The 57,671-nt window shown below is 69.8% G+C and carries 48 protein-coding genes, 1 tRNA gene and 1 pseudogene (2 of these 50 running past the window's edge); 12 read left to right on the top strand and 38 right to left on the bottom strand.

Going from position 1 to position 57,671, the window contains the following annotated elements; translation table 11 throughout:
- From OHA30_RS25480 to OHA30_RS25455, 6 genes are all read right to left on the bottom strand, one after another.
- Nucleotides 1–746, bottom strand: partial view of an amino acid ABC transporter ATP-binding protein gene (locus OHA30_RS25480; protein ID WP_328916202.1) — the 5' portion only. Its footprint begins 4 nt before the window's first position; the window shows 746 of its 750 coding nt (coding positions 1–746); it begins with the start codon at nucleotides 744–746; the stop codon falls past the left edge of the window.
- Between the two features lie 3 nt (nucleotides 747–749).
- The gene (locus tag OHA30_RS25475; RefSeq protein WP_328916201.1) at nucleotides 750–1,853 is read right to left on the bottom strand and encodes an amino acid ABC transporter permease; all 1,104 of its coding nucleotides are present in this window, start codon (nucleotides 1,851–1,853) and stop codon (nucleotides 750–752) included.
- The gene (locus tag OHA30_RS25470; protein ID WP_328916200.1) at nucleotides 1,853–2,689 is read right to left on the bottom strand and encodes an ABC transporter substrate-binding protein; all 837 of its coding nucleotides are present in this window, start codon (nucleotides 2,687–2,689) and stop codon (nucleotides 1,853–1,855) included. Before OHA30_RS25470 ends, OHA30_RS25475 begins: the two co-directional genes overlap by 1 nt.
- A 681-nt stretch (nucleotides 2,690–3,370) precedes the next feature.
- Nucleotides 3,371–6,034 carry an ATP-binding protein gene (locus OHA30_RS25465; RefSeq protein WP_405786055.1) on the bottom strand — a complete coding sequence of 888 codons (2,664 nt, stop codon included), beginning with the start codon at nucleotides 6,032–6,034 and terminating at the stop codon, nucleotides 3,371–3,373.
- A 782-nt stretch (nucleotides 6,035–6,816) separates the two neighbouring features.
- Nucleotides 6,817–7,116 carry an STAS domain-containing protein gene (locus OHA30_RS25460; RefSeq protein WP_328916198.1) on the bottom strand — a complete coding sequence of 100 codons (300 nt, stop codon included), beginning with the start codon at nucleotides 7,114–7,116 and terminating at the stop codon, nucleotides 6,817–6,819.
- 173 nt (nucleotides 7,117–7,289) lie between these two features.
- Nucleotides 7,290–8,138, bottom strand: coding sequence for a 3-hydroxyacyl-CoA dehydrogenase family protein (locus OHA30_RS25455; protein WP_328916197.1), 849 nt, complete (start codon nucleotides 8,136–8,138; stop codon nucleotides 7,290–7,292).
- Nucleotides 8,139–8,300: 162 nt separating this feature from the next.
- Between OHA30_RS25455 and OHA30_RS25450 the strand changes: the two genes are divergently transcribed.
- Nucleotides 8,301–8,873, top strand: a complete 573-nt coding sequence (locus OHA30_RS25450) for a cob(I)yrinic acid a,c-diamide adenosyltransferase (protein ID WP_328916196.1) — start codon at nucleotides 8,301–8,303, stop codon at nucleotides 8,871–8,873.
- A gap of 89 nt (nucleotides 8,874–8,962) precedes the next feature.
- Here OHA30_RS25450 and OHA30_RS25445 read toward each other — a convergent pair whose 3' ends face one another.
- Both OHA30_RS25445 and OHA30_RS25440 read right to left on the bottom strand, forming a co-directional pair.
- Nucleotides 8,963–9,421 (bottom strand): type II toxin-antitoxin system VapC family toxin, encoded by a 459-nt coding sequence (locus OHA30_RS25445; RefSeq protein WP_328916195.1) that lies wholly within the window; start codon nucleotides 9,419–9,421, stop codon nucleotides 8,963–8,965.
- Nucleotides 9,405–9,650: an AbrB/MazE/SpoVT family DNA-binding domain-containing protein gene (locus OHA30_RS25440; RefSeq protein ID WP_328916194.1), complete on the bottom strand. Its 246-nt coding sequence runs from the start codon at nucleotides 9,648–9,650 to the stop codon at nucleotides 9,405–9,407. The genes OHA30_RS25445 and OHA30_RS25440 overlap by 17 nt, the downstream gene beginning before the upstream one ends.
- Nucleotides 9,651–9,790: 140 nt before the next feature.
- On the opposite strand from OHA30_RS25440, the gene OHA30_RS25435 reads away from it, so the two are divergent.
- Nucleotides 9,791–10,816 (top strand): sensor histidine kinase, encoded by a 1,026-nt coding sequence (locus OHA30_RS25435; protein ID WP_328916193.1) that lies wholly within the window; start codon nucleotides 9,791–9,793, stop codon nucleotides 10,814–10,816.
- Nucleotides 10,817–10,864: 48 nt separating this feature from the next.
- Here the strand turns inward: OHA30_RS25435 and OHA30_RS25430 are convergent, their stop codons facing one another.
- The 25 genes and pseudogenes from OHA30_RS25430 to OHA30_RS25315 all read right to left on the bottom strand — a co-directional run bounded on the left by OHA30_RS25430 (nucleotide 10,865) and on the right by OHA30_RS25315 (nucleotide 36,555).
- Nucleotides 10,865–11,311 carry a DUF2550 domain-containing protein gene (locus tag OHA30_RS25430; RefSeq protein WP_328916192.1) on the bottom strand — a complete coding sequence of 149 codons (447 nt, stop codon included), beginning with the start codon at nucleotides 11,309–11,311 and terminating at the stop codon, nucleotides 10,865–10,867.
- Nucleotides 11,312–11,443: 132 nt separating this feature from the next.
- Entirely contained in the window at nucleotides 11,444–11,818 is a 375-nt protein-coding gene (locus tag OHA30_RS25425) for a F0F1 ATP synthase subunit epsilon (protein WP_328916191.1), read from the bottom strand.
- 140 nt (nucleotides 11,819–11,958) lie between these two features.
- On the bottom strand, nucleotides 11,959–13,401 hold the full coding sequence (gene atpD / locus OHA30_RS25420) for a F0F1 ATP synthase subunit beta (protein WP_328916190.1): 1,443 nt from the start codon (nucleotides 13,399–13,401) through the stop codon (nucleotides 11,959–11,961).
- A gap of 5 nt (nucleotides 13,402–13,406) precedes the next feature.
- On the bottom strand, nucleotides 13,407–14,339 hold the full coding sequence (locus OHA30_RS25415; protein WP_328916189.1) for a F0F1 ATP synthase subunit gamma: 933 nt from the start codon (nucleotides 14,337–14,339) through the stop codon (nucleotides 13,407–13,409).
- A gap of 2 nt (nucleotides 14,340–14,341) precedes the next feature.
- On the bottom strand, nucleotides 14,342–15,913 hold the full coding sequence (gene atpA / locus OHA30_RS25410) for a F0F1 ATP synthase subunit alpha (protein WP_328916188.1): 1,572 nt from the start codon (nucleotides 15,911–15,913) through the stop codon (nucleotides 14,342–14,344).
- A gap of 173 nt (nucleotides 15,914–16,086) precedes the next feature.
- On the bottom strand, nucleotides 16,087–16,902 hold the full coding sequence (locus OHA30_RS25405; protein WP_328916187.1) for a F0F1 ATP synthase subunit delta: 816 nt from the start codon (nucleotides 16,900–16,902) through the stop codon (nucleotides 16,087–16,089).
- Complete coding sequence (locus tag OHA30_RS25400) at nucleotides 16,899–17,447, bottom strand: F0F1 ATP synthase subunit B (RefSeq protein WP_405785280.1); 549 nt, start codon at nucleotides 17,445–17,447, stop codon at nucleotides 16,899–16,901. Before OHA30_RS25400 ends, OHA30_RS25405 begins: the two co-directional genes overlap by 4 nt.
- A 38-nt stretch (nucleotides 17,448–17,485) precedes the next feature.
- Nucleotides 17,486–17,737 carry an ATP synthase F0 subunit C gene (gene atpE, locus OHA30_RS25395; protein WP_328916186.1) on the bottom strand — a complete coding sequence of 84 codons (252 nt, stop codon included), beginning with the start codon at nucleotides 17,735–17,737 and terminating at the stop codon, nucleotides 17,486–17,488.
- A gap of 69 nt (nucleotides 17,738–17,806) precedes the next feature.
- Nucleotides 17,807–18,613, bottom strand: a complete 807-nt coding sequence (gene atpB, locus OHA30_RS25390) for a F0F1 ATP synthase subunit A (protein WP_328916185.1) — start codon at nucleotides 18,611–18,613, stop codon at nucleotides 17,807–17,809.
- Nucleotides 18,614–18,898: 285 nt separating this feature from the next.
- Nucleotides 18,899–19,354, bottom strand: coding sequence for a hypothetical protein (locus OHA30_RS25385; protein ID WP_328916184.1), 456 nt, complete (start codon nucleotides 19,352–19,354; stop codon nucleotides 18,899–18,901).
- A 378-nt stretch (nucleotides 19,355–19,732) separates the two neighbouring features.
- A complete protein-coding gene (locus tag OHA30_RS25380) occupies nucleotides 19,733–21,037 on the bottom strand; it encodes an MraY family glycosyltransferase (RefSeq protein WP_328916183.1) in 1,305 nt (434 codons plus the stop codon).
- 409 nt (nucleotides 21,038–21,446) lie between these two features.
- On the bottom strand, nucleotides 21,447–22,106 hold the full coding sequence (locus OHA30_RS25375; RefSeq protein WP_405785283.1) for an arsenate reductase/protein-tyrosine-phosphatase family protein: 660 nt from the start codon (nucleotides 22,104–22,106) through the stop codon (nucleotides 21,447–21,449).
- A complete protein-coding gene (locus tag OHA30_RS25370; RefSeq protein WP_328916182.1) occupies nucleotides 22,103–22,750 on the bottom strand; it encodes an L-threonylcarbamoyladenylate synthase in 648 nt (215 codons plus the stop codon). Before OHA30_RS25370 ends, OHA30_RS25375 begins: the two co-directional genes overlap by 4 nt.
- A gap of 205 nt (nucleotides 22,751–22,955) precedes the next feature.
- On the bottom strand, nucleotides 22,956–23,801 hold the full coding sequence (gene prmC, locus OHA30_RS25365) for a peptide chain release factor N(5)-glutamine methyltransferase (protein ID WP_328916181.1): 846 nt from the start codon (nucleotides 23,799–23,801) through the stop codon (nucleotides 22,956–22,958).
- Nucleotides 23,802–23,815: 14 nt separating this feature from the next.
- On the bottom strand, nucleotides 23,816–24,895 hold the full coding sequence (gene prfA, locus OHA30_RS25360) for a peptide chain release factor 1 (RefSeq protein ID WP_328916180.1): 1,080 nt from the start codon (nucleotides 24,893–24,895) through the stop codon (nucleotides 23,816–23,818).
- A gap of 114 nt (nucleotides 24,896–25,009) precedes the next feature.
- Nucleotides 25,010–25,240, bottom strand: a complete 231-nt coding sequence (gene rpmE / locus OHA30_RS25355; RefSeq protein ID WP_328916179.1) for a 50S ribosomal protein L31 — start codon at nucleotides 25,238–25,240, stop codon at nucleotides 25,010–25,012.
- A gap of 146 nt (nucleotides 25,241–25,386) precedes the next feature.
- Entirely contained in the window at nucleotides 25,387–26,592 is a 1,206-nt protein-coding gene (locus OHA30_RS25350) for an LCP family protein (RefSeq protein WP_328916178.1), read from the bottom strand.
- A 235-nt stretch (nucleotides 26,593–26,827) separates the two neighbouring features.
- Nucleotides 26,828–28,849 carry a transcription termination factor Rho gene (gene rho / locus OHA30_RS25345; protein WP_328916177.1) on the bottom strand — a complete coding sequence of 674 codons (2,022 nt, stop codon included), beginning with the start codon at nucleotides 28,847–28,849 and terminating at the stop codon, nucleotides 26,828–26,830.
- Nucleotides 28,850–29,210: 361 nt separating this feature from the next.
- Nucleotides 29,211–30,134, bottom strand: a complete 924-nt coding sequence (thrB, locus tag OHA30_RS25340) for a homoserine kinase (RefSeq protein WP_328916176.1) — start codon at nucleotides 30,132–30,134, stop codon at nucleotides 29,211–29,213.
- Nucleotides 30,135–30,495: 361 nt separating this feature from the next.
- Entirely contained in the window at nucleotides 30,496–31,596 is a 1,101-nt protein-coding gene (thrC, locus tag OHA30_RS25335; protein WP_328916175.1) for a threonine synthase, read from the bottom strand.
- An 8-nt stretch (nucleotides 31,597–31,604) separates the two neighbouring features.
- Complete coding sequence (locus tag OHA30_RS25330; RefSeq protein WP_328916174.1) at nucleotides 31,605–32,897, bottom strand: homoserine dehydrogenase; 1,293 nt, start codon at nucleotides 32,895–32,897, stop codon at nucleotides 31,605–31,607.
- A gap of 276 nt (nucleotides 32,898–33,173) precedes the next feature.
- Complete coding sequence (gene lysA, locus OHA30_RS25325; protein WP_328916173.1) at nucleotides 33,174–34,565, bottom strand: diaminopimelate decarboxylase; 1,392 nt, start codon at nucleotides 34,563–34,565, stop codon at nucleotides 33,174–33,176.
- Between the two features lie 103 nt (nucleotides 34,566–34,668).
- A complete protein-coding gene (locus tag OHA30_RS34085) occupies nucleotides 34,669–35,037 on the bottom strand; it encodes a DALR anticodon-binding domain-containing protein (RefSeq protein ID WP_443045114.1) in 369 nt (122 codons plus the stop codon).
- A gap of 520 nt (nucleotides 35,038–35,557) precedes the next feature.
- A pseudogene (locus OHA30_RS34080) lies at nucleotides 35,558–35,701 on the bottom strand (ArgS-related anticodon-binding protein NrtL); the annotation flags it as partial.
- A 401-nt stretch (nucleotides 35,702–36,102) separates the two neighbouring features.
- Nucleotides 36,103–36,555, bottom strand: coding sequence for a response regulator (locus tag OHA30_RS25315; protein WP_328916172.1), 453 nt, complete (start codon nucleotides 36,553–36,555; stop codon nucleotides 36,103–36,105).
- A 368-nt stretch (nucleotides 36,556–36,923) separates the two neighbouring features.
- On the opposite strand from OHA30_RS25315, the gene OHA30_RS25310 reads away from it, so the two are divergent.
- From OHA30_RS25310 to OHA30_RS25300, 3 genes are all read left to right on the top strand, one after another.
- Nucleotides 36,924–36,995, top strand: a tRNA-Arg gene (locus tag OHA30_RS25310).
- A gap of 255 nt (nucleotides 36,996–37,250) precedes the next feature.
- Nucleotides 37,251–37,577: a hypothetical protein gene (locus OHA30_RS25305; RefSeq protein ID WP_328916171.1), complete on the top strand. Its 327-nt coding sequence runs from the start codon at nucleotides 37,251–37,253 to the stop codon at nucleotides 37,575–37,577.
- Nucleotides 37,578–37,687: 110 nt separating this feature from the next.
- A complete protein-coding gene (locus OHA30_RS25300) occupies nucleotides 37,688–38,242 on the top strand; it encodes a nucleotidyl transferase AbiEii/AbiGii toxin family protein (RefSeq protein WP_328917990.1) in 555 nt (184 codons plus the stop codon).
- A 199-nt stretch (nucleotides 38,243–38,441) separates the two neighbouring features.
- Here OHA30_RS25300 and OHA30_RS25295 read toward each other — a convergent pair whose 3' ends face one another.
- Nucleotides 38,442–38,801 (bottom strand): UBP-type zinc finger domain-containing protein, encoded by a 360-nt coding sequence (locus OHA30_RS25295; protein WP_328916170.1) that lies wholly within the window; start codon nucleotides 38,799–38,801, stop codon nucleotides 38,442–38,444.
- Nucleotides 38,802–39,048: 247 nt separating this feature from the next.
- On the opposite strand from OHA30_RS25295, the gene OHA30_RS25290 reads away from it, so the two are divergent.
- The 4 genes from OHA30_RS25290 to OHA30_RS25275 all read left to right on the top strand — a co-directional run bounded on the left by OHA30_RS25290 (nucleotide 39,049) and on the right by OHA30_RS25275 (nucleotide 42,773).
- Nucleotides 39,049–40,005, top strand: a complete 957-nt coding sequence (locus tag OHA30_RS25290; protein ID WP_328916169.1) for a DUF5996 family protein — start codon at nucleotides 39,049–39,051, stop codon at nucleotides 40,003–40,005.
- 275 nt (nucleotides 40,006–40,280) lie between these two features.
- On the top strand, nucleotides 40,281–41,417 hold the full coding sequence (locus tag OHA30_RS25285) for a HoxN/HupN/NixA family nickel/cobalt transporter (RefSeq protein WP_405785291.1): 1,137 nt from the start codon (nucleotides 40,281–40,283) through the stop codon (nucleotides 41,415–41,417).
- A gap of 748 nt (nucleotides 41,418–42,165) precedes the next feature.
- Complete coding sequence (locus OHA30_RS34075; protein WP_405785293.1) at nucleotides 42,166–42,399, top strand: hypothetical protein; 234 nt, start codon at nucleotides 42,166–42,168, stop codon at nucleotides 42,397–42,399.
- Between the two features lie 209 nt (nucleotides 42,400–42,608).
- Nucleotides 42,609–42,773, top strand: a complete 165-nt coding sequence (locus OHA30_RS25275; protein WP_328916168.1) for a hypothetical protein — start codon at nucleotides 42,609–42,611, stop codon at nucleotides 42,771–42,773.
- A 446-nt stretch (nucleotides 42,774–43,219) separates the two neighbouring features.
- On the opposite strand, the gene OHA30_RS25270 is transcribed toward OHA30_RS25275, so the two are convergent.
- The 3 genes from OHA30_RS25270 to OHA30_RS25260 all read right to left on the bottom strand — a co-directional run bounded on the left by OHA30_RS25270 (nucleotide 43,220) and on the right by OHA30_RS25260 (nucleotide 52,204).
- On the bottom strand, nucleotides 43,220–43,693 hold the full coding sequence (locus OHA30_RS25270) for an Imm21 family immunity protein (RefSeq protein WP_328916167.1): 474 nt from the start codon (nucleotides 43,691–43,693) through the stop codon (nucleotides 43,220–43,222).
- 231 nt (nucleotides 43,694–43,924) lie between these two features.
- Complete coding sequence (locus tag OHA30_RS25265) at nucleotides 43,925–44,221, bottom strand: hypothetical protein (RefSeq protein WP_328916166.1); 297 nt, start codon at nucleotides 44,219–44,221, stop codon at nucleotides 43,925–43,927.
- A 96-nt stretch (nucleotides 44,222–44,317) separates the two neighbouring features.
- A complete protein-coding gene (locus OHA30_RS25260; RefSeq protein WP_328916165.1) occupies nucleotides 44,318–52,204 on the bottom strand; it encodes a DNRLRE domain-containing protein in 7,887 nt (2,628 codons plus the stop codon).
- A 1,255-nt stretch (nucleotides 52,205–53,459) separates the two neighbouring features.
- Here OHA30_RS25260 and OHA30_RS25255 point away from each other — a divergent pair.
- Both OHA30_RS25255 and OHA30_RS25250 read left to right on the top strand, forming a co-directional pair.
- Entirely contained in the window at nucleotides 53,460–54,257 is a 798-nt protein-coding gene (locus OHA30_RS25255) for a hypothetical protein (RefSeq protein ID WP_328916164.1), read from the top strand.
- Nucleotides 54,254–55,213, top strand: a complete 960-nt coding sequence (locus OHA30_RS25250; RefSeq protein WP_328916163.1) for a nickel/cobalt transporter — start codon at nucleotides 54,254–54,256, stop codon at nucleotides 55,211–55,213. Before OHA30_RS25255 ends, OHA30_RS25250 begins: the two co-directional genes overlap by 4 nt.
- A gap of 415 nt (nucleotides 55,214–55,628) precedes the next feature.
- On the opposite strand, the gene OHA30_RS25245 is transcribed toward OHA30_RS25250, so the two are convergent.
- Nucleotides 55,629–56,042: a hypothetical protein gene (locus OHA30_RS25245; protein ID WP_328916162.1), complete on the bottom strand. Its 414-nt coding sequence runs from the start codon at nucleotides 56,040–56,042 to the stop codon at nucleotides 55,629–55,631.
- A 723-nt stretch (nucleotides 56,043–56,765) separates the two neighbouring features.
- Here OHA30_RS25245 and OHA30_RS25240 point away from each other — a divergent pair.
- Nucleotides 56,766–57,671, top strand: the 5' portion of a protein-coding gene (locus OHA30_RS25240; protein WP_328916161.1) for an Lrp/AsnC family transcriptional regulator. 87 nt of this gene lie beyond the right edge of the window; 906 of the gene's 993 nt are visible here — the first part of the coding sequence; its start codon is at nucleotides 56,766–56,768; its stop codon lies off the right edge, out of view.

Here is a 57,671-nt window from a genome sequence, read left to right as displayed (position 1 = left end):
TCCCGCCCGGCCTCCTGGATCTTCCGGAGGAACGTCTTCAGCTCGGGCGTCTTCGGCTCCCCGAAGATCCGCTGCGGCGGCCCCTGTTCGAGGATCGTCCCCTTGTGCAGGAAGCAGACCTTGGAGGAGATCTCGCGGGCGAACGGCATCTCGTGCGTCGTCATCATCATCGTGATGCCGTCGTCCGCCAACTCGCGGACCAGGTTGAGCACTTCGATGACCAGCTCGGGGTCGAGCGCCGAGGTGATCTCGTCCAGCAGGAGCACTTCCGGCCGCATCAGCATCGCGCGGGCGATGGCCACGCGCTGCTGCTGACCGCCGGAGAGCTGGTCCGGATAGGCGCCGGCCTTCTCCTTCAGGCCCACCCGCTCCAGCATGACGCGGGCGTCGGCCTCCGCCTGGGCCTTGTCGGCGACTCCCGCGCGGACGGGCGCGAGCGTGCAGTTGCGCAGCACCGTCATGTGCGGGAAGAGGTTGAAGCTCTGGAAGACGATGCCCACCCGGCGGCGCAGTCTGACCAGGTCGACGCCCTCGCCGGAGACGATGTCGCCGCCCAGCGAGATCGTGCCGCCCTGGATCGTCTCCAGTCCGTTGACGCAGCGCAGCAGGGTCGACTTGCCCGATCCTGAGGCGCCGATGAGGGTGACGACCTCATGCCGCCGGACGTCGAGGTCCACCTGGTCGAGGACGGTGTTGTCGCCGTACTTCTTGGTGACCCGGTCCAGCTCCACGAATGCGTTCGTCATGGCTCAGACCTTCCTCAGCTTGGTGCCGGACCGTGCCAGGAGGTAGTCGACCAGGCGGGTCTGCGGGATGGTGATGAGGACGAAGACGAAGCACACGGCTGTCACGGCGGAGAGGTTGAAGTCGTTCGCCGAGTAGATCTTCGCCTGGCTGAACGCGTCGATGATGCCGACGACGATCACCAGGGCCGTGTCCTTCTGCAGGCCGATGAACTGGCTCAGCATCGGGGCGGCGATGTTGCGCGACATCTGCGGCAGGACCACGAACCTGAGCACGTCGGGCTGCGACAGTCCCATCGAGAGCGCCGCCGCGGTCTGCCCCTTGTTGATCGACTCGATGCCCGAGCGGAACAGCTCCGCGTTGTAGGCGCTGTAGGTCAGGGCCAGGGCCACGATGGCGTAGACGACGGCGCTGCCCTTGCTCAGGACGGGGACGTCGGTGAGCGGGAGACCGAAGCAGACGAGGTAGATCAGCACCACGGACGGGATGCCGCGGAAGATGTCGATGTACGCGATGCACAGCGCCCGTACCGGCCAGAACCCCTTGTCGGGCAGCAGCCGGCCGATGGCGAGCAGAAGGCCGAAGACCATGGCCAGGATCTGGGCGCCGACCGCGATCTCGATGTTGATGACGAGCGCCCCGAAGATGTCCCCGAGGCTCTTCACCATGTACGAGCCGTTGAAGAAGGTCTTCTGGACGGCCCCGTGGTTGGTGAAGACGAGCGTGCCGGCCAGGGCGACGATGGCGATGAAGCCGGTCAGGCCGAGCGAGCTGACCGAGGCGTTCCTCGACCGCGCGGCCGCCACCCGGGCCTCGGCGTGGCGGCCCTCCTTCCAGTCCTCCTCCGACTGCTTGCTCCGGCGGTAGGCGGTCAGCACCGGGCCGCCGAGGATCAGTACGGGAAGCAGGACGCCGAGCAGCAGATGGGCCGGCTTGCCGAGCGAGAAGGCCGTGCCGACGAACCCGTAGCTCAGGACGACGGTCAGCAGGGCCAGGACCGCCGCGCCGCCGAGATAACCGGAGGTGCTCAGGGGCAGGGCGGGGGCGGATTCCCCGCGGTCGGGCGAGGCCGTACGCACCGGCCCGCCGGAGGTGAGGCTCCGCGTCATCAGGCGCTCCAGTCAGGGAGCTGGTGCGGGTCGCCACCGAGGATCGGGTTGAGCCACTTGTTCATGATCGCGTCCAGGGTGCCGTCCTTCTTCATGTCGGCGAGGATCTGGTCCACCACCTTGACGTTCGGCGATCCCTTGGAGAACAGCGCGGCGACGTCACCGCCGACCGGGTACTTGCCGATCACGGAGAGCTTTCCGTCCGACTTCGCGGCGCGCGGCATGACGGTCGCGGTGTCGTTCAGCGCGGTGTCGATCTGGCCCGCGAGGAGGGCGTTGAAGAGGTCGTCGTTGGAGTTGAAGACCCGGACCTGGTGGGGCTTGAGGGTCTCGTTGACGAACTTCAACTGCACGGATCCGGCCAGTACGCCGACGGTCGCGTTCTTGATCGAGGACTGGGTGAGCTTGGACCCGGTCTTGACCAGGACGCCGGTCTCGTAGGTGTTGTACGGCGTCGCGAAGTCGACGACCTTGCGCCGCTCCGGGGTGTTGTAGATGTCCCAGACGGCGAAGTCGAAGTTGGACGCCTTGGCCGTCACCAGCGCCTCGAAGGAGGCGTTGACCAGCTTGATCTTCTTCAGACCGGCCCGGTTCGCGATCTCCGCGTCGAGACAGTACATATAGCCTCCGTTGACGGAGTCGAGCGTGTTGCCCCGGTATCCGGCCGGGTAGGGCAGCGACGCGGCGACGGTCAGGACGTCGTCCTTCATCGTGTTCATCTTGTGGACCGGAGGGTTCTTCGTGACGTCACAGTCCCCGAAGGCGCTGCCCTTGTGCGCGGCGTCCGTGCTCTGTCCGCCCGAGCAGCCGGCGAGCGCGATCAGTCCCGCAGCCACTGCGACAGAGCTGCTGTACCTGAGCCACTTCTTCATGTCTCACCTCGTAGTTAGGACGTGATCAGCGCCGGCCGGGCCGGCTCCGAAGCTTCCACATCATTAAAATGCTACTGACATGTCAGTGATGTGCGCGTCACGCTACACGGCGGTCCGGAAGCTGAACAGAGGTTGGCTGAAAGTGGCCGTTTCGTGATCCCCCCTGCGGGGCAACGCCACTCGCACTGGCGGCTCGTCGGCCCTCACGGCCCCCGACGGCGCCGGCCGAACGGTCCGCACTTACGCACGTTGAGGAGGCGCGGGGGGCGCCGCCCGCGCGGGTTGAGGAGGCACGGGGGTGCTCTGCCTACGCGGGGGCAACTCGTGTGCTGAGCGCGGGAACTCTCCCACAGCGGCGGGATGCGCTCACGCGCGGTGCACTCACCCGCGCTGAGAAGCCGCAGGCGCGTCCCCCGCGCGAGGGCAACACGCACGGCCGGGTGAGGGGGCGCGGGGGTGCCGCCCACGCGGGGCGGCCCGTGTGCAGAGAGCGGGAGCTCCCCCGCAGCGGCGGGATGCGCGCCCGCGCGGTGCACTCACGCGCGGGCAGAGGAGCGCACGTGCCGCCCCCGCGCGGGGGCGGCACGTGCGCGGAGAGGGGACGTGCCCGTATCGGCTCCGCCCCGGGCCCGGCGCGGGCGCGCGTTACGTGCCGCTGCCCGCCGCGCCGGACGAGTCGGCCCCGCCGGCTTCCGTACCGCCCGAGGGGTCCGCGCCGCCGGACGTGGTGGTGCCGCCGGTCGGACCGGCCGTCGTGCCACCGGACGACGTCGAACCGGACGTCGTGGTCCCGCCGGTCGGACCGGCCGTCGTGCCGCCGGACGCGCCCGTCGTGGAACCGCTCGTCGTGCCCGTGGTCGTGCCGGAGGACGACCCCGACGTCGTACCCGCGGACGCGCCCGCCGACGAGCCGGACGACGAACCGCCGCTGGACGTCGCGCCCTTCGACGTGCTGCCACCCGACGTGGTGGTCCCACCCTTGCCGCCGCCCGTCGTCGAGTGCCCGCCGCTCGTGGAACCCGCGGTCGTCGCAGTGGGCGTCGGGGTGCCCGGGGTGTCGGGCGGGCTCGACAGATCGCCTCCGGCGACCGCCGTCGGCGGGGTGGATCGCGTTGCCGTGTCCGTCGGCGACGCCGTTGTCGTCGCGGACGACGACGGCACCGTCGGCGTGCCGTCGTCCGTCGGCGGCGTCGTCTCGTCGGGCGCGTCCTGCTGGACGGACTCGATCGGCTTGACCTGGTGGGGAGGGTCGTCGTCGCCGCCCGAGGTCAGCCCGACGGTGACGATCGTGCCGAGCAGCGCCGCGATCACCACGCCCGTACCCGCGGCGACGAGGTTGCGGCGCGTACCGACGACCGCCAGTCGCCGTACGCCGGGACCGCCCGGACCGCTCCCCGGAGGCTGCTTGGTGATGACCACCGGCGGCACCCCCGGGCCCAGCTCCGGCAGTGGCGCCGTCACATCGGCGGCGCCCGGCGGGAGTTCGAGCGGGCCCGAACCGGCCGTCGGCGCACGGTCGTTGACCAGCGCGAGCGTACGGCGGCCGACCACCGTCCCCTGCCGGTCGGCGAGCGCCCCGCGCAGCGCGATGGACGCCTCCAGCTCGGCCCGCGCCCGGTCCGTGTTGCCGGTGCACAGCGCGAGTACGCCCAACTCGTGCAGGAAGTACGCCTCTTCGGCGACCTCCCCGCTCAGCCGGGCCGCCTCCTGGCCGACCCGCAGCGCCCGCTCCCACGCACCCCAGTGCAGCGCCGCGGCGAACGCGGGCGCGACCGTACGGGCGAGCAGCACGGCCGCGCCGGGGTGGCCGCCGTCCCGGCAGGCGGCCATGGCCGCGAGGATCGCCTCGGCCTCGGCGGCGCAGCGTTCGGGGGTGACGGAGGGGTGCCCGGACCACCAGGCGTAGTGCAGGGCGGCGGTGTGCGCCTGGACGTCGGACAGTTCGCCCTCGTCGGCGAGGGCGACGGCGAGGTGCTGGGCGACCCCGGCGGCCAGCCGGAAGTGCGAGGCGACGGGGACGGCGAGCCCGACGGCGGTGAGTTCGCCGAGCGCCGCGTCCCCGTGGGTGTCGCCGACGAGCGCGGGCAGATGGGACGCGTGCGGGCACTCCCCGTCCAGGGCCACGGCGAAGGCCAGCGCCTCACGGGCGGACTCGCTGAGCCGGGAGGCGAGCAGATCGGCGGGGGCGGCGCTCTCCGCGAGCGACGGCAGCGGCACATCGGCGGCGGACAGTCGCGGGCGCGGGGGCGGCGGTACGGATGCGGAGGCCGGTACGGGCAGGAGCCCGCCGGCTGCCGACCCGCCGGGTACGGACCCACCGGTCGGACCGCTGTCGGCGTCACCGGGTCCGTCGAACGCCGACAGGTCGGGTATCTCGGGCGCCGGCGGCAGGGCCGCCGCGGGCGAACCGTTCTCCCACACGGAGTCGTCCCAGTCCGGGTCGACCGGCTGCCGCAGCGCGTCCCGCTGCCGGAGCAGCGCGCCTGCCTGGACGAAGCGCAGCGGCAGGCCCTCGGACTCGAACCAGAGGTCCGCCGCCCACGCCGTCTCGTCCTCCTCCAGCCGCCGTCCGGCGACGAGTTGGAGCAGGTCGAGGCACGCGACCCGGGTCAGGCCGGCCAGATAGACCTCCTCGACCATCGAGTCGGCGGCGGGCGCGGGCACATCGGGGGTGGCCGACATCAGGAAGGCGCACTCGGGCGCGGCGGCGAGCAGTTCCTCCAGCGCGGCGCCGCCGAACTCCAGGTCGTCCAGGACGACGACGGCGCCGACCTCCCGCAGCAGTTCCGGCAGTTCGGCGCGGCCGGGACGGTGGCCCTCGCCGCCGTAGACCACGGCGTAGAGGTCCTGGAGCACGTCGGCGGCGGTACGGCGGTAGCCGGAGAGCCAGAGCACACCGTCGGGGGCGAGGTCGCCGCAGGCGTTGGCGACGGACTCCAGCAGGCTGGTACGGCCGGCGCCGGACGGGCCGGTGACGCGGGTCGAACGGCCGCGCGCGAGCAGCCGGATCAGCCGCTCGCGCTCCTCGTCGCGCTCCAGCAGGGGCAGTTCGGGGGCGGGCGGGCCCGGCGGCGGCGTGGGGCGGGCCGCGGCTATCCGGGCGGCGCGCTCCTCGCGGGTGCGGCGGACGGGGGTCGGGCGCTCCTCGGGCGGGCAGGTGATGACCTCGGTGCCGTCGACCGGATTGATCGTCAGGAGGTAGTCGGAGGTGACCACGCGCCGGACGCGGGCGGAGCCGCCGCCGGTGGTCGTGCCGAGTTCGGGCGCGAACGGGTCGCGGGCCGGGCGGGCGGTCTTGGGCAGCGGCATCGTGCTGTCGAACAGCGAGGTCTCGCCCGCGGCGCGCAGGGCGGGCAGTGCGCTGCCGCCGCCCACCGGACCGCCCGCCGGGCCGCCGCCCATCCCGACTGCCGGGTGTTCCGTCGCCGGGCGCAGATTGCCCACGGCGAAGGCGTCGAAGCTGCCACGGGGGGCGGGCGCGGGACGGCCGGCGGGCGCATGGCCTTCGGCGGAAGCGGAAGCGGAGGCTGAGACAGCGCCCGTACGGCCGCCCGAGCCGTTGGCGAAGCCGTCGAAGCTGCCCCTGGGTTCGACGCGGGCGACCGCGGCGAAGGGGTTCACGACGGCGGTCGTGTCAAAAGCGGCAGGGGCCCCGAAGTCCGTACGCCCGGCGTCGGAGCCCGTACCGGCCGGACCGACATGACCGACGGGACCTGAAGGACCCGCGGTGTCCGCGAAGAGCCCGGCTCCGGAATCCGGCACGCCCCCCGGCCCACCCGCCCCGAACGCGTCGAACCGCTCGACCTCCGCGCCGACGGCCCCCGGCTCCCCGGTCCCCGCGGAACCCCGGGAAGCGCCCTCGTCGGGATCTCCGACAGAGTCGAACTGCTCGCCGGTACGCTGATCCATGTCGTACGCCCCCCAGGTGCGTCACATACGGGAGCTTCCTCGGGCCACGGTGTGCCCGCGCGGCGGACGGCCCGATTCCCTTCTCCGGCGTACGGGGTGGCACGCCTCCTGGCCATGATGCGCAAACTCTAGAGGCTCGCACAGTATCCATGAAGGGCCGGGGGTCCCGCGCCGCCCTTACGTCACCTTTCCGCCTCGATCGCGAGGATTCGATGCAGTCGGGTGGCGATGAGCAGTCGCTGCATCTGCGGCGGCACCCCGCGCAGCACCAGCCTCCGGTTGACGCGCCCGGCGCGCCGGTGCGCGCCCATGATGACGCCGAGGCCGGTCGCGTCCCAGGAGTCCAGCTCGGTCAGGTCGAGGACGAGGTCACCGCGGCCGGAGTCGACCGCGGTGTGCAGTGCCGTACGGGCGTCCGCCGCGCTGCGGACGTCGAGGCGCCCCCCGACGACCAGCTCGGCGTGGTCGCCCCTGATGTGCATAGTCACTCCCCGGAAGCGATGGCGTGCACCGTGACCGCCGTGGGACGGTACGAAGGACCGCCGTCAAGACGGCACGAATCCGTCTGTCTTCACACAACTGACGGTCCGTCGTATAGAGAAGTTGCCGTCTGTGGGCGAACCGATACCGAATTCACTCGTCCGAGTGACGCGGGTTAGTACGGGTAGAACCCTTGACCGGTCTTGCGCCCGAGGTCGCCCGCGTCGACCATCCGCCGCATGAGCTCCGGCGGGGCGAACTTCTCGTCCTGCGACTCGGTGTAGATGTTGCCGGTGGCGTGCAGCAGGATGTCCACGCCGGTCAGGTCGGTGGTGGCCAGCGGGCCCATCGCGTGGCCGAAGCCGAGCTTGCAGGCCAGGTCGATGTCCTCGGCGGAGGCGACCCCGGACTCGTAGAGCTTGATCGCCTCGACGACCAGCGCCGAGATCAGCCGGGTGGTGACGAAGCCGGCGACGTCGCGGTTGACGACGACACAGGTCTTGCCGACGCCCTCGGCGAACTCCCGGGCGCGGGCGAGGGTGTCGTCACTGGTCTTGTAGCCGCGGACGAGTTCGCACAGCTGCATCAGCGGGACCGGCGAGAAGAAGTGCGTGCCGACCACCCGCTCCGGGCGCTCGGTGGCCGCGGCGATCTTGGTGATCGGGATGGCGGAGGTGTTGGAGGCCAGAACGGTGTCGTCGCCCACCAGACGGTCGAGCGTACGGAAGATCTCCTGCTTGACCTCGATCTTCTCGAAGACCGCCTCCACCACGAGGTCCGCGTCCGCGACGGCGTCCAGGTCCGTGGTGGTGGTGATCCGGGCGAGCGCGGCCTCGGCGTCCTCGGCGGCGAGCTTGCCCTTGGCGACGAACTTCTCGTACGACGCCCGGATTCCGTCGCGGCCGCGCGCCAGCGCCTCGTCCGTGACATCCCGCAGGACCACCTCGTAACCCGCCTGGGCGGACACCTGCGCGATTCCGGCGCCCATCAGGCCGGCTCCGATGACGGCGAGCTTCTTCGCCACGGCACACACCTCTCCATTGAAGTATCCGTCGTTGGGGTATCTGGCCGGACCCTAACGCCCGTTCACCACCGGGCGCAGCATGATGTCGGGTGCGTCACCGTGTGTCGTTGGTCGCACAGTTGGGGACGGGCGGACCGGCCCGGCAGGGCCTACGCTCGCCGCATGGTCAATCTCACCCGCATCTACACGCGCACCGGCGACGACGGCACGACCGCGCTGGGCGACATGAGCCGTACGGCGAAGACGGATCCGAGGATCGGCGCGTACGCCGACGCGAACGAGGCGAACGCGGCGCTCGGGGTGGCCCTCGCGCTCGGCGGGCTGTCCGCGGACGTGGTGAAGGTCCTGGTCCGCGTCCAGAACGACCTCTTCGACGTGGGCGCGGACCTCGCCACGCCGGTGGTCCCCGACCCCAAGTACCCGCCGCTGCGGGTCGAGCAGTCGTACGTGGACCGGCTCGAAGCGGAGTGCGACCGCTTTCTGGCCGACCTGGACAAGCTGCGCAGCTTCATCCTGCCCGGCGGCACTCCGGGCGCCGCGCTGCTCCACCAGGCGTGCACGATCGTGCGCCGGGCGGAGCGCTCGACGTGGGCCGCGCTGGCCGAGCACGCGGAGACGATGAACCCGCTGACGGCGACCTACCTCAACCGGCTCTCCGACCTGCTGTTCATCCTGGCGCGTACGGCCAACCGCGAGCAGGGCGACATCCTGTGGGTCCCGGGCGAGAACCGCTGAGGCCGACAGGACCCCGAGGGACTGTCAGCCGGGCTCGCGCTTCGGCCAGATGCTGTAGGTCGCGGCCACGATCGTGAGGGAATCAGCGGTCAGGGCGCGATCAGGGTGATCGTCGGGAAGTACGTCGCATAGCGGGCCTTGTCACGGGTGAGCAGCCGGTGGCCCGACACGGCCGCGTGGGCGCCGATGTAGAAGTCCGGCAGCGGGGATGTCTTCGCACCGCCGGACCTGCGGTAGCGCAGAAACGCCTTGCCGGCCAGAAAGCCCGCCGCATACGGCAGTTCCTCGCGCAGATAGTCGGCGGCGGGCAGCACCGAGTCGAGGACCTCCACCGAGTCGAAGCCGACCGACACCTCCGCGTAGACGACCGGGTTGATCACCAGTGGGCCCTCGTCGGCGGCCGCCGCCAGGGCGGTGGCCGACCACTGCCCCCAGGCCGGGTCGTCCAGCACCAGGTCGAACAACACGCAGGAGTCGACCAGCGTGGTCGGACCGCGTCCTGAGGGCCCCTCCCCGACCACCCGCAGCGCCCTATTCGTCGTCGCCACGCAGGAGTCCCATCAGCTCGTCCGTCGTCATTCCCCGCAGGTCCCGGGCCGTGGCGCTCCCGCGCAGCCGCCGCGCCAGCCGCTCCCCATGGCTGCCCGTCCCGGCCACCCGCACGATCCGCAGGGCACCGCCCTCCTCGATGACATCGACCTCGTCGCCCTCGTGCATCCCGTACTTCGCGCGCAGCGCGGCCGGGATCGTGAGCTGACCCTTCGCGTTGAGCTTCATCCCACCCTCCTCTTCCTACGTAATACGCCTACCACGTCATACTAGCCAGGGCCCGGCGCCCGGCCATCCCCCTTTCGATGTACCCGTGGAGTCGTCCCTGGGGGCGACGCGGGAGGTGGGGGGCGTGTTGTGATGGGGGGATGGGTGCGAGGGTGGGGCGGCCGGCGCGGGACGATCTGGTGATCGCGGGCGCCGGACTGCTCGGCGGGCTGGTGATGTGGGTGTTCGGGCGGGTGACGGACGGACACCACCCCGGCGAGAACCACACCTGGCTGACGCTGCTGCCGCTGGGCGTGATGGCGGCCTGCGAGGCGTACCGCCGCGCCGGGCCCGCCGTGGCGCTGTCGGCCGGCTTCCTCGCGGTGTGCGTGGACATGGTGATCGGCTCGCTGCTGGTCACCGTGGTGATGTTCACCGACGTGGTGTACGCGGCCGTGCTGTACGGCTCCCGCCGCACCGCCCGTGTCGTACCCGTGCTCGCCGTCGCGTTCACCTCGGTGACGACCGTGACGCTGGCCGCGGTCCGGCTCGACCCGGAAGCGCTGGTGGGCGGGCTGATCGCCGCGCTGATCCTGGTGGCGCCCGCCTGGACCGGGCTGATCGTCCGCCAGCACCGGGACGCCGCGGACGCGGCGACGCTGCGGGCCGAGCAGACCGCGCTGCTGGCCGAGCTGGACCGGCGCGAGGCGGTGTCCTCCGAGCGGGCCCGGATGGCCCGCGAACTGCACGACCTGGTGGCCAACCACCTGTCGGCCATCGCGATCCACTCCACGGCCGCGCTGAGCGTGGACCCGCGCGAGGGCCCGGCCAGGGACGCCCTCGGCGTCATCCGGGAGAACAGCGTGCTGGGCCTGGCCGAGATGCGCCGGCTGATCGGCCTGCTGCGGGACTCCGACACCGGCGGCGACCCCGTACCGACCACCGCGCCCAGCCTGGACGCGGTGGACACCCTCGTCGACCACGCGCGGACCGCGCAGAGCACCGGCCTGACCTTCCAAGCTGGGGCTGCGCAGCAGGGCGCAGGCCGCGGTACTGGCCCGGGAGGTCGGTTTGGTCCAGACCTCTTGACCGGTGGTCCAGACCTTTCTAGGCTGCGGGGACCTCCCCGGGACGACCGGGGGTCGACAACGCCGCCCGTCGGCTCCCGGTCTCGGTCCCACCCATGAGGTCGCGCCACCGCCCGTACGCGGCCGCGCCGAGGGGGAAAGAGCCCGCTACGCCACGTTGACGCGCTGACCGGGCGGAGCCGCCTCCAGCCAGGCGAGAAAACCCGTGAGCGCGTCGTCGCTCATCGCCAGCTCAAGCCGCGTACCCCGGTGGGCACACGCGAGCACCACCGCGTCCGAGAGCAGCGCCAGCTCCTCCGAACCCTGCGGGTCCCTGCGGCCCAGCACCTCGATCGCCGGCCGGTCCAGCGACCGCCGCGGCCGGAAGGCGTAGGAGAAGACCCGGAACCACTCGACCCGGTCACCGCTGTAGCGGGCGACCCCGTACACCCAGCCCTTGCCGCCGGGCTCGGCGTCCTCCGGAGGCGCGAGCCGCAGACTGCAGTCGAAGGTGCCGCCGGGGCGCTGGATGAGCCGCCTGCGCAGCCCGAGGAGGAAAAGTCCCAGCAGCACAGCGGCGATGACCCCGCCGCCCACGTCCAAGGTGAGGAACATGTCCACCGACCTCCTCACCTAGGAATGGTTGCCGCCCTTGCTATCGGCGCCGCGGACCACCCCGAAGGGCGGTCCGCGGCGCCGTGGTCCTGCGTGCCGCACCTGGTGGTGCGGGATTGCGCCGGTGTGCGGTCAGTGCGCGCCCGCCGCGGCGGCCAGCCTGACCTCGGCCCTGCGCTCGCCGCCCTCGTCGGACTCCGACTTGGCCCGGGTGAGCGCCTGCTCGGCCCGCGCGACATCGATCTCGTCGGACAGCTCGGCGACCTCGGCCAGGACCGAGAGCTTGTTGTCGGCGAAGGAGATGAACCCGCCGTGCACGGCGACGACGACGGTGCCGCCGTCGCTGGTGCGTACCGTCACCGGGCTGGACTGCAGCACACCGAGCAGCGGCTGGTGGCCCGGCATGATGCCGATGTCACCCGACAGGGTACGGGCGATGACCATGGCGGCCTCCCCGGACCAGATGCTGCGGTCCGCGGCCACCACCTCGACGTGAATATCGGCCAAGACGGCTCCTCGGTTCGGCACCCACCGCTTGCGAGAGGTGCGTAGGACACAGAATAAGGGGTGCGAGAGGGGGGCGGACGCCCCTGGGCTTCACCAGGGGGCGCCGGCGCCCCCCTCTCACGGGTACGGGGCTTCCCGGGTCAGTTGACGCCGAGCCGGGCCGCGTTGGCCTTGAGGTCTTCCAGGCCACCGCACATGAAGAACGCCTGCTCCGGGAAGTGGTCGAACTCACCGTCGGCGATCGCGTTGAAGGCCGAGATGGACTCGTCCAGCGACACGTCGGAGCCGTCGACACCGGTGAACTGCTTCGCCGCGTGGGTGTTCTGCGACAGGAAGCGCTCGATACGGCGGGCGCGGAAGACGGTGAGCTTGTCCTCTTCGCCGAGTTCGTCGATACCGAGGATGGAGATGATGTCCTGGAGGTCCTTGTACTTCTGCAGGATTCCCTTGACGCGCATGGCGCAGTCGTAGTGGTCCTGCGCGATGTAGCGCGGGTCCAGGATGCGGGACGTGGAGTCCAGCGGGTCCACCGCGGGGTAGATGCCCTTCTCCGAGATCGGCCGCGAAAGCACGGTCGTCGCGTCGAGGTGGGCGAAGGTGGTCGCCGGGGCCGGGTCGGTCAGGTCGTCCGCGGGGACGTAGATCGCCTGCATCGAGGTGATCGAGTGACCACGGGTCGAGGTGATCCGCTCCTGGAGCTGACCCATCTCGTCCGCCAGGTTCGGCTGGTAACCCACCGCGGACGGCATACGGCCGAGCAGCGTGGAGACCTCGGAACCGGCCTGGGTGAAGCGGAAGATGTTGTCGATGAAGAACAGCACGTCCTGCTTCTGCACATCGCGGAAGTACTCCGCCATGGTCAGACCGGCCAGCGCGACCCGCAGACGGGTGCCCGGGGGCTCGTCCATCTGGCCGAAGACCAGCGCGGTCTTGTCGAGAACGCCGGACTCCTCCATCTCCGCGATCAGGTCGTTGCCCTCACGGGTGCGCTCGCCGACACCGGCGAACACGGAAACGCCCTCGTGCAGCTTGGCCACACGCATGATCATTTCCTGGATGAGCACGGTCTTGCCGACACCGGCACCGCCGAACAGACCGATCTTGCCGCCCTTGACGTACGGGGTCAGCAGGTCGACGACCTTCAGGCCGGTCTCGAACATCTCGGTCTTGGACTCGAGCTGGTCGAAGGCCGGGGCCTTGCGGTGGATCGTCCAGCGGTCGGTGACCTGGCTCTCCGCCTCGGGGTCGTTCAGGATCTGGCCGAGGGTGTTGAAGACGCGACCCTTGGTCACGTCGCCGACGGGCACGGTGATGCCGTTGCCGGTGTCGGTGACCGGGGCCTGGCGGACCAGACCGTCGGTGGGCTGCATCGAGATGGTGCGGACCAGGCCGTCACCGAGGTGCTGCGCGACCTCGAGGGTCAGCGTCTTGAGCTTGCCGTCCTCGGCCGGGTCGGCCACGTCGACGTGCAGCGCGTTGTAGATCTCGGGCATCGCGTCGACGGGGAACTCCACGTCGACGACCGGGCCGATGACCCGCGCCACGCGGCCGGTGGCCGTAGCGGTTTCAACAGTGGTGGTCATAGTGGTTAGTCACTCCCCGCGTTCGCATCGGCCAGAGCGCTGGCACCGCCGACGATCTCGCTGATTTCCTGGGTGATGTCGGCCTGTCGGGCCGCATTGGCAAGCCGCGTGAGCGACTTGATGAGGTCTTCCGCGTTGTCGGTCGCCGACTTCATCGCACGGCGGCGGGCCGCGTGCTCGGAAGCGGCGGCCTGCAGCATCGCGTTGTAGACACGGCTCTCGACGTACCGCGGCAGCAGCGCGTCGAGCACGCCTTCCGCCGACGGCTCGAACTCGAAGAGCGGCAGCGCCTGCCCCTTGGGCCTGTCCTGAGCGTCCTTGCCGCCGGAGGCCGACACCTCGGTCAGCGACAGCGGCAGCAGCCGCCGGTCGACCGGGGTCTGCGTCATCATCGACACGAACTCCGTGAAGACGATGTGCAGCTCGTCCACGCCGCCGTCGCCCGTCTCGGCCAGCACCGACTCGATCAGCGGAGTCGACACCGCCTTGGCGTCGGCGTACGTCGGGCTGTCGGAGAAGCCGGTCCAGGACTGGGCGACCTCGCGCTCACGGAAGCCGTAGTAGGCCACCGCCTTGCGGCCGACGAGGTAGGAGTCGACCTCCTTGCCCTCCGCGCGCAGCCGCTCGATGAGCCGGTCGGCCGCCTTGATCGCGTTGGACGAGTAGCCGCCGGCCAGACCGCGGTCGCTCGTGATGAGCAGGACCGCGGCCCGGGTCGGGTTCTCCGCCTCGGTGGTCAGGGCGTGCTTGGTGTTGGAGCCGGTCGCCACCGCCGTCACCGCGCGGGTGAGTTCCTTGGCGTACGGGGAGGAAGCGGTCACCTGGCGCTGCGCCTTGACGATGCGCGAGGCCGCGATCATCTCCATCGCCTTGGTGATCTTCTTGGTGGCGGTGACGGACTTGATCCGGCGCTTGTAGACCCGAATCTGAGCGCCCATGATCAGCCCTCGACCAGCAGCGCGCCCGAGGACGTCTCGAACTGCTTCTTGAAGGCGGCCACGGCGTCGGTGAGCACCTCGACCGTCTCGTCCGGCAGCTTGCCGGTCTCGACGATCGCGGTGAGCAGCGACTTGTGCTCACGGTGCAGGTAGTCGAGCAGCTCGCGCTCGAAGCGGCGCACGTCCTCGACCGGTACGTCGTCCAGCTTGCCGGTGGTGCCGGCCCAGATGGAGACGACCTGGTCCTCGATCGCGTACGGCGCGTACTGGCCCTGCTTCAGCAGCTCGACCATGCGCTGACCGCGCTCCAGCTGCGCCTTGGAGGCCGCGTCCAGGTCGGAACCGAAGGCGGCGAACGCCTCCAGCTCGCGGAACTGGGCGAGGTCCACGCGGAGCCGTCCGGAGACGCCCTTCATGGCCTTGATCTGCGCCGAACCGCCGACTCGGGAGACCGAGATACCGACGTTCAGCGCGGGACGCTGACCGGCGTTGAAGAGGTCCGACTCCAGGAAGCACTGGCCGTCGGTGATGGAGATCACATTGGTCGGGATGAACGCCGACACGTCGTTGGCCTTGGTCTCCACGATCGGCAGACCGGTCATCGAACCGGCGCCCAGGTCGTCGGAGAGCTTGGCGCAACGCTCCAGCAGGCGGGAGTGCAGATAGAAGACGTCGCCCGGGTACGCCTCACGGCCCGGCGGGCGGCGCAGCAGCAGGGAGACCGCGCGGTAGGCGTCGGCCTGCTTGCTGAGGTCGTCGAAGACGATCAGCACGTGCTTGCCCTGGTACATCCAGTGCTGGCCGATGGCCGAGCCGGTGTACGGGGCCAGGTACTTGAAGCCGGCCGGGTCGGACGCCGGGGCGGCGACGATCGTCGTGTACTCCAGGGCGCCGGCCTCCTCCAGCGCGGCGCGTACGCCGGCGATGGTGGAGCCCTTCTGGCCGATGGCGACGTAGATGCAGCGGACCTGCTTCTGCGGGTCGCCGGAACGCCAGTTGTCGCGCTGGTTGATGATCGTGTCGATCGCCAGGGCGGTCTTGCCGGTCTGCCGGTCGCCGATGATCAGCTGACGCTGACCGCGGCCGATCGGGGTCATCGCGTCGACGGCCTTGAGGCCGGTCTGCATCGGCTCGTGCACCGACTTGCGCTGCATGACCGTGGGGGCCTGCAGTTCAAGGGCGCGGCGGCCGTCCGTCTCGATCTCGCCGAGGCCGTCGATCGGGGTGCCGAGCGGGTCCACGACCCGGCCCAGGTAGCCCTCGCCGACCGCGACGGAGAGCACCTCACCGGTGCGGTGCACCGGCTGGCCCTCTTCGATTCCGTTGAACTCGCCGAGGACGATCGCGCCGATCTCGCGCTCCTCGAGGTTGAGGGCGAGACCGAGGGTGCCGTCCTCGAACTTCAGCAGCTCGTTCGCCATGGCCGAGGGCAGACCCTCGACCTTCGCGATGCCGTCACCGGCAACGCTGACCGTGCCGACCTCCTCGCGCGAGGCGGCGTCCGGCTGGTACGACTGGACAAACGTCTCCAGCGCGTCCCGGATCTCCTCCGGCCGGATCGTGAGCTCCGCCATCTGGGTTCCCTGCTCTCCTTGTTGGGCCCGAAGTCTTCTTGGGGGTCTGGGGCTGTGTTCCATTGCAGCGGCCGCCGCGGGGTTCCTTGCCTGCCGCCGCTGCCGGCCCCCAGGTCACTCGTCGGCCCAACTCGGGCCGTCAGTGCTTGTTGAGTTGGTGTCGCCGGTCGCGGTCAGCCGGCCATCCGCCGCGACGCCTCGTCGAGGCGGTCGGCGATGGAGCCGTTGATGACCTCGTCGCCGATCCGTACCCGGACACCACCGAGGACCTCGGGGTCCACGTCCAGGTTCAGATGCACCTGCCGGCCGTAGATCCTGGCCAGCGCGGAGCCGAGACGCTGCTTCTGCTGGTCGCTCAGCGGAATCGCGGAGACCACCTCCGCGACCACGCGGCCGCGACGAGCGGCGGCCAGCTTGGACAGGGCGGCGATCCCGCTCTCCAGGCTACGTCCTCGCGGCTGGGTGACCAGCCTGGTCACCAGTCGCTCGGTCACCGGCTGGGCGCGGCCACCGAGCAGCGTGTGCAGCAGGCCGCTCTTGGCCTCGCGGCCGGCCACCCGGTCGGTGAGCGCGGTACGCAGGTCCGCGTTGTCCGCGGCGATCCGCCCGAAGCGGAACAGCTCGTCCTCGACGTCGTCCAGCGCGCCGGCCCGCTGGGCGGCGATCAGGTCGGCGTCGTCGGCCAGCTCCTCCAGGGCGTCCACCAGGTCACGCGGCTGCGACCAGCGGGACCTGACCATGCCGATCACCAGGTCGATGCTGTCGGCGCCGAGCTGGTTGCCGAGCAGCCGCTGAGCCAGTCCCGCCTTGGCCTCGCCGGACTGCGCCGGGTCGGTCAGGGCGCGGCGCAGGGTGCCCTCGCGGTGCAGCAGCGACGTGACGGAGGCCAGTTCCCCGGCGATCTTCGCCGCGTCGACCGAAGCGCTGTCGGTCAGCGCGTCCAGCCGCTCGCGCGCGGCAGCCAGTGCCTCGCGGCTGGCTCCATTCATCGGCCGGCCCCCGCGGCGGACGCCGTCTCCTCAAGCCCGTCGAGGAAGCGGTCCACGACCCGGCTCTGGCGAGCGGAGTCCTCAAGGGACTCGCCGACGACCCGGCCGGCCAGGTCGGTGGCGATACGGCCGACCTCCTGGCGGAGGGTGACCGTCACCTGACGGCGGTCGGCCTCGATCTGCGCGTGGCCGGCGGCGACGATGGCCTCGCGTTGACGCTGGCCTTCCTCGCGCATCTCGGCGATGATCACCGCGCCCTGCTCACGGGCCTGCTCGGTGATCCGGGCAGCTTCGTGCCGGGCCTCGGCGAGCTGGGCCTTGTACTCCTCCAGCGTCCGGTTGGCCTCGGCCTGGACCTTCTCCGCACGCTCCAGACCACCCTCGATGGCGTCGTGCCGCTCGTCCAGAGTCTTCTGGATGTTCGGCAGGAGCTTCTTTCCGAGGAACCCGAAGACAATGAAGAAGCAGAGCAGGCCGACAATCAGTTCCGCGGTGTCGGGGATGAGCGGATTCTGCGCCCCCTCTTCCGCCAGGAAGGTCATCATGTCTCAACCTTTCGTCGAGTGTGGCTGGCCGGCCGAGGTCAGGCCGAGAAGATGAAGGGCACGACCAGGCCGAGGAGCGCGAGCACCTCACAGAGGGCGAAGCCCAGGAACATGTTGGTACGGATGATCGGCATGGCCTCGGGCTGGCGGGCCATGGCCTCGATCGAGTGGCCGAAGACCAGACCGATACCGACGCCCGGGCCGATGGCGGCGAGACCGTAGGCGACGGCGCCCAGGTTGCCCTTGATCTGGATGGTGTTCGCGGCGAGGTTGACAAGCTCGGCAGACATCTTCCTGTCTTCCTTTGTGATGCGGTCCGCTGGGGGGCTTCCCAGTGGAGGTCTGATGGGAGGGGAGGGTCAGTGACCCTCTTCAAGCGCCCCGCTGATGTAGATCGAAGCGAGCAGCGTGAAGATGTACGCCTGGAGGAACTGGATCAGCACCTCGAAGGCCGTCATACCGATCGCCAGGACGAAGGAACCGCCCGCGACGGCTGACAGGAATGAGGGGGTGAGCAGGTACCAGCTGGCGACGCTGAACATGACGATCAGCATGTGACCGGCGAACATGTTGGCCCAGAGCCGCACCGCGAGGGTGAACGGCCGCGTGATCACGTTCTGGATGAACTCCAGGAGCACGATCAGCGGCACGAGCGGCTTGGGCAGCCCGTCGATCCAGACCAGGTTCTTGATGCCGCGGCGGAAACCGTGCGTCTTGAACGTCAGGTACATGTAGGTGACGAACACCAGCGCGGCGAGTCCGACCGGGAACGCGAAGCGCGAGGTGGGCGGGAACTGCGCCACCGGGATGATCGACATCACGTTCATGATCCACACGAAGAAGAAGATCGACGTGAGGAAGGGGACGTACTTGTCGCCCTTCTTGCCGATCACCTCGCGGGCGATGCTCTTCGCGACGAAGGTGTAGCCGATCTCACCGACCAGCTGCAGCTTCCCCGGGACCAGCTTCGGCTTGTTGAACGCCGCCCAGAAGAATCCGACGACAAGCAGCATGCAGATGATCGCGAGGAGCATCGGCTTGGTGAAGTCGAAGCTTCCGATACTGAAGATCGGCTTGAAGTCGAACGAGTTGAGGCCCGGCGCGGGGAATGCACAGTCATGCTGGATGTGACATCCGCTCTCAGCGAGCAGCGTGTGGGCACTCACCCGTGACTCCTTCGTCGTGACGCATAAGTAACTGCAACCTTGTGTGTCAGCGCGGCTGCTGGGGCCGCTGGTCGGCACTGCGAACGAGGCGTGGCGAAGCCACCGCGATCCGCTGGGAGCCTGCATCGAAGACCGGGCACCTGGATTCCGTGCCGCAGTCGCGGTCTTGAGTCCGAGTACACCGCTGGGCGCGGGGGCAGCACCATTCCCTGGGGAAGGGGGCCTCCGCGTCCAGATGCGATTCCGGACGATAGCAGATGGCTACCAGGCCCTTTTACCCTCCCCTTATGCCCCATCGTGAGACCCCGTCTTGACCGAGGGCGCTTCCTCCTTGGCGGGCGCGGACGGCTGGGGATCGACGTAGAGCATCCGGCTCGTCAGGCTGTGGCGCACCTGCCCGCCCACCCAGGCCAGTGTGGTCACCAGCAGAGTGAGGGCGAACGCCCGGCCGTTGAAGAGCGTGGTGTGACTGAAGACGATGATGAAGACGCCGATGAGCAGAATCTGCACGGCGTAGACGAGCATCCCCGCCGTCATCACGACCTGGGGCTTGTCCTCGGTGATCCGCATCAGCGCCCAGGAACCGAGGCCGAAGAAGACGGCGACCACGACCAGCGCCACCAGGCCGCCGATCAGGCCCTTCTCGCCTGCGGCGAGCGCGCTGACAACGGTGGCGACGACTCCCACAGGTGCGGCGATGACCGCCGCGCCCCGGAGAATTCGGGCGTCGTTGTGCTGCATGGGGAGTGCTCCGGCGTGGTTCGGGGGCGGGTGGCGCGTGACGAACGATGCGATGACCCATTGGTCGGTCGTGTCGATCAGAGGGTACCGCCGAGTAAGACCCCCTCGTCCCGCGGTGGGGTACGGGAGGGTCACGGCCGCCGGACCAGCGCTGTGTGCGTCCACCCTGGTCTTCGGCTACGTCCCGGCTTTCGTGAACGGTATCACAAAGTATTTGATGCGGTCTTTACCATGCAGATGTGCTGCCTGTCACATGGGAGGACTATGGACACGCCGCGTAACGGGGTGAGTTGAACCGTACGGCCGAGACCGTACGGCCGAGACCGCGGAAGGCGACCGCCGGTTGACAGCGGAGTCACCACCGCCGGACGGCCACGGCTACTGCCGGCTGTCCACCGGTCGCCGCTCGGGCAGCCGGGGCCGATCCCCGATCGCCGTCGCGCCGTTGAGCGCCGGCCGGTCCGCGGAGCGCATCTCCCGCTCGGCCGCCGCGGCGGCGGCCGCCATCCTGCGCCGCCTGCGGCGGTACCGCGGGGGTACGACGCCCTCGGCCCAGCTCGGGGTCTGCGGCCTGAAGCGCGGCAGCAGCAGGACGACCAGGCCGATCGCGCTCAGCGCGACGATCACCATCACGATCCACAGGCTGGAGGAGTTCACCGAGAACGCCACCGCCGCGAAGGCGAACAGCGCCGCCCAGAAGTACATGATCAGCACGGCCCGGCTGTGCGAGTGCCCGATCTCCAGCAGCCGGTGGTGCAGATGCCCCCGGTCCGCGGCGAACGGCGACTGGCCCTTCCACGTCCTGCGGACCACCGCGAGCACCAGGTCGGCCGCCGGAATCGCGATCATCGTCAGCGGCAGCAGCAGCGGCATGTAGACCGGCACCATGAAGTGCACGGTCTCCCGGGTCGATCCGGTGAAGTCGGTGATGGCGTCCGGGTCGACCTGCCCGGTGATCGAGATCGCGCCCGAGGAGAGCACCAGGCCGATCAGCATCGAGCCCGAGTCGCCCATGAAGATCCGCGCCGGGTGGATGTTGTGCGGCAGGAAGCCGAGGCACATCCCGATCAGGATCGCGCTGAACAGCGTGGCGGGAGCGGCCGCTTCGATGCCATAGCCGTACCACATGCGGTACGCGTACATGAAGAACGCGATCGAGGCGATGCAGACCATGCCCGCGGCCAGGCCGTCCAGACCGTCCACGAAGTTGACGGCGTTGATGGTGATCACGACCAGGGCGACGGTCAGCAGCGTCGACTGGATCGGGGTCAGGGCGACCGTGCCGACGCCCGGCACGGGCAGCCACAGGATCGTGAGGCCCTGCAGGACCATGACGCCGGCGGCGATCATCTGCACACCGAGCTTGATCAGCGCGTCCACGCCCCACTTGTCGTCCAGGACGCCGAGCAGCCAGATCAGCCCGGCGCCGGACAGCAGCGCGCGCGGCTCGTTGGAGAGGTTGAAGACGTCTCCGAGGTTGCTCAGATGGGCGGCGACCAGCAGTCCCGCGCACAGCCCGCCGAACATCGCGATCCCGCCGAGCCGCGGGGTCGGTTCGCGGTGCACGTCGCGGGCGCGGATCTCGGGCATGGCACCGGCGGCGATGGCGAACTTCCGTACCGGGCCGGTCAGCAGATAGGTGACCGCCGCGGACACGAACAGGGTCAGCAGGTACTCGCGCACACGCGGCCTCCGAAGCTCTCGGGGGCGTAGCAGCGCTGCGCACACGTCCGGGGGTTCCTCACAGCGTCACACCCTAGTGGTGGCCGGGCCGAGACGGCGAACACCCGCTAAGACTCACAGGGAGCCCACGGGGTTGCACGGGGTTCACAGCGGGCAGGAAACAAGTTTGGCCGCGCCCTGTCACAGGACCGCTACGGCCTGTCCCGCCCGTCCCGGGGACGGGCGGTGTCCTGTGCCGGAAGCGGCCCTAGTGCCGTGACCGGAAAGGTTCACCGCTTCGCGACGCCCTGCACGGCACCTCGCTGCGTTGTCGAAGTCACCCGAGTACGCCCAGTACGAGGGCGATTCTCCGCCTTGCGATGCACCGCACCGGACGCCGCGAACCAGGCAAACCTTTCCGGCCACGGCCCTAGACGGTCGCGGGGATGCCGGTCAGCGCGGTGACGACCGGGTCGAGCGCGGTGTGGATCTCGTCGCCGATGCTGCGGAAGTACCCGATCGGGGCACCGTACGGGTCGTGCACCTCGTCCGCGTCGGGGCTGGGCGCCAGCAGCCAGCCGCGCAGCGCGGCGGCGGCCCGCACCAGGGCGCGGGCGCGGTCGATGACGCTGCCGTCGGGGAGCGTGGTGGGGTCTATGGCCCGCACCAGACGGGTGAACTCCTTGAGCGTGAAGGTACGCAGACCCGCCGCGTGGCCCATGGAGATGACCTGGCTGCGGTGGTCACGGGTGGCGGTGAGGACGAGGTCGGCGTCGATGACATGGTCGTCGAGGAGTTCGCGCCCGGTGAAGCCCGCCGGGTCGGCGCCGTGTTCGAGGAGTACGGCGGCGGCGTCCGCCTCCATCGACGCGCCCTCGTGACCCCAGGTGCCCGCGGACTCCACGACGATCCCGGCGGCCGCGTCGCCGAGCCGCCGGGACAGGCCGTGCCGCATCAGCCGCTCGGCCATCGGCGAGCGGCAGACGTTGCCGGTGCAGACGTGCAGGACGCGGAAGGCGTCACCGCCCTGGCCGGGGATGGCCGCCAGGCCGGGGAAACTCCGTATGGCACGCCCGTCGGGCGTCGTCAACTGCGCTCCTCCAGGTCGGGCACGACCTTGCGCAGCTCCTCCGCGCTGATCGCCCCGGCCCGCAGCAGTACCGGCACCTTGCCCGTGACGTCGACGATGGACGACGGGATCGCGGCGGGCGTGGGCCCGCCGTCGAGGTAGACGGCCACGGAGTCGCCCAGCATCTCCTGGGCGGCGTCGCAGTCCTGCGGTGAGGGGTGGCCGGTCAGATTGGCGCTGGAGACGGCCATCGGCCCGGTGGCGGTGAGGAGTTCGATCGCGACGGGGTGCAGCGGCATGCGTACGGCGACGGTGCCGCGGGTGTCGCCCAGGTCCCAGGCGAGCGACGGCTGGTGCTTGGCGACGAGGGTCAGCGCGCCCGGCCAGAAGGCGTCGACCAGCTCCCACGCCTGCTCGGAGAATTCGGTGACGATGCCGTGCAGGGTGTTCGGGGAGCCGACGAGCACGGGCGAGGGCATCGCGCGGCCGCGGCCCTTGGCCTCCAGCAGGTCGCCGACCGCCTGGGCGTCGAAGGCGTCCGCGCCGATGCCGTAGACGGTGTCCGTGGGCAGCACCACGAGTTCGCCGCGCTTGATCGCCGAGGTGGCCTCGCGCAGGCCGGTGACCCGGTCGGTCGCGTCGGAGCAGTCGTATCGCCGTGCCATGAGCTGACCTCCAGAAGCTGCTGCTGTGCCTGTGCGTGTGCCGTCGTGGGACACATCGGTGCCGTCGTCACGGCGTGGCCCTGCGGGCCGTCGTACTGCGCCGGCCCGGGGAGCGACCCCCGGGCCCCCGGCGGGTTCACGGCGTGGCCCTGCGGGCCGTGGTGCTGTGCCGGCCCGGGGAGCGGCCCCCGGGCCCCCGGGGGGTTCACGGCGTGGCCTTACGGGCCGTGGTGAAGCGGGGGCGGTTGTTGAGGTCGGGGTGGTCGGCCGCGTCCGCCCAGCCCGCGTCCTCCTTGAAGATCCAGGGGACCTGCCCGCCCTGGGAGTCGGCGTGTTCGATGACGACGACTCCGCCGGGCCGCAGCAGCCGGTGCGCGGTGCGCTCGATGCCGCGGATGGTGTCCAGGCCGTCCTCGCCGGAGAACAGGGCGAGTTCGGGGTCGTGGTCGCGGGCCTCGGGCGCCACGTACTCCCACTCGCCGAGCGGGATGTACGGCGGGTTGGAGATCACCAGGTCCACCTGGCCGTTGAGGTCGGGGAAGGCCGCCAGCGCGTTGCCGTGCCGCAGATCCACCTTGCTGCCCGCGACGTTCTTGCGGGCCCACTCCAGGGCGTCCTCCGACAGCTCCACGGCGTGCACCCGCGAGCGCGGCACCTCCTGCGCCAGCGCGAGCGCGATCGCGCCTGAGCCGGTGCACAGATCGACGATCAGCGGCTCTGCGACATCCATCGCCCGTACCGCGTCTATCGCCCAGCCGACCACCGACTCGGTCTCCGGGCGGGGCACGAACACCCCTGGGCCGACCTGGAGTTCCAGATAACGGAAGAAGGCCCGGCCGGTGATGTGCTGAAGCGGTTCACGGGCCTCGCGGCGGGCCACGGCCTCCCAGTAGCGCGCGTCGAACTCCGGGTCGGGCACGCTGTGCAGCTCGCCGCGCTTGACCCCGTGGACGTACGCGGCCAGTTCCTCGGCGTCGAAGCGCGGCGAGGGCACGCCCGCGTCGGCGAGTCGCTGAGCGGCCTGCGCCACCTCGGCGAGCAGCAGGTTCACTGTCGCTTCCCCTCTCAGACGCCGTCGCCGGCGGCGGCCAGCTTCGCGGCCGAGTCGGCGTCCACGCAAGCCTGGATCATCGCGTCGAGATCCCCGTCGAGCACCTGGTCCAAGTTGTACGCCTTGAAGCCGACCCGGTGGTCGGAGATCCGGTTCTCCGGGTAGTTGTACGTCCTGATCCGCTCCGAGCGGTCGACCGTACGGACCTGGCTGCGGCGCGCGTCGGACGCCTCGCGCTCGGCCTCCTCCTGGGCGGCGGCCAGCAGCCGGGAGCGCAGGATGCGCATCGCCGACTCCTTGTTCTGCAGCTGGCTCTTCTCGTTCTGGCAGGAGACGACCAGGCCGGAGGGCAGGTGGGTGATGCGTACCGCGGAGTCCGTGGTGTTGACGGACTGGCCGCCGGGACCGGAGGAGCGGTAGACGTCGATCCGCAGGTCGTTGGGGCCGATCTCGACCTCGACCTCCTCGGCCTCGGGGGTGACCAGCACGCCCGCCGCGGAGGTGTGGATACGGCCCTGCGACTCGGTGGCGGGCACCCGCTGCACGCGGTGGACGCCGCCCTCGTACTTCAGCCGGGCCCAGACGCCCTGTCCGGGCTCATGGCTGGCGCGGGCCTTCACGGCGACCTGGACGTCCTTGTAGCCGCCGAGGTCGGACTCGTTGGCGTCGAGGATCTCGGTCTTCCAGCCGACCCGCTCGGCGTAGCGCAGATACATCCGCAGCAGGTCGCCGGCGAACAGCGCGGACTCCTCGCCGCCCTCGCCCGCCTTGACCTCAAGGATCACGTCCTTGTCGTCGCTGGGGTCGCGTGGCACCAGCAGCAGCCGCAGCCGCTCGGTGATCTCCTCGCGCTGCTTCTCCAGCTCCTTGACCTCGGCGGCGAACTCCGGGTCGTCGACGCCGAGTTCGCGGGCGGTGCCGATGTCGTCGCCGGTCTGCCGCCAGGAGCGGTAGGTGGCGATGATGGGGGTCAGCTCCGCGTAACGCTTGTTGAGCCTGCGCGCGTTGGCCTGGTCCGCGTGCACCGCGGGGTCGGCAAGCTGCTTTTCGAGGTCGGCGTGTTCGCCGATCAGTTCCTCGACCGCCTCGAACATGAAGAATCCCTGGGTGGAAGAAGTACGGGCTGCCGGGCCGGTGCGGCACGGGACGACAAAGCGCCGGTCCGGTCGCCCTGGAGGGGGCGACCGGAGACCGGCGCTTTCGGGTCGCTACTTCTTGCCGGCCCCGACGGCCTTGCCCTTGCCGAAGCGGGCCTCGAAGCGGGCGACGCGGCCGCCGGTGTCGAGGATCTTCTGCTTGCCCGTGTAGAACGGGTGGCACTCGGAGCACACGTCGGCGCGGATCTGGCCGCTGCTCTCGGTGCTGCGGGTGGTGAACGAGGCGCCACAGGTGCAGGTGACCTGGGTCTCGACGTACTCGGGGTGAATCTCGCGCTTCAAGGATGCTCCTAGGATCGGGAGGGCGCCGGGTCGTGCCACGGGTTTGCGTCACGTGAACCGGGGCCAGCGGTCCAGTCTGCCAGGACTGGTCGCATCTCCCAAAACCAGGGGGCGGGCGGGATAATTCCCCCGGCCGTTCTCCCAGGTCAGCGGTGTTTCGGGCGGGGGGAACGGGTGGAAGGGGACGGGGCCACCGGGCCCTTGACGACCTTCCCGGCCTTGAGCTCGTCACCGGCCGTGCCCTTGGTCGCGGCGGCCGGCACCGGCTTGTCGGCCCTGAGCGCGGCCCACACCATCGCCGCCCGGCTGTCGATCGGCAGCACCCGGTTCGGGTTGGTGGCCGAGTACCGCACGGGCAGCGTCACCATGCGCACATGACCGGCTTCCAGGTGCTGCACGCTCTGGGCCAGGCCCATCAGCTTGTTGACCGAGCCGAGACCGGTGTCGGTGGTGACGGCGCTGGTGGCGATGTCGGCGACCGAGAAGAGCTTGGTGGGGCTGGTCAGCACCCCGAGCCCGCCCACCCGGTCCATCAGCGCCTTCATGAACGCCTGCTGGAGCTGGATCCGGCCCAGGTCGCTGCCGTCCGCGACACCGTGCCGGGTGCGGACCAGACCGAGGGCCTGCTCGCCGTCCAGGGTGTGGGTGCCGGCCGCCAGGGTCAGATGGCTCTTGGTGTCGTGTATGGCCTGCGTGGTGGTCAGCGGCACCCCGTTCAGGGCGTCGATCAGGTGCTTGAAGCCGGTGAAGTCGACCTCGATGTAGTGGTCCATCCGCAGCCCGCTCATGTGCTCCACGGTCTTGACCGCGCAGGCCGGGCCGCCGACCTCGTACGCCGAGTTGAACATGACGTCCTGCTCGGGCGGTACGGCGCCGCCGTGGGGCTTGGCGCACTCCGGGCGGCCGACCAGGGTGTCGCGGGGGATGCTGACCACGGTGGCGGCGCGGTGGCCCTTGTTGAGGTGCACGATCATCGCGGTGTCGGAGCGTGCGCCGGAGGAGCGGCCGTACTCGGCGTTCACACCGGAGCGGGAGTCCGAGCCGAGCACCAGGATGTCCATCGCGCCGTTGCCGAGCGGGGCGGGCCGGTTGCGGCCGAGGGCGCCGTTGATGTCGACGCTGCGGATGTTGTCGTTGAGCCGGTAGTACACATAGCCCGCTCCCCCGGCGCCCAGCAGCACCACCGCGGCGGCCGTCCAGGCGGTGGCCCGCAGCCCGCGGCGCCTCCTGCGGCCCCTGCGGGCCCCCAGCGCGCTCGCGCCGGTCCAGGGTGACCCGCCGGGCGCGGCCCCGTCGGGGCCGGGCGTCGTGGGCCCTTTCCCCCCGGGGTCCGGCGGCTGGTCGTCCCGCATGGCGGTCCTCGGTTCTGTGGTCCTTCAGGGTCGTTCCTGCGGGTACCCACGGCTCCTGTTCTCACGCGCGGTCCCGGCGTTTCCGATCCGCGCCGGCCGATCGCTCCGCATCGGACTTTTCATCGTCCGCCCGTCGCCCCGGCTGCGCCATCCGGGGGACGGGCGTATACGCGGACCGCCCGCGTCCTCCCTGGTCAGGAGGGCGCGGGCGGTCAGCCGGCGGAGACGGTACGGGTCAGTCGTTGTTCTGGCCCGGGGTCGTCTTCGCGATCTGCATCAGGAACTCGGCGTTCGACTTGGTCTGCTTCATCTTGTCGAGCAGCAGCTCGATCGCCTGCTGGGAGTCCAGCGCGTGCAGCACCCGGCGGAGCTTCCAGACGATCGCGAGCTCGTCGCGGTCGAGCAGGATCTCTTCCTTACGGGTACCGGACGGGTCGACGTCCACCGCGGGGAAGATCCGCTTGTCGGCGAGCTTGCGGTCGAGCTTGAGCTCCATGTTGCCGGTGCCCTTGAACTCCTCGAAGATCACCTCGTCCATCCGCGAGCCGGTCTCGACCAGCGCGGTGGCCAGGATGGTCAGCGAGCCGCCGTCCTCGATGTTGCGCGCCGCGCCGAAGAACCGCTTCGGCGGGTAGAGCGCGGTCGAGTCGACACCACCGGACAGGATGCGGCCGGAGGCGGGCGCGGCGAGGTTGTACGCGCGGCCCAGGCGGGTGATGGAGTCCAGCAGCACCACCACGTCGTGGCCCAGCTCCACCAGCCGCTTGGCCCGCTCGATGGCCAGCTCGGCGACGGTGGTGTGGTCCTCGGCGGGACGGTCGAAGGTCGAGGAGATGACCTCGCCCTTCACCGACCGCTGCATGTCGGTGACCTCTTCCGGACGCTCGTCGACCAGGACGACCATCAGGTGGCACTCGGGGTTGTTGGTGGTGATCGCGTTGGCGATCGACTGCATGATCATCGTCTTGCCGGCCTTCGGCGGCGAGACGATCAGACCGCGCTGCCCCTTGCCGATCGGGGCCACCAGGTCGATGATCCGCGTGGTCAGCACACCCGGGTCGGTCTCCAGCCGGAGCCGGTCCTGCGGGTAGAGCGGCGTCAGCTTGTTGAACTCCGGACGGCCGCGGCCCGAGTCGGGGCCCATGCCGTTGGCGGAGTCCAGCCGGACCAGCGCGTTGAACTTCTCACGGCGCTCGCCGTCCTTGGGCTGCCGTACGGCGCCGGTGACGTGGTCTCCCTTGCGCAGGCCGTTCTTGCGGACCTGGGCGAGCGAGACGTACACGTCGTTGGGGCCCGGCAGGTAGCCGGAGGTCCGGATGAACGCGTAGTTGTCGAGGATGTCGAGGATGCCGGCGACGGGGATCAGCACGTCGTCGTCGGAGACCTGCGGCTCGCCGCCGCCCCCGAACTCCTCGCGGCGGTTGCCGCGGCCCCGGCGGTCGCGGTAGCGCCCGCGGCGCCGGCCGCGGCCGTCGCCGAACTCGTCGTCGTCCTGCGGGCCGCCCTGCTGGCTCTGGCCGCTGCCGCCCTGGCTCTGCTGCTGCGGCGGGGGCTGCTGGCGGTCGCCGCGGTCGCGGTCCCGGCCGGGACGGCCGCCCTCGGCGCCGCCCTCCTCGCCGCGGTTGCGGCGATCACGCTGGCGCTCACGGCGGTCCCCGCGCTGGCCGCGCTGACGGTCCTGGCGGTCGTCGCCGCCCTTGCCGGCCTCGCCCTTGGCGTCGCGGCCCTCGGCGGTGTCGGCGGCCGTCTCGGCGGCGCGCTCGGTCTTCGGCGCGGCCTCCGTCTTGACGGCGGTCTCCGCCTTCGCCGCCTTGGCGGTCGACTTGGGCTGCTCACCGGCCGGCTGGCCGGGAATCTCGATCTGCTTCGACTCCTGCGGCGCGGTCTTGGTGGCCTTCGCCGCGGGGGCGGCCGCGGCCGGCTCGGCGGCGGCCTGGTCGAGGCGGGTCCGCGAAGTGGCCCGGCGCTTCGGCTTCTCGGCCGGAGGGGCGTCCGTACTCGCCTGCGGGGCCGCGGCCGGGCCGCCGGCCTGGCGCTCCTTGATGGTCTCGATCAGCTGGCTCTTGCGCATCCGCGCGGTGCCCTTGATACCGAGACCGGAGGCGAGTTGCTGCAGTTCGGCCAGGACCATACCGTCCAGACCGGTCCCGGACCGGCGTCGCCGTGAGGCACTGGCCGTGGCAGCACCGGTAGCAGGCGCGGCGGAAGCGTCCGGGGCGTCCGTACGCACGCCCAGAAGATCGGTGGTGTCGCTCACGAAGGGTCCTTCCCTGGAGCGGACGTCGGCCTGTCTGGCTCGGCGACCGGTCGTGCTGTCCGGATCTGGCGTCTTCGCTGTTCAGATCCGGGGCGGTGGTCCGCCTGATGGCGGCAGAAATACATACGTGCACTCGGCACGGGAGAGAACTCGTACCGACTCCGGAGCGTGCTCGACACTGCGCGGGCAGGCTGTCTGACTCCTCAGGCAGGCGGCCTATGCGGTGTGGGAGGCTCCCGGAAGAAACGCGGTCCCACGGCGGGGACACAGCTCATCGCGCCCATTGGGCGGCGAATGCTGGCTTGAGGTTAACACTACCGGACCCAACGAATATTCCCCCTCTCTTCGACCGGCAATCGTGTCACTGCCCGCCTGCGAGGGGCAGCACACTCGCCCCGGCCACGTCGAGTTCCAGGCGGGTCGCCGCCCATCCCTCGCCCGCGATCCGGGAGACCTTGTCGGCCGCGCCCTCGTCGGTCAGGGCCAGCACGGTCGGACCGGCACCCGATACGACAGCAGGGACGCCTTCCGCGCGCAGACGGTTGACCAGCGCCAGCGTCTCGGGCATGGCGGGCGCCCGGTACTCCTGGTGCAGCCGGTCCTCGGTGGCGGTCAGCAGCAGCTCGGGACGCCTGGTGAGCGCCTCCATGAGCAGCGCGGCCCGGCCCGCGTTGGCCGCGGCGTCCACATGGGGGACGGTACGCGGCAGCAGGCCCCGGGCGGTGGCGGTGAGCACCGGGGTGGCCGGCACGAAGACCACCGGCACCAGCGAGGGGGCGGGGTCCATCCGGATCGCGCGGGCCGAGCCGCCCTCGGTCCAGGCGAGGGTGAACCCGCCGAGCAGACAGGCGGCGACATTGTCGGGATGGCCCTCTATCTCGGTGGCCAGCTCCAGCAGCGCGGTGTCGCCGAGGACACCGGGGCCGCCTATGGTCACCGCGCGGGCGGCGATGATGCCCGCGCATATGGCGGCCGAGGAGGAGCCGAGGCCGCGGCCGTGCGGAATACGGTTGGCGCACACCACCTCAAGGCCCCTCGGCTGGCCGCCGAGCAGGTCGAACGCGGTCCGCAGCGACCGTACGACCAGGTGTTTCTCGTCCCGGTCGAGACTGTCCGCGCCCTCGCCCGCGATGTCGACGTGCAGACCGGAGTCGGCGACGCGGACCACCACGTCGTCGTACAGCCCCAAGGCCAGGCCGAAGGCGTCGAAGCCGGGGCCCAGATTGGCGCTGGTCGCGGGGACGCGCACTCGTACAGCGGCAGCGCGGAACGCGGGACCGGCCATCGTTCGACGATTCTCCTTGTGCGGGTTGCCCTGCGGGCAGCCAGGCGGCTCCGTTGCCGGGCGGCGGGGCGGGCGGGGGAAGGCGGTGCCAATGGCGACCACCGGATCGGGCGCGAGGGCGCGCCGCTGAGGTCAGACTATCGAAGGAAGGTTCTCCCGCGACATAGGGCGCACGGACCGCGCGTGATGCGTGTCGCCCACGGCGCGTGCGCCCCACTCGGCTCATGTCTTCGCCTGAGACGCCGGCGGGGCCTGATTTTGTGCCCCGCCGGGCGTGGTTGTCCTCAAAGGCCGGACAGGCTCGGTTGTGCCCGGCCGGGTCTTCCTGACGGGACGGGCTGGGATGTCCCGACCGGCTGGATTACGCCAGGCCGAGGTGCGTCGCGGCGGCGTCCGCGTCGACCGGGACCGTGGTGGGCTGGGGGGCGCCGGCGACGGCCCAGTCGGGGTCCTTGAGCCCGTTGCCGGTCACCGTGCAGACGATCCGCTGGCCGGGGTCGACCCGGCCCTCCTCCGCCAGCTTGATCAGCCCGGCCACCGAAGCCGCCGAGGCGGGCTCGACGAAGACGCCCTCGCGTGCGGCCAGCAGCCGGTAGGCGGACAGGATCTGGCGGTCCGTCACGGCCTCGATGAGCCCGCCGGACTCGTCCCGCGCCTCCTCCGCGAACTGCCACGACGCGGGGTTGCCGATCCGGATCGCGGTGGCGATCGTCTGCGGCTGCCGTACCGGCGCGCCGTTGACGATCGGCGCGGAACCGGCCGCCTGGAAGCCCCACATCCGCGGCAGCCGCCCGGACACGCCGTCGGCGGCGTACTCCCGGTAGCCCTTCCAGTACGCGGTGATGTTGCCCGCGTTGCCGACCGGCAGGACATGGATGTCGGGGGCGTCGCCGAGCGCGTCCACGATCTCGAACGCGGCCGTCTTCTGGCCCTCGATCCGTACCGGGTTGACCGAATTGACCAGCGCCACCGGGTACTTCTCGCTCAGCGCGCGGGCGAGGTCGAGGCAGTCGTCGAAGTTGCCGTCGACCTGGAGGATGCGGCTGCCGTGGACGAGCGCCTGGCCCATCTTGCCGAGCGCGATCTTGCCCTGCGGCACGAGCACCGCGCAGACCATGCCCGCGCGCACCGCGTAGGCCGCGGCCGAGGCCGAGGTGTTGCCGGTGGAGGCGCAGATGACGGCCTGGGCGCCCTCCTCCTTGGCCCGGGAGATGGCCATGGTCATCCCGCGGTCCTTGAAGGAGCCGGTCGGGTTGGCCCCTTCGACCTTGAGGTACACATCGCAGCCGGTCCGCTCGGACAGCAGCTGGGCCGGGACCAGCGGGGTGCCACCCTCCAGCAGCGAGACCACCGGGGTGTCCGCGGTGACCGGCAGCCGGCCGCGGTACTCCTCGATGATGCCGCGCCACTGGTGGGTGCCGGACATTCGGGACTGGTCGATCGTTCCGTTGTTCATGGTCATAGCGGGTCCTACTCCCCTTCCACACGCATGATGCTGGCGACGCCTCGTACGGTGTCGAGTTTCCGCAGGCTGGACACGGTCGCCGAGAGGGCGGCGTCCGGCGCGCGGTGGGTGACGACGACGAGCGAGGCCTCGCCGCCCTTGCCCGTCTGCCGCACCGTGTCGATCGACACGTCGTGCTCGGCGAACACCGTGGCGACCTGTGCCAGGACGCCCGGTTTGTCCGCCACATCGAGGCTGATGTGGTAACGGGTGACCACATCGCCCATCGGGCTCACCGGCAGTTGCGTGTACGCGGACTCGCCGGCTCCGGTGGTCTCCGCCAGTTTGTTGCGGCAGGCGGCCACCAGGTCGCCGAGAACGGCGGAGGCGGTGGGTGCGCCGCCCGCGCCGGGACCGTAGAACATCAGCCGCCCGGCTGCCTCCGCCTCGACGAAGACGGCGTTGTACGCCTCGCGCACGGAGGCCAGCGGGTGGCTGAGCGGGATCATCGCGGGGTGCACCCGGGCCGTCACCGAGCGGCCGTCGGCGCTGCGCTCGCAGATGGCGAGCATCTTGACCGTACAGCCCATCTTCCGCGCGGAGGCGATGTCCGCGGCGGTGACCTCGGTGAGGCCCTCGCGGTGCACGTCGTCGATGGTGACCCGGGTGTGGAAGGCGATCCCGGCCAGGATCGCGGCCTTCGCGGCGGCGTCGAAGCCCTCCACGTCGGCGGTCGGGTCGGCCTCGGCGTAACCGAGGGCGGTGGCCTCGTCCAGCGCCTCGCTGTAGCCGGCGCCGGTGGAGTCCATCTTGTCGAGGATGAAGTTCGTGGTGCCGTTCACGATGCCAAGCACCCGGTTGACCTTGTCGCCGGCCAGCGACTCGCGCAGCGGCCTGATCAGCGGGATCGCGCCGGCGACGGCGGCCTCGTAGTAGAGGTCGACCCCGTGCTCGACGGCCCGGGCGTGCAGATTGGCTCCGTCGGCGGCCAGCAGCGCCTTGTTCGCGGAGACGACCGAGGCGCCGTGCTCGAAGGCGGTGGTGATCAGAGTGCGGACCGGCTCGATACCGCCGATGACCTCGATGACGACATCGAGGTCGCCGCGTTTGACCAGGGCGGTCGCGTCCGTGGTGAGCAGCTCGGCGGGGACGCCCTCGCGCACCCGGTTGGGGCGGCGGACCGCGATCCCGACCAGTTCGACCGGGGCGCCGATGCGCGCGGCGAGGTCGTCCGCCTGCGTCGTGATGATGCGCGTGACCTCGGAGCCGACCACACCGCACCCCAGCAGCGCCACTTTCAGCGGACGCGTACGCATCATCCGACCTCGTCTCTCGTGCAGCCCGTACAGCTTGTGTCGTACGGCTCTTGTCGTGCGGTCTTGTCGTGCGGCTCTTGTCGTGCGATCGGCGCGCTGCCGGGCGCTCCCCCGCGGTTCCCTCCGGATCGCGCGGTTCCTGCGGCGGCCTCGCGCACCTCGTGGAGACAACCAGTCTCACGCACCGGACGGGAGAAGCCACGCCCTGTCCGGATTGCGAGACCGGCCGGGCGGACGGTGGGATTTGCCGTCCGCCCGCTGATTCCGCGCTGTTTCGTGTCAGCCGACGTCCAGTCGCAGAAGATCTTCTTCCGTCTCGCGGCGGACGATCACCCGAGCCTGACTGTCGGCGACCGATACCACCGGCGGACGCAGCGCGTGGTTGTAGTTGCTCGCCATGGCACGGCAGTACGCGCCGGTGGCGGGCACCGCGAGCAGGTCGCCGGGGGCCAGGTCGGCGGGCAGGAACGCGTCCTTGACCACGATGTCCCCGCTCTCGCAGTGCTTGCCGACCACCCGGCTGAGCATCGGCTCGGCGTCGCTCCTGCGGGAGGCGAGCGTGACGCTGTACTCGGCGTCGTAGAGCGCGGTACGGATGTTGTCGGACATGCCGCCGTCGACGCTCACATACGTGCGCAGACCGTCGAGCGGCTTGACCGTGCCGACCTCGTACAGCGTGAAGGCGGTCGGGCCGACGATCGCGCGGCCGGGCTCGACCGACAGCCGCGGCACGCCCAGCCGGGCCGCCTCGCACTCACGGGTGACGATGTCGCCGAGCGCCTTGGCGATCTCCTGGGGCTCGCGCGGGTCGTCGTCGGGGGTGTAGGCGATGCCGAGGCCGCCGCCGAGGTCGATCTCGGGCAGTTCGAGGCCGTGTTCGTCACGGACGTCGGCCAGCAGCGAGACCACCCGGCGGGCGGCGACCTCGAAGCCCGCCATGTCGAAGATCTGCGAGCCGATGTGGCTGTGGATGCCGACGAGTTCGAGGCTGTCGAGCCCCAGCACCCGGCGGACCGCCTCCGCGGCCTGCCCGTCGGCGAGCTGGATGCCGAACTTCTGGTCCTCGTGCGCGGTCGCGATGAACTCGTGGGTGTGCGCCTCGACGCCGACCGTCACCCGGATCTGCACCCGCTGCCGCACACCGTGGCGCTGCGCGATGGCGGCGACCCGGACGATCTCCTGGAACGAGTCGAGCACGATCCGGCCGACGCCCGCGGTCACCGCGCGCTCCAGCTCCGCGACGGTCTTGTTGTTGCCGTGCATCGCGATCCGGTCGGCGGGCATGCCCGCGTCGAGCGCCACGGCCAGCTCGGTGCCCGAGCACACGTCGAGGTTGAGGCCCTCCTCGTGCAGCCAGCGCACGACCGCGCGGGACAGGAACGCCTTCCCCGCGTAGAAGACGTCCGCGTCCTGGCCGAAGGCGGCCTTCCAGGCGCGGCAGCGGGCCCGGAAGTCGGCCTCGTCGAGGAAGAAGGCGGGCGTCCCGTACTCCTCGGCGAGCGCGCGGACGTCGAGGCCGCCGACCTCGACGGCGCCGTCGGCGTTGCGGGTGACGGTACGGGACCAGACGCGCGGTTCGAGGGCGTTGAGGTCGGCGGGCGGGCCCGCGTAGTGCCCTTCGGGCAGGACGTCGGCGTGGCGGGGGCCTGCGGGGTGTGCGGAACGGCTCACGTGGGTCTCTCTTGGGTCACTTGCGGGTTCACTTGCGGGCGGGGGCGCCGGGCCGGCGCGGCGGCGTTTGCGCGGGCGGGTGGGCGCGGGCGGGTGGGTGCGGTCACATGTGGTCGGGGGCGCTGATGCCGAGCATGCGCAGGCCGTCGGCGAGCACGATGCCCGTCGCGTCGGCGAGGCGGATACGGGCGGCGTGGACGGCCGAGGGTTTCTCGTCCCCCTTGGGCAGCGGGTCGCACTCGTCGTGGAACCGGAAGAACGCGTCGGCCAGCCGTTCCAGATGCCGGGCGACCCGGTCGGGGGCGCGGCGGCGGGCGGCGGTCTCGATGACGCGGGGGTAGTCGGCGAGCAGGCCGAGGAGTTCGGTCTCGGCGGGGTGGCGGTACGGGTCCTGGGCCGGCGCCTCGATCTCGACGCCCAGGTCGTGGGCGTTGCGCAGCAGGGCGCGGGTGCGGGAGTGGGCGTAGCGCACGCGGAAGAGGGGGTTGCACTCGCGCTGGACGAGGAGGTCGGGGGTGAGGCGGGGGGTGTCCTCGGCCGGGGGGCGGAGCAGGGCCCAGTGGGTCTCGTCGGGCGGGAGGGGGTGGTGCCGTTTGGGGGGGGAGCGCGGGTGGTGGGGGTGGCGCGGGCTCGGGCGCGGGCTCGGCGACGGTGACGGTCTCCGGGGGGCCGGGGCGGGCGCCGGTGGCGCGGAGGAGGCGGTTGACGACGTCGGCGACGAGGGGGGCGCGGCTGGGGGGCGAGGTCGGGCCCGGTGCCGGGTCCTGGCCCGGGGGGGCGGCGGGCGGGGTGCTCGGGGCGGCGGGGGCGGTGCCGGGGGCGACGGGCGGGGTTGTCATGGTCACGGCCTCGTCGGCGAGGCCGTCGCCGTGACCGTACTCGTCCGGCTGGGCGCGTACCTGGCGGACCACGTCCCCGTACGCCGACGCGCTGAGCGTGATGTTGAGGAAGCCGGCGCCCGCGATCTCGACCTGGGCGATGCCCGGCTCCCGGCTGAGCCGCCGCCCGAGGATCTCCGCGACCTCGTACGGTGTCCGCCCGGCCGGCCCGGCGAGCTGGAGGGCCACGTTGGTCGCGTAGTCCCCGCAGCCGGGGCGCGGGGGCCGTTGTACGACGATCCGCTCGGGTACCGCCACGGCGAACTCGCCCGCGGCGACGGCACGGCGCACCGTCGCAAGGACGGTCCGGGACAGCTCGGCGGGGGTCACGGGGAAAGGGTAGGCGAGGCGGGGGGTGGGGTGGCCAGTGGGTTTGCGGGGTGGGACGGGGGGCGCGTACGGGTCGCGGGGGCGGCGGGGGTCGCGCGCCGGGCGACGCGCGGCGGAGGGGTTCGCGCGTGACTCACCCGCGCGAGCGCGCGGGTGCGGACGGACGCGGGTGGGTGGGGTGTGCGCGGGCGCGCGGGGAGCGGGCCGAGGTCAGGCGCTGAGGCGCGCGGGCGCGGGGGGCGCGCGGGCGCGAACCGGTTAGGGGCGCGGCGTATGCAAGGCGCGGGTCGCGTGGGCACCGACGGGGACGGAATGCGGTAGGAGCGGGCCTACGGCCCGGGGGCGGTGGCGGCCTGGCCGCGGGGCTGCTCGGGCGGTTGCTCGGTGGGCCCGGCGGGCGGCGCCAGGGGCTCGCGGCCGAGCAGCCGACGTACCGTCTCGACCAGCAGCGCGGGCTCGAAGGGCTTGGCGACGAAGGCGTCGATCCCGCAGGGCCCGCCCGTACCCTCGGGCAACGACCCGGCCGTGACCATCACGATCCCCACCTCCCGGGTGCGCGCGTCGGCCCGCAGCCGCGCGGCGGTCCGTACGCCGTCGAGCCGGGGCATGGCCACGTCGAGGGTGACGACATCGGGCCGTACGCTGTGCACGATCTCCAGGCACTCGGCACCATCAGCCGCGGTCACGACCTCGAAGCCCTCCAGCTCAAGGTTGACCCTGATCAGTTGCCGGATCACCTTGTTGTCATCGACAACAAGTACCCGGCCGGACGCGCCCGCCACACCAGAAATCGTAGGCGCGCCCCTCGCGATGCGTCCGCGTTTTGCCCATTTCTTCCCCGCGACGGGTGAACCCACCCCGCCCCGCAGGGGAGCAACGCTTGAACCCACCCCTGCCTGGCGGGTGGGTAATGGTGGGACCCACCCCTCCCCCCACCGCCGCCGTACCACCCACCTTGGGGGTGCCGCGCCCTCATCCGGGAGCGCCCACCCGGGGGGTGCCGCGTCGGCTGCCGCCGCGTGGTGGCGCCGCCGGCGAAAGCGACGCCCGCGCACCGAGCACCCCCGGCGTGGCCCCCTCTTGGCACCCCTCGCCCCACCCCAAACCCTGTGCGGCCCACCCTCCCCAAGCTGGTAGTGTTCTTCCCGTCGCCCCCGTAGCTCAGGGGATAGAGCAACGGCCTCCGGAGCCGTGTGCGCAGGTTCGAATCCTGCCGGGGGCACTTCCGGAAAAGCCCGTTGACTTGTGGAAACACAAGTCTGACGGGCTTTTATTTTTTTCATGTCGCACGGCCACCCAGGTCGTTTCAGATGCGCGTGGTTCGCAGAATGCTTCGCCGAGGGTGATTTTCCGCAGTCTGTGGCGTATTCATGGCGCGGAAAGACGACAGCCGGGCCACAGCGGCGGGGACCCTCACGCCACCGGGACTGCCTCGGCACAGTCGCGTCTCCCCGGCCACGCGGGGCATACTGCCTGTATGCAGGTAGGGGCACGCTACGCGGACATCCGCCCGTACACCGTTCCGGAGTCGCTCAGCGAACTGACCGGGCGGACCGACGGGATCGTAGACCTGCCCACAAGCCTCGACTGGTCCCAGCAACGCCGCTACGACCTCTCTGTCGACAAGGACCGGCGTCGCCTCTACGAGACAGTGATCCGCGAGTCCATGGACATCTCTGAACTGCGGCGGTTTCTTGACGCAGGATTGCTGCTGCACCTGTGGCCCTCGCTGTGGCTGCCCGTACGCGCGAAATCGCTGTGGCAGGAGAGATTCCCCCAGATGAGGTCCGCTGCCGCCGCATAGTGTGATCCGCATGGACCACCTCCACGTCCCTCTGACCCGACTCGCCCTGGCGGCTACCGGCCGAGGACGGCTTTGTCCTCGCCGGCGGATACGCAGTACAGGCCCACGGCATCCTCGACCGTGTCTCCGACGACGTCGATCTCTTCACCGATCAGGGTGATCCGCAAAGATTCGACGCTGCGGTGAACGCAGTACGGGACGCCTACACGTCCGACGGACTGACGGTCGAGGTGATGCGATCTGGAGACTCCTTCGCGCGCCTTCTGGTCACCGATGAAGACGGTCGGCAGACAAAGGTGGAGATGGGCTACGACTGGCGTGCTGAGCCGCCCGTCATGATGGGAATCGGCCCCGTCCTACACCCCGACGACGCCGTCGCCAACAAGGTCTCCGCCCTCTACTCCCGCGCGGAAGCCCGCGACTACGTCGATGTCCACGCCGCCCTCACCAGCGGACGTTACTCGGCCGACGACCTCCTACGCCTGGCCGAGGAACGAGACCCGGGCTTCGACCGCCCCATGTTCGCCCAAGCCCTCCGCGCCTCAAGACGCTGGGACGACGAGGACTACATGAAGTACGACCTCGACGCCGAAGCCGTCACCCGCCTGCGTTCCGCGATCGAGTCCTGGGCCGACGAACTGGAACTCGAAGCCCCGCAAAACTGACAGGCTGCCGCCGTCACACGACAAGCAAAAGGACCCGCCCAGCGCGTCGTTGCCGGAGTCGTCGGTGGCCCGCGTCGCCCGCTCTACGCGTGGCGCGGCGGGCACTCGGGAAAGTACGGTCCGGTGCGGCGCTTCTGGCGTCGGACCCGGTCCGGCGGATTTGGCTCCCCGGACCGGGGAGTCCGACGATCGAGCGCGGTCAGTGGAGCTGCCGCTCCCAGTCCCCAGGGACCTTGTCTCGGGGGCCCGGAGTGGACTGCGAGGCCGGGTGCGCGGTGGGCGGGGCCAGCTCCGGCCCCTCGTAGTACTGATTCGTCTCGATGTTCCAGAACCAGTCCTCGCCCGGTTCGAAGCTGGTCAGCAGAGGGTGTCCGGCCTCGCGCGCGTGTTTCGTGCCATGCTGCCCGGGCGAGGAGTCGCAGCATCCGATGTGCCCGCAGGCGGCGCAGCGCCGCAGGTGGAACCACCACCCCGGCCCGTCCCCCGCCAAGCAGTCCACGCACCCGCTCCCGCTGGGCGTTGCGGTCGGATCCAGACCCGGGATCTGCTGGTGTGCCATGAGGGATGCCTCTTTCGTGAGACGCGGTTCAGGCGGGAAGTCCTCGGCTGACGCGTCTTCGGAGATGGAAATCGGACATATACCGAGCGTATGGCGCGGGTGGCCGCCCGGCATTCCCACCCGGCGGGGCCGTGACGTGCGTGCGAAAATGGCTCTGGGATCGCGCCGCGGTGTCCGAGCCCCTGCGACCCACGGTGACGTGGCGTCCCCGCCTGCCTGACCCCATCGACGCACTGGGAGGCTCTCCGTGAGCGAACGTCGCAGTGGATGGCCGACGCTGGTCTACGAGGACCTGGCGTCCATGGTCGGATACGTCAACCGGGTGGTACAGGTCGCAGGCAAGTACACCCTCGACGAGCCCTTCGAAGTCGGCTGGGGGAACGTCGTCCTCGACGTCACCCCCCGCGGGCTCAGGACACCGACGTTTCGGCAGCGAGGAGTGACCTTCACGGTGCACTGCCGCCTGCTCGACGGCGACGTGGTCATCGAGGCCGACACGGGCTCGCGGATGGTGCCCTTGGCAAAGGGATCAGTCGCCACGTTCTATACGGCGTTCCGCGACGCGGCGGCCGAGCTGGGCATACACCGGCCGCGTACCTCGCTGATCTGCGAGATTCCGGATTGCGAGCCGACTTTCGAGGACGATCGCGTCGAACGCACCTGGGATCACGGCGCGGCCCAGCTGATGTGGGAGGCGTTGAACCTCGCCGCCGACGGACTCGAAACGTGGCAGGCGCCCTTCCTCGGGCACCGCCCCCGGGTCGGTGTGATGTGGGGCGGCTTCGACCTGTCCGCCACGCGGCACCGGGGGCAGCCCACCGAGCCGCCGCCGCCCGATCGTCCGACGTTCATGCGGAACGCCCAGCTCAAGGAGTACGTGGCGGTGGGGTTCTCCTTCGGGGCTGCCACGGCGCCCAGCGCCGGTATGTACGCCTACATCTGGCCTCAGCCGGACGGCCTCGACGGCTGGTCCTGGGGTGTCGACGGCGCGGTCTGGAATGCCGATGCCGGTCTGGTTCTTCTGCCGTGGGACAAACTCGGGGAGACCACCGACCCGCGCCAGGCCATCGTGACGTTCGGTGACGCCGTCTACGACGCCGCTGTCGAGCTGGCAGGCTGGCCGTCCGACCTCATCGGGCCCCGCGTCGACGGTTGGTACATGAGCAGGACACGGCCGGAGCTCGTTCGGGCCCAGCACCACTGAGTTTCGCCTCGCCGTTTCGGTTCACCGTTACCCACGAACGCCTTCGCGACCGCCGGTCCGATGCCGTCGGCCAGGCGTGCGCCAATGCGGCGCGCGCCACGTTCCTTCAGCGCCTCCCGGTGACCGGCGCGAGTAGTGGTCGTGGGCGGTTTCACTGTTCCGTTCCTCCTGTTCACAGCACGGGGATGAGACGTACACCCCTTATTGCCATTGGCTTGCAATAAGTAGGAGTGCGCGTCTAGCTTGCCCCGGCCACGACCACGAAGGACGAACGCATGACCACCACCGCACCCGCCCGGCCCGCCAACGGTTCTCGCTGGCGCCGAATATCCGGCGCGATGACCAGAGCCGAGTGGACCCGGCTCGGCGGCATGGCCGCGTTCATCGTGGCGCTGCATGTCATCGGCTGGTTCACGCTGGTGGCGATCGTCGCCCCGCAGCACTACAGCCTCGGCACCAAGACCTTCGGCATCGGCATCGGCGTCACCGCGTACACGCTCGGTATGCGGCACGCCTTCGACGCCGACCACATCGCGGCGATCGACAACACCACGCGCAAGCTGATGGGCGAGGGCAAGCGCCCGCTGTCGGTGGGCTTCTGGTTCTCGCTCGGTCACTCCAGCATCGTCTTCGCCCTGGCGCTCCTGCTCTCGCTCGGCATCAAGTCCCTGGCGAACCCGGTGGAGAACGACGACTCCGCGCTCCACAGCGTCACCGGCTGGATCGGCACCACCGTCTCGGGCACGTTCCTGTACGTCATCGCCTTCGTGAACCTGCTGATCCTGGCCGGGATCTGGAAGGTCTTCCGCCGCATGCGCCAGGGCCACTTCGACGAGGCCGCGCTGGAGGAGCAGCTCAACAACCGCGGCTTCATGAACCGGTTGCTCGGTCGGCTGATGAAGTCCGTCACCAGCCCCTGGCAGATGTACCCGATCGGCCTGCTCTTCGGCCTGGGCTTCGACACCGCCACCGAGATCGCCCTGCTGGTCCTGGCCGGCTCCGGCGCCGCCTCCGGGCTGCCCTGGTACGCGATCCTGTGCCTGCCGGTCCTCTTCGCCGCCGGGATGTGCCTGCTGGACACCATCGACGGCTCGTTCATGAACTTCGCCTACGAGTGGGCCTTCTCCAAGCCCGTCCGCAAGGTCTACTACAACCTCACCATCACCGGCCTGTCGGTGGCCGTCGCCCTGATCATCGGCACCGTCGAACTCCTCGGCCTCATCGGGGAGAAGGCCGAGCTGCACGGCGCCTTCTGGGACTGGGTCGGCGGCCTCGACCTCAACATCATCGGCTACGTCATCGTCGGTCTGTTCTTCCTCACCTGGGCCACCGCGCTGGCGGTGTGGAAGTTCGGCAACATCGAGGAGAAGTGGTCGGCCGGGCTGAGCACCGCAGGACAGCCGGCCGACTGAGGCCCGACCTCGTCCAGCGATCACACGGGTCGTCCGTACGGTTCCCGCCGTACGGACGACCCGTTCGTCATGCGCTTCCCGCGGCTGGGGGTGACCCATCGGCCGGGCGCGCACGTACGGACACCCCCGGCCCCGCGCACGGCGGCTTCGTCGCCGGCTTCACCTGAGCAACGGGAGCCCCGGGACATTCACCGCCCCCGCGCAGGCAGTGTGAAGTTCATGCCCGGGTAGACGTCGGCGCGTCGCCGTGCGGCTCTGACATGGGTGGACGCCCTGCTCGGCGGCTTGCCGGGCAGGGCGTCCACACGAACCGCGGTGTGTCGTCGCGGTCTCGAGAGTGAGCTCGCCACCACTTTGTCATCACCATCGAGGGTTGTCCTGGCTGTGTCTCCGTGGCATCGGGCCGAGAGACGAACCGGCCTCTGTGGTTGCCGTGTGCCGGTCCGCAGGTAGTCCGCAGGACATCTGACGGCGACCGTCGCGTGCAATCGCTCGCCAACAAGGAAATTCCTGTTCAGAGGCTTGTGCGGTGCTCCGCCGCGGGTCGGGTCGAGCCGGCATTCGTTCCGCTTCAACGTCTGACCGCCCTCAACAGAAGGCCGCCTGACCCGGTAACCAGCTCCGGTCAAGCGGCCTCTTGCGCCGCAGGTAGCCCAGACCCTGTCGCCTGAAGGCTCGGTATCTACGCCGTCATGGCAGGCAGGGCCCTGAGGCGGTCGCGGAATTCGGCGACGGCCGGTTCGGAGTAGTGGGGTTTGAGGTAGCCCTCGAACTTCCTGAGCCGGTCGACGGCTCGTACGGACTGGACGTTGCCTTCGGGAAGTACGAGCCCGTGGTTCGCTGCGTCGAGTGCGCCGTCGAGGTCCTTGCCGGCGAGGCGGGCGGTGGCCAGGCGGCCGGAGCGGACGGCCTGGTCTCACGGGGCGGCGCGGTCGACGGAGGTGGCGAGGGCGTCGGTGGCGCGGTCCACCTGATTTCGTGACGGCCCCCCGACTCCGTCGGCGGACCGTGAGTTTCAGAAAAAGGAATCGGCAACACTTCCCATATTTGCCGGAACCCTATTCGTGGCTTAGCCGCTCAATCAGGTACCACACGCCAGTGTTCTACCTCGGGCTCCCAAATGGCCCAGTGGTTTAACGGAAGGCGCGGAAGCTCCGCGAGAGAAGCCTGCCCGGCAGCAAGGTGGCCGTAGTGAACCAACGCTGGGTCACTGTCTCCGTCATCCCCTTCCGCGAAGACCTGAAAGTCACCGTCTTCATCCAGGCAGATACTGGCGATGAAATTTCCAGCCATAACGCCGGGCGATACATACACGACATCATCGTCAGCCGGAAGATAGAACGGACCGTCCGTTAGATGTATCGACGGCAGTGACGTAGCCACCGACTTGAATAGCGGATATGGGCAGATAGGTTCCATCCGCCATCAACACGGGGATGTTCGGCGCGAAAGAGTTACAGGGCGGGAGCGCGGCCTTTACACGATGGCGGACAGCCTTTGATGTCCGACGGTAGACAGTCTCTGCTGCCCGGTATGCCTTCTTTGTTCGGGAGGAGGTGCGCGACGGCACAAGAAAGGTCCTCTTGCTCTTCAAGATCTGGATCGAAACTCGGAGGCTCCATCGAGTCTTCAATCTCAGGCCATCTCGAGATCAAGCACTCGCGAAAATCGACTACCGTTACACTCGACTCAAACTGGCCGATCTCTCCATCAGCAGCGCTCTCGTAGAGCTCCTGCGGCGACCCCGAACCGCACTTCCAGAAACAGATATCAACGCTCATCGACCCACCTCCACCAATCAACTAGCATTTGGGTAGATGCGCCCGGACCAGTCGGTCAAGCCGAAGAGAAGTTGTTTCTTCGTAATCAGTTTCGACTGACAGAACCTCGTAATCCCCATCCTCCAGATGAACTTGGAGACATTCATGCGGAGAAATATCATACCCTCTTGACGCCGAGTCGAAGAGAGTCATCTCGCCAGCAACTCGGATCTTGGCGCCTGCGACCCAATCTTCCCTAAGCAATGCCAATCTCACGGCTTCGACGACATCTTCGTCGCTTTCTCCAAAATACCATCTGACTATTGTCCCAGATTCTGGAAAATAAGCCACGGGCATGGGTTCGCCGCCGAGGGAGATCACATGCCCAACCCCTGGGACCAAGACGGAAGCGATTTCTTGCGAGATTATCGCATCCACCTCTGTGCCCTGCCAGTTGCGGACAGCAGCGGCAGGGCACAGAACATAACGTCCGAAGTCTGTATCCAGCCAGCGCATTGATTCTCAACCCTCATCCCTGAGCAGAAGCGCTTTCCTCCAACTGTACGTGAGGCGTGGTGTCCGACAGATACCCGTCGGGCACCACGTGGGTCGGCGCCCGCGCCGCCTATCCTCGGTCTCTCTTTCGAGCCCAATCTCGCATCGCATCGCGTTGGAGATTCGAGCACTTCCGGCAGTGCGGAAGTAGCATCGAAACCCGATCGGACGCCCATGGGGGTGATTCCCCGGTCATCCGCTCGCTTCCCATTCCTCACGCGTCATCTCGGGCGGATCAATATGCCAGTCCCCACCTCGGCGATCCCTTCGAGCAATGTGACCAGGAGGGATTTCAGGAAGCAACCTCAGGGATTCGTCCAACTCGACGAGGTGCTTGCGATGCACGACCGCAACCTCATCAATCAGCACCTCCTTGGCCGTGTAGCACACCCAATCGCCGTCGTAGTCCATCATAACGGAGATGATCTCATCTCCGTTGAAAACGGAGCGCGGCACCAGGGCGATCTTCTTGCTCCAGGGAAATTTCATCAATTCTTTCCATCAAACTTCGAACATTCGGGAAAAGCAGTATAGCACTCGGGTGTGCGATCATCCCGCCGATCGCACACCCGAGTGTTTCCGCCTTTATCTGCGACCCCTCAGCCACGTTTTAAGCCGGTCAGACCACGTCCTATTGCATGCCCTACAGAGCGCCATTCCATTACACACAGGACAGTTGGTCCCACCTTGGCTCTTCACCTTCATGTGGTCTGCCTGATATTCATTTCGAGGCGGGTTAGTCGCGCCCCTCATAGACTTCTTGGAAGGCTTCAGTGGAACTCCGCAGTACTCACACCTGGCGATGCCATATTTTTTGGCGTTCTCCGTGAGGATGATTTTCTTACTCCTCTTGGTGAATTTCTTTCCAGGACCGTAGTATCGCCCATGACCACACGAGGAATTATGCGTGATCACATCGATTGAGCTACCGGAGACCGTGTACGTATGCGTATTTCCGACGTTGAGGTTGAAGACCAATTGGTCGGGCAGTACTCCACGATTGACCAGCGAGGTGACCCTACGTGTGCTCCTGTCAGGAGACACGAGGGCGTCACCTGATTTCAGGTTGACGGCCTTCACCCAGCCCTTGCCGACGACCCACATGGGGTGATTTGCAGTTGCCTCCAAAGATGAGGAGCCAGCAGCAATGTAAATGTCGACAAGCTCCTTCGCTCCGTAACCGACGATCACATCCAGGACCGGTTCGGCGTAGGTCTCTCCTGTTTCGGGATCAGTGGCAGCGACGTAGTCACCAACCTGGATCTCCGCGATGGCCAGGTAACTGCCGTCGGCCATGAGGACGGGCGTGTCGGGAACGAAGGAGTTGCAGCCGCTGCGCCGGGTGGCGGTTCTGGCGCGGGATGCTACGCGTTGGACGCGGCTGGCTTTGCGGACGGTGTTGACGGTCTTGAACGCTTTGACGGCGGTTTTTCCTGCGGCGCCGAGGGCGATGCCGGCGCTCATTTCGGCGGCTTTGCGCCAGTTGCCGGTGGCGGCGTAGGAGATAGCGGAGACGGCGGAGGCGGCGTTGCCGATGGGGCCGGGGATGTAGGAGGCGTATTCGGCGACCTTGGCGACGCGGGCGAAGACCTTCTTGAAGTGGAAGCCCCAGTTGCCGTCGAGGTCGGTGCAGTTGACGGGGTCGCCGGTGCAGTAGTCGTAGGGGTTGGCGTTGCCGCCGGCGACGGGATCGGTCTGGAGGAACCGGCCCAGGGCGGGGCTGTAGAGGCGGACGCCCATGAGGATGACGCCGTCGAGGGCTTCGGCGGAGCGCTGTTTTCCGCCGAGCCATCCGTACCGGGTGGTGTCCTGGTCGGCGGTGGGGATGCCGAACTCGTCGAAGGTGAGGACCTTCGGTTCTTCGACGTCGGGGTCGGTGGTGATGACGACGTCGCCGTGCAGGTCGGTGAGCTGGAGCTGGGTGTCGCCGGTGGCGGAGGTGGTGGCGGCGAGGTCGCCGTCGGGGCCGGTGACGTTGCGGGTCAGCGTGCCCTGGGTGGTGTCCTCGATGATCCAGCGCGGCTCGTCGGAGTCGTCGCCGTAGTGGTTGAGCTTGCTGGTCGCGTTCGCCCATGTCCCGTCGGCCTGCTTGGCCTCGGTGGTGAAGGCGGTGAAGCGGTGGACCGGGTCGAGGGTCCAGGACTGGCGGTTGTCGCCGGCGGTCTGGGAGGCGACCAGGTCGTTCGCCCAGTAGGTGTTGGCCGAGCCGGTGCCGGTGACGGTGGTGCGGCCGAACGCGTCGTAGGTGTAACCGGGGTCCAGCAGCCGGTCGGCGCTGTCGTAGGAGTGCTTCTCCACGACCGCGTCGGCGGTGGTGGCGCAGGTGCCGTCCTCGGCGGCGGGGATCGTGGTCTTGGTGGTGCGGTTCATCCGCCCGGCGACCGAGCGGCCGGTCTCGTCGTAGGCGTAGCCGCGGGTGACGCAGCCTTCCGCGGTCGTGGTCTGCCGGGCCTTGGTGAGGCGGCCGAGCCGGTCGTAGGTGAACTCCTTCGCGGAGACGGGGGAGGTGTCGGAGGCGATGGCGCCCTGGGTGGTCAGGTCCAGGTGCTCACCGAACAGGACCGCCTGATCGCTGACCCGGGTGTAGGTGCGGTCTGTGGTGGCGCCGGCCGCGTTGAAGGTGTCGGTCCGCCTGATCCCGCCGGGGTAGGTCAGCTCGGCGAGCTCGCCGCCGGGCCCGTAGCGGGTGGTGAAGGTGCCGGCGACGCTGTCGGTGACCGAGGTGACGAAACCACGCGGCTCGACGGCACGGTCGTAGGCGTAGGTGGTGGAGCCGGTGTTGTCGCTGACCTTGACCGGCTTGCTGTACGTGTCGAACTCGGTGGTGGTGGTGCCGCCGTCGGAGTCGGTGTAGGACAGCAGGCGGTCCAGGGCGTCGAAGACCCGGCTGACGGTCTTCCCGCCGGCCATGGTCTTGACCGCGTTACCGGTGGCCGGGTCGTACTCGGTGGTCACCTGCGGCAGCGGCTGGCCCTGGTCGGAGGTGATCTGGGTGGAAACCACCCGGTCGGCCGCGTCGAAGACGGTGACCGTCTTGCGGGTCTTGCCCGCGTTGGTCTCGGTCGTCTCCTCTACATCACCGTGCCGCGAGTACCGGGTGATCCGCTTGACCGGCAGGGTGGTCGGCATCCGCGCCGCATCCGCCCCCGTGACCGGGCCGCCGGGCAGCGTCACACACGGATTCCCGGCCCACTCGGGACGGTTGCCGCACACGGCGTCATCGCTGTTGCCGCCGGCGGTGTAGAAGACGGTCCTGACCGTGCCGGTGTCCGCACCGTTCGAGCCCGGCCTGCGGGACTCCACCACCCGCCCGGCGTTGTCGTACTTCAGCGTCGCCGTCAGACTCTGCCCACCGGGACCCGCGTCACTGGTCACCGATGTGGCCGTGCGCAGCACCCAGCCCGAGGTACCACCGATCGGCGTGGCGTAGCCGGTCTTGGTGACCCGCACCTCCACATCGGCCGGGTAGCCGTCGATGCGGGCGCCCTCGGTGGCGGTGGTCTCCAGATGGTAGGCGGCGCCGTCGGGCTTGCCCTCGTCGTAGACGTGGACGGTGTGGTCGCGGACGACGACCGACGCGGCAGCCGGGAGTGCCGGGTTGAGAGTGGTCTTGGTCAGCGTCAGGACATCGATGCCGGCCCCGGCCCCGGGGGAGACCGCGGCGGGGTTCCTGCCGACCACGGTAACGGTCAGTTCGTGGTCGCCGCGCTGCAGGCTGACCGGCGTGCCGGGGTTGAACGCGGCGGTGGCGACGGCGGGATTGTAGCCGTCGAAGGTCCCGCCCACGAGCTGTCCGTCGAGGGACAGCTGGATGATGCCGTAGTCGCTGGCCTTGGTCAGGGTGGAGGTCAGCCGGTAGTCGCCCTCCTCCGGCACGCTGACCCGGAAGGTCGCGTTGTCACCGGCCTTCGTGTTCTGCATGTGGACCTGGGCGTTGTTGGACCAGATGACGCCGCAGCAGTTGGACTGGACCCGGATCGGCGCGGTCGAGCCGAGCTGGATGAGGTTCTCGCCCTCGACAGTGACCTTGGCCGGGGTGGACTGGCCGGGAACCGCCTCGGCCAGGTCTGCGCGGAAGGACGGGCCGAACTCCTCCAGCACGTCCTGGCCGTCGCGGCTGTAGAGGGTGCGGGAGTCCAGCAGCGCAGCCCGCGCGGCCGAATCGTCCGGCAGCTCCAACTCCGCCGCGTGCGCCGCGGCGTCCGGCCCTGCGCCCAGGGCGAGCAGGCGGTCCGCCGCGTCCAGGGTGCGGACGATGTTGCCGAACTGGTCGTATTCGGCGGTGGAAATGTCCCCCGAACCGGTCGGCGACCAGGTGGCGGCGTTGACCTCCTGGCCGGAGGCGTTCAGGTAGTGGACCGTGGCCGGCTGGTAGCCGTCCGCGCCGGGCTTCGCGGCGGTGGCGGTGCTGGTGCCCGGGTCGTCCTCGACGTCGAAGACGGCGGTGGCGTCGGTGGGCGTATCGGTCTGCGCCCAGGTGCGGGTGGCGGCGCCGTCCAGGTCGTACGGGCCGCCCTCCTTACGGGTCAGCGGCACCTCGTACACCACCGTGGCCGCGGTCTCCCCGCTGACCTGGTCCCTGGTGCCGGGCACCAGGGCCGGTCGGCGGACCCTCAGCAGGCGGCCGGGGTCCTGGTCGGCCCCGGCCCTGCCGTAGTCGAAGGACCACGGCAGCTCACCCGCGGAGTCGACCTTCGTCAGACGCCCTGCGGAGTCGTAGGTGTAGGCGGTCTTCAGCGGGGCGGTGGCATCGGAGGAGTCCGCCTTGCGCGGATCCCACACCTCCACCAGCCGGCCCGCGGTGTCGTAGCGGTAGGAGGCGACCTCCACCGCCGTCTCCGCCTTCGCGTCCGGATCCCACGACCACACCCGCACGGCCTTGACCCGGTCGGTGACATCACCCGGGGAGCCGCTCGTGGCGGTGGTGGCGGTGGCGTAGAGGTACTCCAGCACCTCGCAGCCGCGCGCCGGGGTCGCGCCCTTGCACTGCCCGGCGGTGTCCACCCCCGCCTCGACCTGGCCGATCACCCGCCTGACCAGGCTCCGCCCGTCCGTGACGTCGTAGGTGTACTGGACGGTGGAGTCGGCGTCCGTGCCCGAGACGGTGTCCACCATGTACAGGTCCGTACCGGGCTGCTGCCGGAACGTGGTGAGCGTGCCGTCGGTGTCCGACAGCGCGTAGTAGTTCGGCGACTTGTCCGTCTTCAGCGACAGCGTCAGGCCCTCGGCGCCCGGCTCGGGGGTGAAGGTGTTGCCGGCCTTGGCGAAAGACAGGATGGTGTCGTCATCGGCCCGCAGCACCGCGACGTCCTTGCCGGGGAAGGACAGCGACACCCAGTCGTTGTCCGTCGGCCCGCCCTCGGCACCACCGGCCCACTCCTTGCCGAACGGCGCCACGAGCTCGCGCAGCGACAGGTGGTCGAAGTAGACCGCCTTGCCCGAACCGGTCGCGAACCCGTTGTACAGGCGGATATAGGCGACCTCGGCATCGGCGCGCACGGTGAAGTCGACCGTGAGCTCGGCCCACGCATCGGTGTACGGCACCGCACGCGAGCGGGTCTCGCTCAGCGAAGCCGACGTGCCGGTGATCGCCACGATCCGCAGGCCCCGGGCATCGTCCGGGCTCAGGCCGGTGGCCGCCGAAACATACGCCCACGCACTGACCCGGTAGGTGTGACCGGGCTTCATGCCCTGGCAGTAGGTCGTCGCGCAGCTGGTCGGGTTGCTGTCCAGCCGCACGAAGGTGTTGTTGTTGCTGCCGGTGGCCGCGGGGACGACCTTCAGCGAGTCGGTGGATCCGTCCTGCCCGCGGGTGGTGTCGCGGGTCGAGGTCACCGAGTAGTCGGCGAAGCCGCCGGCGTCGGTGGAGATCTGCTGTTGATTGGCGGTCAGCCGCTCACCCTGCTCCTGCCAGCCGCGGTCAGTCCCCCGTGAGGAGGCCGTGCGGCTGCTGGACAGGCCGTACTCGTCCGCGTCCGACACACCCACCGAGTAGTCGCCGGTCAGCAGATTGACCGAACCCGGACCCATCTCGTCGGCGGCCGCGCCGTCGGCGTTCGGGTCGGCCGTGAACGTCCGCCACCCGGTGGCGTACGACGGGTCGGCATCGTTGTTCGTGTACAGGACCGCGCGGACCTGCACGATACCGCCGACCTGGCCGAGGGTCTCCAACACCGACCAGTTCGCAAACGTGCCCAGATCCGACAGCCGCGCCTTGGCATCGGTCACCGCGGTGTTGTCGGCCTTCGCCAGATGCGCCGGCGGAATCTTGTACTCACTCGCGCCCTGGCCACGCCGGTACTCGAACGCCACCCGCGTGTACTGCGGCTGCGCGTCCACCTGGAGCTTGACCCGGCGGGCGCTCGACGCGCCCTCCTGCGGCGAGACCAGCGCGGCCCGGCCCACCTGGAACGCGTACACGGTCGCGGCCGAGACGTTGCCGGCCTTGTCCTTCGCCTGCACGCTCAGCGTGCGGTGGCCGTCAGCCGAAGGCGTGATCGACACCGTGGTGGCGCCGGTGGCCGCCACGGTCACCGGAGCGGCCCCGTCCAGCGAGTACACGAACCCTCCCAGGTCCGTGGTGCCGGATGCCGGGGTGAAGGAGAACCGGCCCGCCTGGCCGGCGCCCCCGTGCCACACCCCGTCCGCCGGATAGTCCGCGGACGTCACGAACGGCGCACCCGGCCGGGTCGTGTCGACCGTGAAGTTCTGCCACGCCGACCATGCATCGGAGGAGTCCGTGCCGTCCGACGCCCGCGCACGCCACTTGTAGGCGCCCTCGGCCAGGGCCGTCGTCGCCGCCCAGGAGGCGGTCGCACCCGAGGCCACGAACGGCGACGTCCCGGACGCAAGCGCGGACGTGCCGTTGGACTTCCAGACCTCGAAGGTCAACTGGACGGTGTTGCCGTCCGGGTCCACCGACTTGGCGCTGAACGTCGGCTTGACCGCGTTCGTGAACGCCCCGTCCAGCGGACCCAGCGGCGTCGGCGTACCCGGCCTGGAGTTGTAGTCCACCACCAGCTTCGGCGCGTAGCCGCTGGTGGTGTAGTTCGCCGAGCGGAATCGCCGCCAGGCGGTGACGTCCTTCTCATTGGAACTGGCGACCCGCAGACCGTAGTTGGTCGCGCCGTCCGCCCAGTCCTGGACCAGCTTGGCCATGCCCCAGTTGGACCAGTTCGGCGGGCAGGAGTCGTTGTATCCCCAGCGGCCGGTATTGGTGGAGGAGTTGACGGCCGTGACGCTGGGCCGGCTGCCCCATGTGATCTTGGCGGAATCCCAACTGGACGTGATCCGGCTGGCGTCGGTGGTCGCACCCGAGGTGGAACAGGAGGAGGAATAGTACGAGTACAGCGACATCGTCGCCTTGAGGACGTGGGTGCCCTTGAACTTGGCCACGTCGAACTTCAGGTACGACTCCGCCACGTGCGAACCGCCGTCGTAGCTGCCCGACTTCAGCTCCTGCGAACCCTGCTGCGAGTCCGGGTAGTCCGGCTTCTGCACCCAGGTGTCGGTGGTCACCGCCAGAGTGGAAGTCGGATCCACCGTCACCGGGTAGGTCAGGTCCTGGGCGAAGAACTCCGGGGCCGGTGTGAGGACCAGGGTCGTGCCGCCGTCGGCGGCCCGCTCGATCGAGGTGGTGACCTCGCCTTGATGGGCGGACTCGCCCGAGGCGGGGTTGAGGGAGGAGTCCCACAGATGCGGGGCCGCGGCCTCCGCCACCAGCGTCCCCTTCGGGTCCTTCAGCAGCAGATGCCCAGCGGCGCCCTTCGACAGCTCCAAGCCCTCGAGCCGCATCGGAATCCGGTAGGACGGCGGGCTCGCCGGAGCCCTGTCCAGCACGATCGTCTGCTCGAAGCCCTGCGGCAGAGCCGTCACATTCAGCGTCGCGCCGCCGCCCAAGGCGTAGGCAGCCGTGCTGCCGTCCACCACCGGCTCGGGCAGCGCCGTCGGCCAGTCCATCCCGAACATGCGGCCACCGTGCTCCACCGCGGCCAGGCGCCGGTCCCCGCCGTTGGAGAACGCCACATCCGCAACCGTCGCCACGGGCTGCAGGTCATCACCGGAGTCCGTAAGCGTGGTATCGACATCCCGCCACACGCCGTCGTCCAACTGGACGCGGACCGGTCCGGCGAAAGCCTCCGTCGTCAGCGTCCCGTCGGCGTTCACGTAGGTGGTCGAGTCGGCGGTCCGCTCCGACAACGCCTCGACCCGGCGCCCCTGAAGCCGGGCCGCCAGCATCGCCGACGCCACATCAGCAGCCTCGGCCGGCCCCGACGCCGCTCCAGGAGCCGGATCCGACGCGGGCGCGACAGCAGCGCCCTGAGCCCGAGCGGCGAAGCCCAGCCCCGAATCCCCGGCCACCGTCACGGTCTCCAGCGCGAGCGCCAGCACCACGACCCCGGCTATCCGGCGCAGCCGCCGTGCCCGCGGCGCACCCGGCAGGCCCGACGCCCCTCCCCAACTCGCTATCACGCGCAACCCCTCCGCTCGCGCCGCCGAAAGACAGGCACACCTCGGCCGACGAGCAGGGTTTATACAGCGCTTACACGACGCCCCGTCATGTCATGAGCCCCGCCGCACCTCGCTCGTGCCCGTGAAGATCACTCAGAGGGTGTGATAGCTCATCAGAAGCGTGCAATCACACCAACTGTCGGCTCGGATTGGGCATTAATTGTTCGACTTTGAGATACCTGCCGGATCAGCCGCCAGAAGTTCGCCAGGAATTCACGGAACCCCTGACCCCACTTGCGGTCGGGGCCGTTGTCCGGGATGAGCGAGTCCTGGCGGGTGGGCGGGCACGGCGCCAGGACGATCCCGGCACGCTCTCAGGCAGGACCGGCCACTTCGGGTGCGCACGGCGCCGGAGCCGCGGGTCCATCAGCACAGCGCGGCCGGCGCGGTCCCGCAGGACATTGCCGAGGTTCGCGTCGCCGTGGATCAGGCCGAACGGAAGCACGAAGTCGAGGCGGCTGTACTCCTTGCTCCAAGGCGGCGGCACGGTCCGCCGGAAACGCCGCGTTCTCCGACCTCACCCCAACTCCAAGGCCGTGCAGGGATGCCCGCATCTTGGCCACCGGATCGGAGTACGGCACCCCAGCGACTCCGGCTCCTCCCACCAGTGCAATCGCTTCGGCAGGTCCGCCAACTCCGGGAGTGTCGCGTACTCCTCCGCGTCCTGGACGCTCTCCCAGAACGTCACGACCCGCCCGCCCGCGACGAGGGCTGCCGCCCGATTCCCGTGAGGAGGCGGTTCGCCGGGATGGTCTCCTCGGTCGGCCACCGGGCCGCCCGCACGGCCCGCTCCATCTCGCGCAGCGCCCCCGGATCAGCGGCAATCCGCACGATCACCCGGCGCCCGGCAAGCGCGGCGTTGCCCCTTGACCGCCGCTCGCCATGACACCGACCCTACGGTGTGCCCACAGGGTGATCCACACGCCCTTCGTCCTGGGCGGCCCGGAGCCGCCGTTGCCGCCGTTCCGGAGCGAGCGCGCAGTAGTCGTACGGCAGGTCCGGAAGCGCGTACGGACATCCCCGGCCCCGCGCACGGCGGCTTCGTCGCCGGCTTCACCTGGGCAACGGGAGCCCCGGGACATTCACCGCCCACGCGCAGGCAGTGTGAAGTTCATGCCCGGGTAAGGCGGTGAGTCACTTTCGTTCGAATTGGTAGGGCTGAATCCAGAGGGCCTTCCTCCCTCTATGACGGGAGACTCATCCATAGGGGTTCGAAGTGATCCATGTCAGCGGCCGGTGGGCCGCCGCACCCACCCGCGACGATCCGGCAGTACGGCGCAGCGCGGCGCGTACCTCGGCACGCACCGCGGCGCGGCTCTCCGGCGGACGGGCGAGAACGGTCAGCCCCGTCCCGCGCCGGGCCCTCGCCGCAGTCCTTACGGCCTGTGCCGCCGTCGTACTGGCCCTCGCCGGACCGGCGACTCCGGCGGCCGCCCACCCCTTCGGCCCTCCGCCCACGGCCCGGATCAGCGCCGAGGGTGCACAGGTCCAACTGGTCTGGAAGGCCAGCGCCGACGACTGGGTCCTGCTCGGCGAGGCGCTCGGCGCGTTCGATAACCCCACCGGCGACGAGGACTTCGCCACCCTGACCGGGGAGCAGAAGCTTCAACGGTCGCGGAAGCTGCACTCCTACCTGCTGGACCGCATCGGGGTGAGCCAGCGCGGCGCACCCTGCCGCGGCGCGCTCGTGGTGCCGCAGCACCTGCTCGACAACGGGGTGGACTTCACGTTCGCCTGCCCCCGACCCGTCGACGACGTGGACGTACGGCTCACCGCGCTGACCGACCTCAACGCGGCCTACCGGACCATGCTCAGCGCCGCCCACGCCACCCCCGCCCGGACCCTCGTCACCTCCGACCACACCACCCAGCGCCTGGACTTCGCAACGGGCGACGCGACCGGCGGCGCACCCGCGACCGCGCTCGCCACCAGCGGCATCGCCGCGGTGCTGGCCGCCGGAGGACTGTTCGCACTACTGCGCCGCCCGCGGCGCACAAGGAAGGCCACGACATGAACGGCGTGAGCGGATACGAGAGACACCTGATCGCCCTCTTCGACAGCAGAGGCGTCTTCTGGGTCGCCCTGATCGTGGCGCTGGGAGTCGGAGCGCTGCACGCGGTCGCCCCCGGCCACGGCAAGACCGTGACGGCCGCCTACCTGGTGGGGGTTCGGGGACGCAACAGGGACGCCTTGCGCCTCGGCGTGATCGTCGCGGTCATGCACACCCTTTCCGTACTGGTGCTGGCCACTGCCTGGGTGGGGCTGACCGGTGCGGCCGGCTACGGGACCCAGACCGTCACCACGTGGATGCAGGTGGCCACCGGGCTCGTGGTCATCTCGGTCGGCGGCCATCTGACGTACCGCCAGTTCCGCCGCCGGGGCGCCGGGCACACGCACAGCCACTCGCACGGGGAACACCACCCTGTCGAGCACCCGGAACCGGCCCGGGCCGGCTCCACCCGGCACGGCGCCGGTCCGGACACGCCACACACCCACCACGAGGAGCACCACGGCCCTCATCTCGCCGCGGACGAGCCCGAGTCGGAGGACGCACACAGACACGGGCACGGACACGGGCACGGACACACCCACGACCACGGCCACTCGCACGGACACGGACACACCCACGACCATCTCGACCCCTGGTCCCGTCGTGGCCTGCTCGCCCTCGCCCTCTCCGGTGGCCTGCTGCCGTCCCCGTCCGCCTTCATCGTCCTTGTGAGCGGGCTGCTCACCGGGCGCTCGATCGACGCGATCATCCTCGTCCTGGCCTTCGGCGTCGGCATGGCCGCAACGCTGACCGCCGTCGGCGTACTGACCGTCCGAGGACACTCCCTGGTCACCCGCCACACCCACGCGCGCCCGCTGGCCGCTCGCGTGGCCGCCTGGATCCCGGCCGTCGCCGGACTGGGCGTCTCCATCGGCGGCTGCCTCTACCTCGTCGCCGCCCTCTCCACCCTCACCGCGTAACAGCCGGGCCGAACCACCGGCTGAGGACGATCCCGCACCCGGGAGAACGGCACGGCCGAGGCCGAGTCGCCTTCGCTGGTCGCACAGGCTCCCGGCCACGCGTACGTCCGCAACGGCGTCCGACCGGTGTACGGACCGTTCCGCCGTCGCCCGGGCAGCCCAGGTCAGTGGACCCGGACCATGACGGCCTGGTCGAAGGAGGTCAACTTCCGCCAGGACCCGCCGAGTTTTCTCCTTCAGGTGGCGATGAGGTTCTCCCGCCACGGAACGAGGTCGCCGGGCAGGTCGGGAGTGGCACGACAGGCGGCCACGAAGCTCCTTGCTCCGTAGCGGTGGTTGACACTCTCGCAACGGGCAGGGAGCTTCCTGCGTCACGGCCCCAGTCATCACCCGATCCGGGCGCGATCGGAAGCGCTCATCGGGTTCCGTGCCCAGAATCTCCGGGGGCCCTCAGTGCAAGCTCCCAGGGCCTGAGACCGTCTTTGAGTCGTCGAGTCTCCCGCCAAACGCTCCCCCCGACAAGAAGGCTCAGTTCCACAAATTTGATCCAGCGACCCCAGACACGCACCTGCGCCCGGCCGGCCAAGAGCACACCCACGAACTCAGCGCACACGTCTGATGGCACTTCATCGAATGTGAAGAGATCAACCATGATGCGATAGCTTTCACCACGCCCAAGCTTCTCAAGTACAATCCCAAGATCCCCCTCTGCCGATATCGACGCAAGCTGGCAATCGATCACCTCTCGACTCAAAATCGGAAATGCGACCGACATCTTGTTTCGTGACATGAATACAGAGACAAGTTCAACAAGTTCTTCCGGGTCCATGTTTTCACCCATCACTTGGGCGGCTGCACCGACTTGTTCGACACAGCCGCCCAGCCAAATCAACTTACTCTACCAGGAGTGGTCGTGCTCAAACCTTCCACGGCGAGGGCCATGCCACAGGTCAATTTTTCTACCCGCCAACTTTGCTCTGAAAACGGTGCGGACCTGCCCCGAGCCAACTGCGGGAGGATGCCTCGCTTGGTATCACCACGTCGCAGCGCCTTTGCTCCAGTATCGCCGAAGAGCTTTGACCGACCTCCAATGGACTTCGACAGGTAACTCTTCTTCCCCCATTTGACTTTCGCCTTGGCGCAACCCCAGCGCGCCTTGGAAGCCACCTTTTTCGGCATGGATGCGACGCGTTGGACGCGACTGGCCCTTGCGGACGGTATTGACGGTCTTGAACGCTTTGACGGCGGCTTTGGCGCCGCCGCCGGCGGAGGTGGTGGGTGCGAGGTCGGCGTCGGGGCCGGTGACGTAGGTGGGGGCCGAGGTGCAGCGGTCGGGCGGCTTCGGGGGCCGGCCCGGATGCAGTGCGAGCTGCGTCGAGCAGGCGGGCGGCCGCCTCCGCCGAGAAGGCCGCGTCTCCGCGCCATGCCGTGGACGGGCGGCACTGCCTGTCGTCCGGCCGCCGCGCGCTGGAACACGGCAGGCCGTCGCGGCGGCGATGAACGCCACGCTGCCTGATCCCGGCGGGAACCGTCTCATCTAGGGTTCTGGGCTATGAACGCAGCAGAGGAGCTGACCGAGCCCGATCGCATGATCGCTTACGCGCTCCAGGCCAACGGGCGCGCGACCTGGGGAGCGATCGCCCGGGCGCTCGGTTTGTCGGAGCGGACGGTGCAGCGGCGGGGCCAGCGGTTGCTCGACTCCGGACTGGTACAGGTCTCGACCTACCTGGACACGACGATCGTCGGCGAGGCGCATCCCCTGGTGCTGCGGCTGTCGACCCGCACCGGGGCCGCCCTCCAGGTCGGCGAGGAGCTCGCGCGCCGCCAGGATGCCTCGTCGGTCTCGGTGGTCGAGGGATCGGGGGACGTGGTGTGCATGCTCCTGCCGCGGACCCGTCAGGACAGCTCCCGGCTCCTGCTGGCCGAGCTGCCCGCGATAGACGGAGTGGTCTCGGTGGAGGCCAGCACCGTGCTGCGCTACTTCCGGTCCGGTTACGACTGGAGCGTGGGCGATCTGCCCGCGCCGGTCGTGGAGACCCTGCGCGCGGAGACGCCGACGCGCGGCGCGACGGCCTCCGGGCCGGTGCAGCTCACCCGGGAGGACGAGTCCCTGGTCGCGGCGCTCGCCGAGGACGGCCGGGCCACCGTGATCTCGTTGGCCAAGGCGGCCGACATCTCGGCGCCCACCGCTCGCCGGCGCCTGGAGGCACTGTTCGGCGCGGGCGCGCTGCACGTACGGACCGAACTCTCCTCGGCGGTGCACGATCTGCGGGTGGAAGCCATGATCTGGCTCAACGTGCCGCCGGACCAGGTGGAGAGCGTCGGCGCCGCGCTGGGGTGCCGCCGGGAGGTGCGGTTCTGCGTCGCCTGCACCGGGTCCTCGCAGATCCTCGTGGACTGCCTGGTGCCCGACCCGGGCGCTCTCTACTCGTTCCTCACCGGGGCCATCGGCTCCCTC

This window comes from Streptomyces sp. NBC_00223 (genome assembly GCF_036199905.1).
Taxonomy (GTDB): domain Bacteria; phylum Actinomycetota; class Actinomycetes; order Streptomycetales; family Streptomycetaceae; genus Actinacidiphila.
Note: the sequence above shows the minus strand (reverse complement) of the source record. Positions and strands in the feature narration are given on the sequence as shown.

Coding starts and splice junctions, on each gene's coding strand:
- OHA30_RS25250 (WP_328916163.1), top strand. CDS start 54,254: ATGAACGGCGTGAGCGGATACGAGAGACACCTGATCGCCCTCTTCGAC.
- OHA30_RS25295 (WP_328916170.1), bottom strand. CDS start 38,801: ATGGCACACCAGCAGATCCCGGGTCTGGATCCGACCGCAACGCCCAGC.
- OHA30_RS25265 (WP_328916166.1), bottom strand. CDS start 44,221: ATGAAATTTCCCTGGAGCAAGAAGATCGCCCTGGTGCCGCGCTCCGTT.
- OHA30_RS25385 (WP_328916184.1), bottom strand. CDS start 19,354: ATGCAGCACAACGACGCCCGAATTCTCCGGGGCGCGGCGGTCATCGCC.
- OHA30_RS25435 (WP_328916193.1), top strand. CDS start 9,791: ATGGGTGCGAGGGTGGGGCGGCCGGCGCGGGACGATCTGGTGATCGCG.
- OHA30_RS25330 (WP_328916174.1), bottom strand. CDS start 32,897: ATGATGCGTACGCGTCCGCTGAAAGTGGCGCTGCTGGGGTGCGGTGTG.
- atpA (WP_328916188.1), bottom strand. CDS start 15,913: ATGGCGGAGCTCACGATCCGGCCGGAGGAGATCCGGGACGCGCTGGAG.
- OHA30_RS25400 (WP_405785280.1), bottom strand. CDS start 17,447: ATGATGACCTTCCTGGCGGAAGAGGGGGCGCAGAATCCGCTCATCCCC.
- OHA30_RS25245 (WP_328916162.1), bottom strand. CDS start 56,042: ATGGACCCGGAAGAACTTGTTGAACTTGTCTCTGTATTCATGTCACGA.
- thrC (WP_328916175.1), bottom strand. CDS start 31,596: ATGACCATGAACAACGGAACGATCGACCAGTCCCGAATGTCCGGCACC.
- OHA30_RS25370 (WP_328916182.1), bottom strand. CDS start 22,750: ATGGCACGGCGATACGACTGCTCCGACGCGACCGACCGGGTCACCGGC.
- OHA30_RS25430 (WP_328916192.1), bottom strand. CDS start 11,311: ATGTTCCTCACCTTGGACGTGGGCGGCGGGGTCATCGCCGCTGTGCTG.
- OHA30_RS25475 (WP_328916201.1), bottom strand. CDS start 1,853: ATGACGCGGAGCCTCACCTCCGGCGGGCCGGTGCGTACGGCCTCGCCC.
- OHA30_RS25450 (WP_328916196.1), top strand. CDS start 8,301: ATGGTCAATCTCACCCGCATCTACACGCGCACCGGCGACGACGGCACG.
- prfA (WP_328916180.1), bottom strand. CDS start 24,895: ATGTTCGAGGCGGTCGAGGAACTGATCGGCGAACACGCCGACCTCGAA.
- OHA30_RS25465 (WP_405786055.1), bottom strand. CDS start 6,034: ATGCCGCTGCCCAAGACCGCCCGCCCGGCCCGCGACCCGTTCGCGCCC.
- OHA30_RS25350 (WP_328916178.1), bottom strand. CDS start 26,592: ATGCGGGACGACCAGCCGCCGGACCCCGGGGGGAAAGGGCCCACGACG.
- atpD (WP_328916190.1), bottom strand. CDS start 13,401: ATGACCACCACTGTTGAAACCGCTACGGCCACCGGCCGCGTGGCGCGG.
- atpE (WP_328916186.1), bottom strand. CDS start 17,737: ATGTCTGCCGAGCTTGTCAACCTCGCCGCGAACACCATCCAGATCAAG.
- OHA30_RS25415 (WP_328916189.1), bottom strand. CDS start 14,339: ATGGGCGCTCAGATTCGGGTCTACAAGCGCCGGATCAAGTCCGTCACC.
- OHA30_RS25440 (WP_328916194.1), bottom strand. CDS start 9,650: ATGAAGCTCAACGCGAAGGGTCAGCTCACGATCCCGGCCGCGCTGCGC.
- OHA30_RS25305 (WP_328916171.1), top strand. CDS start 37,251: ATGCAGGTAGGGGCACGCTACGCGGACATCCGCCCGTACACCGTTCCG.
- OHA30_RS25460 (WP_328916198.1), bottom strand. CDS start 7,116: ATGCACATCAGGGGCGACCACGCCGAGCTGGTCGTCGGGGGGCGCCTC.
- OHA30_RS25285 (WP_405785291.1), top strand. CDS start 40,281: ATGACCACCACCGCACCCGCCCGGCCCGCCAACGGTTCTCGCTGGCGC.
- thrB (WP_328916176.1), bottom strand. CDS start 30,134: ATGGCCGGTCCCGCGTTCCGCGCTGCCGCTGTACGAGTGCGCGTCCCC.
- OHA30_RS25270 (WP_328916167.1), bottom strand. CDS start 43,693: ATGCGCTGGCTGGATACAGACTTCGGACGTTATGTTCTGTGCCCTGCC.
- OHA30_RS25405 (WP_328916187.1), bottom strand. CDS start 16,902: ATGAATGGAGCCAGCCGCGAGGCACTGGCTGCCGCGCGCGAGCGGCTG.